This window comes from Streptomyces sp. NPDC017943 (genome assembly GCF_044328425.1).
Taxonomy (GTDB): Bacteria; Actinomycetota; Actinomycetes; order Streptomycetales; family Streptomycetaceae; genus Streptomyces; species Streptomyces djakartensis_A.
This window is the reverse complement of record NZ_JBIRHH010000008.1, coordinates 354,448-402,110: the sequence shown is the minus strand read 5'-3', so window position 1 is coordinate 402,110 and position 47,663 is coordinate 354,448. Positions and strand designations below refer to the sequence as shown.

Annotated in this window: 40 protein-coding genes, 1 tRNA gene, 2 pseudogenes and 1 riboswitch (1 of these 44 running past the window's edge); of the genes and pseudogenes, 11 read left to right on the top strand and 32 right to left on the bottom strand. The window is 71.9% G+C overall.

The annotated features are described in order from the left end of the window. Positions 1-123: 123 nt before the first annotated feature. A complete protein-coding gene (locus ACH4C6_RS26785) occupies positions 124-381 on the bottom strand; it encodes a hypothetical protein (protein WP_398111150.1) in 258 nt (85 codons plus the stop codon). Between the two features lie 65 nt (positions 382-446). Continuing rightward, positions 447-641, bottom strand: a pseudogene (locus ACH4C6_RS26780) (DUF1360 domain-containing protein); the annotation flags it as partial. 864 nt (positions 642-1,505) lie between these two features. Between ACH4C6_RS26780 and ACH4C6_RS26775 the strand changes: the two are divergent. Then, entirely contained in the window at positions 1,506-1,925 is a 420-nt protein-coding gene (locus ACH4C6_RS26775) for a hypothetical protein (protein ID WP_398111137.1), read from the top strand. Between the two features lie 8 nt (positions 1,926-1,933). Here the strand turns inward: ACH4C6_RS26775 and ACH4C6_RS26770 are convergent. The 3 genes and pseudogenes from ACH4C6_RS26770 to ACH4C6_RS26760 all read right to left on the bottom strand — a co-directional run bounded on the left by ACH4C6_RS26770 (position 1,934) and on the right by ACH4C6_RS26760 (position 4,263). Then, positions 1,934-2,260: pseudogene (locus tag ACH4C6_RS26770) on the bottom strand (hypothetical protein). Between the two features lie 247 nt (positions 2,261-2,507). After that, complete coding sequence (locus ACH4C6_RS26765) at positions 2,508-2,726, bottom strand: hypothetical protein (RefSeq protein ID WP_398111136.1); 219 nt, start codon at positions 2,724-2,726, stop codon at positions 2,508-2,510. A gap of 727 nt (positions 2,727-3,453) precedes the next feature. Then, positions 3,454-4,263 carry a hypothetical protein gene (locus tag ACH4C6_RS26760; protein ID WP_398111134.1) on the bottom strand — a complete coding sequence of 270 codons (810 nt, stop codon included), beginning with the start codon at positions 4,261-4,263 and terminating at the stop codon, positions 3,454-3,456. A 99-nt stretch (positions 4,264-4,362) separates the two neighbouring features. On the opposite strand from ACH4C6_RS26760, the gene ACH4C6_RS26755 reads away from it, so the two are divergent. Beyond that, on the top strand, positions 4,363-5,163 hold the full coding sequence (locus ACH4C6_RS26755) for an endonuclease domain-containing protein (RefSeq protein ID WP_398111133.1): 801 nt from the start codon (positions 4,363-4,365) through the stop codon (positions 5,161-5,163). A gap of 24 nt (positions 5,164-5,187) precedes the next feature. Here ACH4C6_RS26755 and ACH4C6_RS26750 read toward each other — a convergent pair whose 3' ends face one another. The 5 genes from ACH4C6_RS26750 to ACH4C6_RS26730 form a co-directional block, all read right to left on the bottom strand. After that, positions 5,188-5,793, bottom strand: coding sequence for a hypothetical protein (locus ACH4C6_RS26750; protein WP_398111132.1), 606 nt, complete (start codon positions 5,791-5,793; stop codon positions 5,188-5,190). Between the two features lie 9 nt (positions 5,794-5,802). Continuing rightward, positions 5,803-6,279, bottom strand: coding sequence for a hypothetical protein (locus ACH4C6_RS26745; protein ID WP_398111131.1), 477 nt, complete (start codon positions 6,277-6,279; stop codon positions 5,803-5,805). Beyond that, a complete protein-coding gene (locus ACH4C6_RS26740) occupies positions 6,269-6,640 on the bottom strand; it encodes a hypothetical protein (protein WP_398111130.1) in 372 nt (123 codons plus the stop codon). The genes ACH4C6_RS26745 and ACH4C6_RS26740 overlap by 11 nt, the downstream gene beginning before the upstream one ends. Positions 6,641-6,852: 212 nt before the next feature. After that, positions 6,853-6,987, bottom strand: a complete 135-nt coding sequence (locus ACH4C6_RS26735; protein ID WP_398111129.1) for a hypothetical protein — start codon at positions 6,985-6,987, stop codon at positions 6,853-6,855. Between the two features lie 96 nt (positions 6,988-7,083). After that, positions 7,084-7,167, bottom strand: a tRNA-Leu gene (locus tag ACH4C6_RS26730). A gap of 414 nt (positions 7,168-7,581) precedes the next feature. Here ACH4C6_RS26730 and ACH4C6_RS26725 point away from each other — a divergent pair. Continuing rightward, entirely contained in the window at positions 7,582-8,352 is a 771-nt protein-coding gene (locus tag ACH4C6_RS26725) for an ABC transporter ATP-binding protein (RefSeq protein ID WP_398111128.1), read from the top strand. Between the two features lie 37 nt (positions 8,353-8,389). Beyond that, on the top strand, positions 8,390-10,924 hold the full coding sequence (locus ACH4C6_RS26720) for an ABC transporter permease (protein WP_398111127.1): 2,535 nt from the start codon (positions 8,390-8,392) through the stop codon (positions 10,922-10,924). A 75-nt stretch (positions 10,925-10,999) separates the two neighbouring features. Here the strand turns inward: ACH4C6_RS26720 and ACH4C6_RS26715 are convergent, their stop codons facing one another. From ACH4C6_RS26715 to ACH4C6_RS26705, 3 genes are all read right to left on the bottom strand, one after another. Next, on the bottom strand, positions 11,000-12,307 hold the full coding sequence (locus ACH4C6_RS26715; protein WP_398111126.1) for a class I SAM-dependent methyltransferase: 1,308 nt from the start codon (positions 12,305-12,307) through the stop codon (positions 11,000-11,002). A gap of 205 nt (positions 12,308-12,512) precedes the next feature. Further along, complete coding sequence (locus tag ACH4C6_RS26710) at positions 12,513-13,901, bottom strand: NAD(P)/FAD-dependent oxidoreductase (RefSeq protein WP_398111125.1); 1,389 nt, start codon at positions 13,899-13,901, stop codon at positions 12,513-12,515. A gap of 518 nt (positions 13,902-14,419) precedes the next feature. Then, positions 14,420-15,346, bottom strand: coding sequence for a DUF2382 domain-containing protein (locus ACH4C6_RS26705; protein ID WP_398111124.1), 927 nt, complete (start codon positions 15,344-15,346; stop codon positions 14,420-14,422). 221 nt (positions 15,347-15,567) lie between these two features. Between ACH4C6_RS26705 and ACH4C6_RS26700 the strand changes: the two genes are divergently transcribed. Then, positions 15,568-15,840 (top strand): type II toxin-antitoxin system Phd/YefM family antitoxin, encoded by a 273-nt coding sequence (locus ACH4C6_RS26700; protein ID WP_398111123.1) that lies wholly within the window; start codon positions 15,568-15,570, stop codon positions 15,838-15,840. Further along, a complete protein-coding gene (locus ACH4C6_RS26695) occupies positions 15,837-16,106 on the top strand; it encodes a type II toxin-antitoxin system RelE/ParE family toxin (RefSeq protein WP_398111122.1) in 270 nt (89 codons plus the stop codon). Before ACH4C6_RS26700 ends, ACH4C6_RS26695 begins: the two co-directional genes overlap by 4 nt. Positions 16,107-16,110: 4 nt before the next feature. Here ACH4C6_RS26695 and ACH4C6_RS26690 read toward each other — a convergent pair whose 3' ends face one another. The 13 genes from ACH4C6_RS26690 to ACH4C6_RS26630 all read right to left on the bottom strand — a co-directional run bounded on the left by ACH4C6_RS26690 (position 16,111) and on the right by ACH4C6_RS26630 (position 30,423). Beyond that, the gene (locus ACH4C6_RS26690; protein ID WP_398111120.1) at positions 16,111-17,052 is read right to left on the bottom strand and encodes an exopolyphosphatase; all 942 of its coding nucleotides are present in this window, start codon (positions 17,050-17,052) and stop codon (positions 16,111-16,113) included. Next, a complete protein-coding gene (locus ACH4C6_RS26685) occupies positions 17,049-17,648 on the bottom strand; it encodes a DUF501 domain-containing protein (protein WP_398111119.1) in 600 nt (199 codons plus the stop codon). Before ACH4C6_RS26685 ends, ACH4C6_RS26690 begins: the two co-directional genes overlap by 4 nt. A gap of 55 nt (positions 17,649-17,703) precedes the next feature. Further along, entirely contained in the window at positions 17,704-18,180 is a 477-nt protein-coding gene (locus tag ACH4C6_RS26680; protein ID WP_398111117.1) for a septum formation initiator family protein, read from the bottom strand. 114 nt (positions 18,181-18,294) lie between these two features. Further along, positions 18,295-19,575, bottom strand: coding sequence for a phosphopyruvate hydratase (eno, locus tag ACH4C6_RS26675; RefSeq protein ID WP_365514982.1), 1,281 nt, complete (start codon positions 19,573-19,575; stop codon positions 18,295-18,297). 399 nt (positions 19,576-19,974) lie between these two features. Beyond that, on the bottom strand, positions 19,975-20,694 hold the full coding sequence (locus ACH4C6_RS26670) for a transglycosylase family protein (protein ID WP_398111116.1): 720 nt from the start codon (positions 20,692-20,694) through the stop codon (positions 19,975-19,977). A gap of 4 nt (positions 20,695-20,698) precedes the next feature. Continuing rightward, a riboswitch (cyclic di-AMP (ydaO/yuaA leader) is annotated at positions 20,699-20,865 on the bottom strand. Between the two features lie 228 nt (positions 20,866-21,093). Then, complete coding sequence (locus tag ACH4C6_RS26665; protein WP_398111115.1) at positions 21,094-22,068, bottom strand: transglycosylase family protein; 975 nt, start codon at positions 22,066-22,068, stop codon at positions 21,094-21,096. Positions 22,069-22,247: 179 nt separating this feature from the next. Further along, the gene (locus tag ACH4C6_RS26660) at positions 22,248-23,522 is read right to left on the bottom strand and encodes a cytochrome P450 (protein ID WP_398111114.1); all 1,275 of its coding nucleotides are present in this window, start codon (positions 23,520-23,522) and stop codon (positions 22,248-22,250) included. Positions 23,523-23,568: 46 nt separating this feature from the next. Further along, positions 23,569-24,588 (bottom strand): nucleoside triphosphate pyrophosphohydrolase, encoded by a 1,020-nt coding sequence (locus ACH4C6_RS26655; RefSeq protein ID WP_398111113.1) that lies wholly within the window; start codon positions 24,586-24,588, stop codon positions 23,569-23,571. A 734-nt stretch (positions 24,589-25,322) separates the two neighbouring features. Beyond that, positions 25,323-25,970: a SurA N-terminal domain-containing protein gene (locus ACH4C6_RS26650; RefSeq protein WP_398111112.1), complete on the bottom strand. Its 648-nt coding sequence runs from the start codon at positions 25,968-25,970 to the stop codon at positions 25,323-25,325. Between the two features lie 142 nt (positions 25,971-26,112). After that, a complete protein-coding gene (locus ACH4C6_RS26645; protein WP_398111149.1) occupies positions 26,113-27,609 on the bottom strand; it encodes a protein kinase in 1,497 nt (498 codons plus the stop codon). Between the two features lie 38 nt (positions 27,610-27,647). Continuing rightward, positions 27,648-28,253, bottom strand: coding sequence for a hypothetical protein (locus tag ACH4C6_RS26640; protein ID WP_398111111.1), 606 nt, complete (start codon positions 28,251-28,253; stop codon positions 27,648-27,650). 278 nt (positions 28,254-28,531) lie between these two features. Then, positions 28,532-29,308, bottom strand: coding sequence for an HNH endonuclease family protein (locus tag ACH4C6_RS26635; protein ID WP_398111110.1), 777 nt, complete (start codon positions 29,306-29,308; stop codon positions 28,532-28,534). Positions 29,309-29,505: 197 nt separating this feature from the next. Continuing rightward, on the bottom strand, positions 29,506-30,423 hold the full coding sequence (locus tag ACH4C6_RS26630) for a hypothetical protein (protein WP_398111109.1): 918 nt from the start codon (positions 30,421-30,423) through the stop codon (positions 29,506-29,508). A 144-nt stretch (positions 30,424-30,567) separates the two neighbouring features. On the opposite strand from ACH4C6_RS26630, the gene ACH4C6_RS26625 reads away from it, so the two are divergent. Continuing rightward, positions 30,568-31,170: a TetR/AcrR family transcriptional regulator gene (locus ACH4C6_RS26625; protein ID WP_398111108.1), complete on the top strand. Its 603-nt coding sequence runs from the start codon at positions 30,568-30,570 to the stop codon at positions 31,168-31,170. 386 nt (positions 31,171-31,556) lie between these two features. Here ACH4C6_RS26625 and mfd read toward each other — a convergent pair whose 3' ends face one another. From mfd to ACH4C6_RS26610, 3 genes are all read right to left on the bottom strand, one after another. Continuing rightward, a complete protein-coding gene (gene mfd / locus ACH4C6_RS26620) occupies positions 31,557-35,105 on the bottom strand; it encodes a transcription-repair coupling factor (RefSeq protein ID WP_398111107.1) in 3,549 nt (1,182 codons plus the stop codon). A gap of 290 nt (positions 35,106-35,395) precedes the next feature. Then, the gene (locus ACH4C6_RS26615; protein WP_398111106.1) at positions 35,396-37,975 is read right to left on the bottom strand and encodes an ABC transporter permease; all 2,580 of its coding nucleotides are present in this window, start codon (positions 37,973-37,975) and stop codon (positions 35,396-35,398) included. Further along, complete coding sequence (locus tag ACH4C6_RS26610) at positions 37,972-38,760, bottom strand: ABC transporter ATP-binding protein (RefSeq protein ID WP_398111105.1); 789 nt, start codon at positions 38,758-38,760, stop codon at positions 37,972-37,974. Before ACH4C6_RS26610 ends, ACH4C6_RS26615 begins: the two co-directional genes overlap by 4 nt. A gap of 441 nt (positions 38,761-39,201) precedes the next feature. Here ACH4C6_RS26610 and ACH4C6_RS26605 point away from each other — a divergent pair, with 441 nt between their 5' ends. From ACH4C6_RS26605 to ACH4C6_RS26590, 4 genes are all read left to right on the top strand, one after another. Beyond that, the gene (locus ACH4C6_RS26605) at positions 39,202-40,695 is read left to right on the top strand and encodes an MFS transporter (RefSeq protein WP_398111104.1); all 1,494 of its coding nucleotides are present in this window, start codon (positions 39,202-39,204) and stop codon (positions 40,693-40,695) included. Positions 40,696-40,715: 20 nt separating this feature from the next. Next, the gene (locus ACH4C6_RS26600) at positions 40,716-41,231 is read left to right on the top strand and encodes a GNAT family N-acetyltransferase (RefSeq protein ID WP_398111103.1); all 516 of its coding nucleotides are present in this window, start codon (positions 40,716-40,718) and stop codon (positions 41,229-41,231) included. A 166-nt stretch (positions 41,232-41,397) separates the two neighbouring features. After that, the gene (locus ACH4C6_RS26595) at positions 41,398-41,832 is read left to right on the top strand and encodes a DUF485 domain-containing protein (RefSeq protein ID WP_398111101.1); all 435 of its coding nucleotides are present in this window, start codon (positions 41,398-41,400) and stop codon (positions 41,830-41,832) included. Then, complete coding sequence (locus tag ACH4C6_RS26590; RefSeq protein ID WP_398111100.1) at positions 41,829-43,442, top strand: cation acetate symporter; 1,614 nt, start codon at positions 41,829-41,831, stop codon at positions 43,440-43,442. The genes ACH4C6_RS26595 and ACH4C6_RS26590 overlap by 4 nt, the downstream gene beginning before the upstream one ends. 75 nt (positions 43,443-43,517) lie before the next feature. On the opposite strand, the gene ACH4C6_RS26585 is transcribed toward ACH4C6_RS26590, so the two are convergent. The 3 genes from ACH4C6_RS26585 to ACH4C6_RS26575 form a co-directional block, all read right to left on the bottom strand. Further along, complete coding sequence (locus tag ACH4C6_RS26585) at positions 43,518-44,387, bottom strand: cellulose-binding protein (RefSeq protein WP_398111099.1); 870 nt, start codon at positions 44,385-44,387, stop codon at positions 43,518-43,520. A 258-nt stretch (positions 44,388-44,645) separates the two neighbouring features. Beyond that, positions 44,646-47,576: an SUKH-4 family immunity protein gene (locus ACH4C6_RS26580; protein WP_398111098.1), complete on the bottom strand. Its 2,931-nt coding sequence runs from the start codon at positions 47,574-47,576 to the stop codon at positions 44,646-44,648. A gap of 7 nt (positions 47,577-47,583) precedes the next feature. Further along, positions 47,584-47,663 carry the final stretch of an SMI1/KNR4 family protein gene (locus ACH4C6_RS26575; protein ID WP_398111097.1) on the bottom strand. It continues 955 nt past the right edge of the window, so only the last 80 of its 1,035 coding nucleotides appear in the window; its start codon lies off the right edge, out of view; it ends in the stop codon at positions 47,584-47,586.

Genomic DNA, 47,663 nt, shown 5'->3' with positions numbered 1-47,663 from the left:
CCGAACCGACAAGCTCGCGATCGCCTACCAGGCCGCACTCCACCTCGCGGGCATCCTCATCTGGACCCGGCGCTGACCAAAGAGACAGAACCTAGTCGTGCCCGTCCTCGGGGGCGAGCGGGTTCAGCACTTCGCTGTTGGGGCGGCCGATGGTCCAGCCCTCACTGGGACAGTGAGGTGCTTGCCGAACGCGCCGAGCAGCTTGGCCTGGCCGTCGGGCCCGCCGGCGATCTGCTGCACGATCTCGCTGGCGCGGTGACCGTCAGGGGCGGGTTCGATCGTGCCGTCGTCGGCCCGCCGGCCCGCGTACAGGGTGGCGCCCAACATGCCGTTAGCCATGTAGGTGGCGGCGAACCGCACTTCGGGGGTGGCGGGGTACATCTGCCACGCCAGGCCTTGCCGGGCGTCGATGGTGGTGCCTCGGGACCCTCGAGCAGGGTGACGCCGGACACCCAGAAACCGGCGCAGTACACGCAGCTCACGAGCTTGGAGGCGGAGGAGCGGATCTTGCTGTCGACCTTCGTGGCGTGCCAGCTGTAGATGGCGTCGCGTGGCCGGTCGGCGATCGAGTCGTGCACGACGAGTTGAGTGCCGCGGTAGGCGGCTGCGGCCAGGACGAGGAACTCCAGAGCGCTGATCATGTCCACCCCTTGCTCGGATCTTGGGGGTTGCGACGGCGCATTATAGGACATTCAACGCGAACCGTGCTTCGCAACTGGCCACTGCGGGACGGCTTTTGATCTCCTTGGTGCGTCAACGCACCGAATACCAGGTCTGCTACAGTCCGCGCCGCGCACCTTGAGCAAGCGCGCACCGGGAGAACGGCACCGGCGGTCTCGCCGCAGTCAGCGTTCCGGACGGCGGGGGTTCGCGCATGCCCCGGCCGCCGGCGCCACCTTCCCCGACCGCTCGCCCACCGGGTCCCGGCAACCCCGAGCGCGGGGGCCCGGGCGTGAGCCCACCGACCCCGCCGAGCCCCACGGTCCACCTGACGCGACCGTGACGCCGGCGGAACCTCACACGACGGTCGGCCCGACCCTCATGGCCTGCAAGGCGCCGGACTGCGAACGCTGCCGCCCGCTCGGCAGCGTTCGAGTGAGGCCTGCTCCGCGCCTGGTGGATGCGCGACATGGACGACGAGGGAATCGGCGGCGTGAAGCGCCCCTGCCCGCACGGCGGCTGGTCGCCGTTCAACTGGTGGCACCAGACCCGCAGGGCAGCGCCTTGAGACGGCAGGCCTGACGGGCAGGCAGCCAGCCAGAACGGCGCCTCAAGAAGCCTTCACATCCGGAGACCACTCAAGGTGCGAGCTTGCACAAGGCCGCCGAGAATATATGTAGGCCATGCCGTGCAAGCCGACGGGGGTTCCGGCACCGGCATCACGAGCCTTTCAACGATTAGCTGTCTGCCGCCGGTGAGTGACCCGCCATGCAGTGAGTCGCCACACCGCCGGCACCCATCGAAACATTGCCACTCCTCTCACGAGAGGCATTGAGATCATGAGGATGAATGGAATCGACCGGAGCCGACTGGCCAGGGACGAGAAGGAGTATGGCGCCCTGCTGGCGAGCGACGAGGACTGGTTTGCCCGCACCGCCGAGGACGTCAAGCGGCTGCGTGAGAGTCGTCGTAGCCCCCTGTCAGATCTCGAGTACGAGGACTACAAGCAGTTCGCAGACAGCCTTCGTTTCCGCGATGGCGGATTGGTGTCTGGAAATTACAAGCCGCTGATGTCGCTCCCCCTGACCCGAATCTTCGAGGTCTTCGAAAGCTTCGGGATCAGCCGACAGCTGCTCGCCGAGGAGCCGACGGAGAGAGAGGGATGCGATGTGCACCTCGAGTGCCGAGAACTAGCACCAGGTGTCTGCGAGTTCAATTTCTGGTCCTACTGCATCCATCCTTCGCGCGCACACCACCACGACTAGGCCGTGTTTTAGAACGAGTTCTGTCGGGCTGGCCGTGCGGGGAAGTCGCAGGCGGCCAGCCAGGTGGTGAGGTCGCTGGCGATCCGGCCGATGCTGGTGTCGGTGGTGACCTCGTGTTCGCGGCAGGTGGTGTCCCGGCGGACGATCTCGTAGCCGCCTTCGTCGAGAACGGCCACCGAGGCGAATCAGGCGGGTTCATCCCGGTCGGGCTGGACGACGATGAACGTGTTGTCCGCGTCGTTCAGTTCACTGACCAGGTCGAACAGGGTGTCCTCGGACGGGTCGTCGACGTGGTGGCCGTCCTCGCTGTCGGCGCAGTAGTACTCAACCGCCATTGGTCCGCTGTCTCCCTTGCCGACGAACTTCGGGTTGCCGCCGCCAGGATGGCATGGGGTGCGGACAGCCCCTGGGCCTGCCCCACCAGCGGGTTCAGCAGCACGACGGCGGTCGAGGCCGACCAACGAACGTTGAACGCGGCAACGCGTCAGTGGAAGACCGAGAACTCTGTGCTCCGAGTGCGGCGATTGTCAGTGCAGTCCGGCATGATCCAGCCGACGCCGACCCGGCCGGGCGAGTAGCCGGTCAGAACATCGCCAGCGTCCCCAGCGGGCCCATGGGCTCCACCTCGGCCGGCTCGTCGGGCTCGTCGAACTCCAGCTGCACCGGCGAGGACAGGTCCACGATCTCCAGCAACCCTGTGCAGGACACGAGGGCGTCCCCGAACAGCTCGGGCCGCTCGGTCGGATCATGCCGCCACAGACGGCCCTGCCGGGGCGCCCAGCGACTATCGCGGCGGCTCATCCGCTCACACTGAGGGCACTCAATTCGGGGCATCTTCACGCAAACCAGTGTGCCTATGCCCGGTAGCGTGCGTACAACGATCACGCCAGGCGGGGGAACGCGAAACAGGCTGCGGAGGAGTGCGATAGGTCTAGGTGAGTGAACCCCTCCATGCCCCGCCGGCTCGACCCAGAGGCCGGCGAGCCCGCCTCGACCTGCGCACAAGCGGAGCAGTCGAGCACCTCCAGCAACTCCCCGTCGCCTGAACGACGATCTCAAGCAGCCGACTATACAAAGCCCTTGCGACGTCGCATCGCTGACGGATGGGCCAGCCTGCACCCGGGAGTCAAGGCGGGTGCAGCTATCGCAGTTGCACTTGGCCTCCACGTCGTAGCCAGCGTTAGCGAGGCCAGGGCCCGACTTTCACTTGAAGCCCAGGTGGATCCAGTGGAGGCGAAGGAGAGGGAGCGCAGGTACACGTACCACGGGGGTGGCTACTACGTGTGCAGCCATACGGGGTGCAAGAAGAAGGCAGACTGGAAGATCCCCACGCACGATTGCTGCGGTCGATGCTGGCCTGGACGCGAGTGCCTGAAGAAGGCGCAACGCGAATACGACGGCCCTGGCGGCTTCACCCACCGTTTCAATGACACATGGCTCAACCCCGACATCTGCCACATCTGCGGCGAGCCCCCCGAAGCGCACTGATCTGCACTCACCTACCAATCGCCCTGCCGTGCGCCCGGCCTCAGCCGCCGAAGTACTGAGGGTGGGCTTTCATGGCTTGCGCTGCCTCGCACATCGCCGTCAGGTCCAGCAGGAAGTGCCGCATCAACGGGACTCCAGACCGCTCGCGATCAGCTGTGCGCACGCTCCATGGGTTGCGGCCATCGGCCAACAGTTGTTCGACGGCTTGGTGGGCTGCGGTTTCAACGCCCTTGTCGATCCAGTCGCCGGGCATCTGGCTGCGCGCCGTGTCCAACCGGTTCCACTGCCTGCGCACCGCGGTCTTCCACAACCGGACTTCCATGATCTGATCACTGAAGCGAGTGAAGGACCTGAAATTCTCGCGGCGAAGTGCGTTACGAGCTGGAACCAGTTCCCCGAAGTCGTCGAGAAACCCGCGGAGGGCATCATCGCGACTCGGGTCGCCCAACGGCATCCGGCGAATGACGTCGATCTGCACCAGCAGGTCTTGACTCCGGGTCGCCACGTCGTCGAGACCACGGCCGTTGAACAGGCCGAGCAGACTCGTCACAAAGCCATCAACCTCAGCTGCTCCCCGGGCGTGGGCCTTCTCGGACTCCCTGTGCTCGACCTGGTTTCTCGTCAAGTAGTCAAGTCCCACGAGGGCAAAGGGGACGCCGAAGCAGGCACCGGTGATGCCCGAGAAGAGGTTCAGGAGGTAGCCGTGGTCCTGCCACCAGTCGACGTAGTCGAGCCAGGTGCCAAGCCCGATGCAGGCGAACCCGACGGGAACGCTTACGGCTATGAAGACGCGAGTCGTTCGCGGCAGCCTCTCGAACCAGTTCGGCGTCTGCGTGCTCGGCTGCGGCACAGCCCGCCCTCCCCATAAGTCGCTGCGAAGGGACCGACGTTAGCGCAGCTCTGCGCTCCGAGCGGGGCGATTGTCAGTGCAGTCCGGCACGATCCGCTCATGCCGATCCTGGACGACCTGCCTCCGTACCGCCGTGCGAAGTTGCTGTGGGACTTCGCGCACTTCGGTGTGGACGGTGTCAACGACATGGTCCGAGAGCGGGCCGGTCAGCCGTGTCACCTCTCGGGGTCAGCCGCACCCGCTCCTGACCGGGTCGCCGTTCTGGGTTGCGATGGCCGCTACCACCTGATGAGCGGCGAGCGGATGCTCTGCGCCGAGGCCCGCACAGACGAGGGCTGGGAGCACGTGCAGTTCTGTTCCTGGACGGAGATCGACGACCTGCTGGTGAGCGGTTACAAGCCTGACGGTGAGTACGGGTCAGTCCAGCAGCGGTGGGTCGTTTGTTCCACCGCTGAAGGCGTGCTGCCATCGGCGGTGCCGCAGGAGCAGCGGTGTCAGCACTCCGATTACGGGGTCTTCCACTACTGGCCCCCGCCCCCCGCCAGGACTGCGGTTGTCCGGCGGCTGCGCGCCGCTCTGGTCGAAGCCCTCGGCGAGGACTGCCACCTCTGTGGCTGTCTGCCCGGTACGATGGTCGATCACGACTACGCCACCGGCCTGGTTCGGGGCCTGCTGTGCAAGCTGTGCAACCGGACCGTTGAGGAGTGCCCTCACCTCGATGGCTGTCCGAAAGCCGACTACATGAAGTGTCCGCCGGCTGCGCACCTCGCTCTGCCGTACCCGTCTTACCTGGCGTGGGTGCCGAAGGCGGCAACGAGGCAACGGAAGGTCGAGCTGCTCGGCTTCGACCCGCTCCAGGACTGGCGTCCCTCGGCAGGGCCGTCCCGCTCCACCGGCTGAGCTACCTCCGCTGGCCGTCACTGATCACGCTTCGCTGCTCACGAGCCGATCCGCCTGCCGTATGCCGACGCCGGCCCCGGCCAGGCCGCGCCCGAACTGGCCGGGCTGCGGCGAGGTCGGCAGCGGGGCGTGGACGATCGCGCCGTGGTTGACCTCGGGGGTCAGGCCGTGCACCAGCACGCAGGAGGCGTCGATACGGCCAGGCCTGTCAGGGTCGGTGGGCTGCCACGTCGCCCACTCGTTCTCCAGGTCGACGAACGCCCCGCGCAGCCGCACCCTGTCCTCGACCATCTGCTGCGCGATGGGCTCGGCCCCAAGGAGCTTGCCTTGCTTGGCGCTGACCGCGTCGATGCCGGGCATCAGCTTGCCCTTGGGGATGGCGCCCTCATCCTGCAGCGCCTGCCACGCGGTGCCGATCGCCAGGGTGCACTTGTCGCGGCCGTAGTTCCACTCGACGTAGATCCCCCCGGCGTTCGTCTCGCGCGCCAGCAGGCAGGCTGTACGGGACCACTCGGCCGACGACATGGCGCGCGTCTTGTCGTCGGTGATCCACACGCGGTTGTCGGCGCCGAGGAACCCGCCGATGATGCCCGCGGTGTCCCGGCCCCCGCCGGACGGGTCGATCGACACGGCGATCCTCTACGGCTCCACCACGGTGATGCCGTCGCGGATGGAGCGCAGCAGGTCCCGGGAGACGAGCGTCCCTTGGGACGGCTGCGGGTCGCCCTGCGACAGGGCGTGCCAGTCCCGCACCGTCGACGTGCTCTTGACGTCGTGCCACCAGGCGAGCAGCTTGCGCCGGTTCTTCGTGGCTATCTTCGGGTGCGGCAGCGGGTCCCCCTCGCGCCGGCCCAGCGGGTCCGGGCCGAACTTCGCCGGGTCAGCGATCGCCGGAAGGTGCACGACCATCCAGCGGCCACCGTCCTCGAGTCGCCCGTCCTCCTCCAGCCGGCGCCCCGCGAGGTCATCGACGTGCCAGTGGGTCTGGATCGCCACCACCGCGTTGCGGTCCGGCTGCAGACGCTTCAGCGCCGCCGACGACCACCAGCCGTGCACCCGGTCGCGCATCCTCTTCGACTCGGCTTCCGCACGGTCCTTGTGCGGGTCATCGACCACGAGCAGGTCCACCGGGAAGCCGGTTAACGAACCGCCGCGACACCGAGCGGACACCGCCGCCCTTGTTGGTGTCGTAGTCCTGCGCCGCCTCCAACCCGGGCAGCAGCGCCAACCCGTACTCGCCGCCGTAGTCGGTGCTGTACTGCCGGATCGTCTTGCCCCGGCGCAGCGCCAGGTCGTCCGAGTACGAGGCGATCGCCACATTGTCCTCGCCGTCCAGCAGCAGCCACCAGAACGGGAACCACTCCGCGACCGTCGTGGACTTGCCGACCCGCGCCGGGGTGTAGATCAGCAGCCGGTCGTACTCGCCGCGCTCCAGCCCCACCAGTGCCTCGCTGCTGACCTTCAGGAGCGGCCGCATCCGGTAGGTGCCAAGCCCCGGGCGGGCGTCGCCGGGTCCCTCAGCAGGTTCTGTGCGGCCGCGCGCTGGGCAGCCAGGAGCCGCCGGTACACCTCCGTGTCGCCGAGGTGGCCCAGCTCTCCGATGGCGAGGGGACTGGTCACTCTTCACCGTCGTGCTCGTCGCCGACCGGGGCGGGCTCGTCCTCCTGGTCCTCGTCGTCGAGCGGGTGGCTAGACGCCGGCCGCCTCGCGGCCCTCCTCGCTCGGCTCGAACTGTTCGACCTGCGGAGCGCCCGCCTGGGAGCCGCCCAGCCGCCAGATCAGGTGGTAGCTGGTGACCTCGCCGGCCTTGTTCACGTACGCCATGACGGCAAGCTAGAGAGGCCGTGCACCATCGGTGCACCATCGACACGAATGAGTGAAGGGCTGGACAGGCCTGGCCAGCCGCAATGAGTAAAGAAGTGCCCGGAGCCGGACTTGAACCGGCACGCCCGCGAAGGGGCAGCGAGGTTTAAGCTCGCCGTGTCTGCATTCCACCATCCGGGCAGGCCATGGGCTCCGCAACGAGGTTCCGAGACTATCGGGACACGTCCCCCGAACAGCGGACGGGCGGACCGATGTTGTCTTATTTTATTGACGTCTGAGGGTGCATCAGCACACGGAACGCGCCGTCCGCACTTGCCATCAGCCTTGCGTGCGACGGACAGCGGCGTATGCGGAATGACGGAATTTCACCGCCGGAACGAGGGCACTCCACCTGTTCTGGACAGCCGGAACGACAGGTTCCGGCCAGAGGGCCTCTTCGGGGTCCGGTGTCATCCCCAGGTATGACGCCGCGCCCCCGGGTCCGACCCGAGTCGCCCCCCGGAACCGGAACAGCGGGTGACTACACGGCCGCGGCGGACCCGGACGATGGAACACGTCCTTCCCCGCACAGCCGTCCGACAGGAGAGCCATCCCGTGACCACCGCATCCCTCGCCGACCGGGCCACCGCCGTGGCCGCGCGCGCCACGGATCTGTCCAAGATCTACGGGCAGGGTGAGACCCAGGTGGTCGCCCTGGACCGGGTCACCGTCGAGTTCCGGCGGGCCGAGTTCACCGCGATCATGGGGCCGTCCGGTTCCGGCAAGTCGACCCTGATGCACTGCGTCGCCGGCCTCGACACCTTCTCCTCCGGGTCGGTGCGCCTCGGCGACACCGAGCTGGGCTCCCTCAAGGACAAGCAGCTCACCAAGCTGCGCCGGGACAAGATCGGCTTCATCTTCCAGGCGTTCAACCTGCTGCCGACGCTGACGGCCCTGGAGAACATCACCCTCCCGATGGACATCGCGGGCCGCAAGCCGGACAAGCAGTGGCTGGACTCCGTGATCCGCATGGTCGGTCTGGCCGACCGGCTCGGCCACCGCCCCTCCCAGCTCTCCGGCGGTCAGCAGCAGCGCGTCGCCGTGGCCCGGGCGCTGGCCTCCCGGCCCGAGATCATCTTCGGTGACGAGCCCACCGGAAACCTCGACTCGCGCTCCGGCGCCGAGGTCCTGGGCTTCCTGCGCAACTCCGTGCGCGAGATGGGCCAGACCGTCGTGATGGTGACCCACGACCCGGTGGCCGCGTCCTACGCCGACCGCGTGGTCTTCCTCGCGGACGGCCGGATCGTCGACGAGATGCACCGGCCGACGGCCGACACGGTCCTCGACTTCATGAAGCAGTTCGACGCCAAGGGCCGCACCAGCTGATCCCCCGCCAGGACCGACAGGACTGAGATTCGCCACCATGTTCCGTACCGCCTTGCGCAACGTCCTCGCGCACAAGGCCCGGCTGCTGATGACCGTGCTCGCCGTGATGCTCGGCGTCGCGTTCGTCTCCGGCACCCTGGTCTTCGCCGACACCCTCTCCCACGCCTTCCGCAACCAGTCGGCGAAGAGCTACGACGACGTCGCCGTGTCCGTCTCCTCGTACGCCGACCCGGACGACCCCGAGCAGGACCCGGGCCTGTCCGGCAAGGTCCTCGACCGGATCTCCGCCGTGGACGGCGTCGCCGGGGTGTACGGCCGCGTCGAGGGCTTCGCCGGGGTCGCCGACCCCGACGGGAAGCTGATCGGCGTCGGCTGGTCCAACAAGGGCTCGAACTTCGCCCCCGGCAAGGACGGCAAGGACACCGCCTACACGTTCACCGACGGCTCCGGCCCGGTGAAGGACGACCAGATCGCCCTGGACGAGGAGTCCGCCGCCAAGGGCGAGTACAAGGTCGGCGACCGGGTGCGCGTCGCGACCAACGGCCCGGTGAAGGAGTACACCCTCAGCGGGGTGTTCACCACCGAGGACGGCGCCGTGAACGCCGGCGGCAGCCTCGTCCTCTTCGACACCGCCGTCGCCCAGAAGCAGTACCTCAAGCCGGGCTTCTTCGAGAGCGCCACCGTCACCGCCGCCCCCGGGGCGAACGACACGAAGATCCTGGACGCGGTCAAGCCGCTGCTGCCGGACTCGGCCGAGGCGCAGACCGGCACGGCGCTCGCCGACAAGCAGGCCGACCAGATCGAACAGGGCATGGGCAACCTCAAGCAGGTCCTGCTCGGCTTCGCGGGCATCGCGCTCTTCGTGGGGATCTTCCTGATCTCCAACACGTTCACGATGCTGGTCGCCCAGCGCACCAAGGAGATCGCCCTGATGCGGGCCGTCGGCGCGTCCCGCCGGCAGATCACCCGCTCGGTGCTCGCCGAGGCCGCGCTGGTGGGCCTGGTCGCCTCGGCCGTCGGCTTCGTCCTCGGCATCGGCCTGGCCGTCGGGCTGCGCTCCGGCATGGCCGCCTTCGACATGAAGATGCCGGACGGCCCCCTGATCCTGTCCGTCACGCCGGTGATCGCGGCTCTGTCGGTGGGTGTGCTCATCACGATGCTCGCCGCCTGGCTGCCCGGCCGCCGGGCCGCGAAGATCCCGCCGGTGGCGGCCATGAACAGCCTCCACGCGGTGGCCACCACCAAGTCGCTGGTGCTGCGCAACTCCATCGGCGCGGCCGTCACCGCCCTCGGCGCGGTCGGGATCGTGGCGGGTGCCTCGACGGGCGGCGACGACGGCCGCATGTACATCGGGGCGGGTGCCTTCCTCGCGCTGATCGGCGTGATCATCCTGATCCCGCTGCTGTCCCGGCCCGTGATCGCCCTCGTCCGTCCGCTGCTCGTCGGCCCCTTCGGGGTGGCCGGCAAACTGGCCGGCCAGAACGCCGTCCGCAACCCGCGCCGCACCGGCGCCACCGCCTCCGCGCTGGCCATCGGGCTGACGCTGGTGACCGGTCTGTCGGTGCTCGGCATCACCGTCGGCACGGCCATCGACAAGATGACCACCGACAACATCAAGGCCGACTACATGGTCTCCATGGCCAACGGCGGCGACCTGGACCGGTCGGCGCTCACGGCCCTGGCGAAGGCCGAGGGCGTCTCCGCGGTCTCGCCGCAGCAGGACGTCTACTTCCAGCTCGACGGCAAGGACTTCGTGTCCGCCTCGGCGGTCACCCCCGGTGACATCGAGAAGGTCCTGACCGTCGACGTCGTCAGCGGCAGTGCGGGCTCCCTCGCCGACGGCCGGATCGCGGTCGCCGAGAAGACGGCGAAGAGCAGGGGCTGGAAGACCGGCGACCGGCTCCCCGTCACCTTCGGCGACGAGGAGAAGGCCACGCTGACGGTGGGCGCCGTGTACAAGGACAGCGAGTTCCTCTCCCCCGTCCTCATCGACCGGAAGGTCGCGGACCGGCACGAGACCAAGCCGTCCATCAGGCAGATCTTCGTCAAGCTCGACGGCGGGCAGTCCGCGGCGAACGAGAAGGTCCTCATCGACGCGCTGGGCGACAACCCCGCCATCACCGTGATGGACAAGCAGGACATCCGCAACGAGTTCGGCGGCGCCATCAACACCCTGCTGAACGTCATGTACGGCCTGCTGGCGATGGCCCTGATCATCGCGGTGCTCGGCGTCGTCAACACCCTCGCGATGTCGGTCTTCGAACGGCAGCAGGAGATCGGCATGCTGCGCGCCATCGGCCTGGACCGGCGCCGGGTGAAGCGGATGGTGCGGCTGGAGGCCGTCGTCATCTCGGTGTTCGGCGCGGTGGTCGGCATCGGTCTGGGCGCGTTCCTCGGCTGGGCGATCGGCGAGACCTTCGCGGACCAGATCCCGGGCTACGCGCTGGTCCTGCCCTGGGACCGGATCGGGATCTTCCTGGTGCTGGCCGGTCTGGTGGGCGTCCTGGCCGCGATGTGGCCGGCCCGCAACGCCGCGCGGCTGAACATGCTGAACGCGATCAAGGCCGAGTGACCGGGCCGCTCCGCGGCACGCCGAAGGGCCGGGCTCCCCGACACGGGGAACCCGGCCCTTTCCGGTGGTACTGGTTCAGTCGGGGGCGGGCGCACCCCAGGTGCGGGCGCGCAGCGGCATCCCGGAGGCACCCGGTTCCGGGGTCCGGACGGCCAGGACCTGGTTGACGCCGATGCGGTTGCGTTCGAAGGCCAGCGCGGAGGCGGCCATGTACAGGCGCCAGACCCGGGCCCGTCCCGGGCCGGCGAGCTGCACGGCGCGCTGCCAGTCGGCCTCCAGCCGGGTCACCCACGCGCGCAGGGTGAGGGCGTAGTGCTCGCGGAGCGCCTCCACGTCGCGCACCTCGAACCCGGCGCGCTCCAGCTGGGCCACGGTGCCGCCGACCGGCTGGAGTTCGCCGTCGGGGAAGACGTAGGAGTCGATGAAGGCGTCGACGCTGTACGCCGACTCGTCGCGCCGGGGGCGACGGGCGATCTGGTGGTTCAGCAGCCGCCCGCCCGGCTTGAGCAGGCCGTACAGGTCGGTGGCGTACTCCAGGTACCGGTCGGCTCCGACGTGCTCGGCCATGCCGATGGAGGAGATCGCGTCGTAGGGGCCGTCGCGGACGTCGCGGTAGTCCTGCACGCGGATCTCGACCCGGTCGGTGAGGCCCTCGTCGGCGACGCGCTTGCGGGCGTAGGCGGCCTGCTCCTGGGAGAGCGTGACCCCGACGACGCTCACCCCGTGCTCGCGGGCGGCGTGCAGGGCCATCGAGCCCCAGCCGCAGCCGATGTCGAGCAGCCGCTGACCGGGCGTCAGGCCGAGCTTGCGGCAGACGAGTTCGAGCTTGTCGTGCTGGGCCCGTTCCAGGGTGCTGTCCGGGGCGGGCCAGTAGGCGCAGGAGTACACCATGGACGGGCCGAGGACGATCTCGTAGAAGTCGTTGCCGACGTCGTAGTGGTGGCTGATGGCGCGCCGGTCGGTGTGCTTGGTGTGCAGGTGGCGCCGGGGGCTGCGGACCTCCTCGGGGGGCGGGGAGGGCGGCAGCGGGAGACCCGCGAGCCGGACCAGGCCGCGGACGGCGGCGCGCACCTCGGGGTCGCGCAGGGCCTGGGCGAGGGTGCGGGCGTCCTCGCCGCGCTCCCAGATCAGGCCGGCGAGCAGGTCGAGGGTGGTGTAGAGATCGCCCTCGATGTCCAGCTCGCCCGCCACCCAGGCGCGGGCCAGGCCCAGTTCGCCCGGCTTCCACAGCAGGCGGCGCAGGGCCCGGCGGTTGCGTACGACGAGCGTCGGGGCGCCCGGCGGACCCGCCTGCGAACCGTCCCAGGCGCGGATGCGCACGGGGAGCGGAGCTCCCAGCACCTGTGCGAAGAGGCCCTGCAGCCGCTGCGCGGCGTCTGCCATGGTGTACACCTCCGTGACGAGGATCCCGGCATGTCCGGACACCACGTAAACACCTGCGGCGCCCCGGTGCAGTCCCCGGCACGCGTCATGTCTGGGCAAAGCCCGTTCTTCCCCCCGGCCGGCGGGAAGGGGCCGGGCACGCCGAAGGGCCTCCCGCACCACGGATGGCGGGAGGCCCTTCGGCGGACTGCTCGGGGAGCCGAGGTCAGGAGGCCTTGGCCTTCTCCTCGGTCTTCGCCTTCGGCGCGGCGGCGACCGGGGCCGGCTTGGCGGCCTCGTAGAACTCCTCGCGCGGGGTCTCGATCGCTCCGAGGGAGACGACCTCGCGCTTGAGGAACATGCCGAGGGTCCAGTCGGCGAAGACGCGGATCTTGCGGTTCCAGGTCGGCATCGCCAGGCCGTGGTAGCCACGGTGCATGTACCAGGCGAGACGGCCCTTGAGCTTGATCTTCATCTTGCCCATGACGATCATCGCGACGCCCTTGTGGAGGCCGAGTCCGGCCACCGCGCCCTTGTTGGCGTGCGAGTAGTCCTTCTGCGGGAAGCCCCGCATGCCCGACACCACGTTGTCGCCGAGGACCTTGGCCTGGCGCAGCGCGTGCTGGGCGTTCGGCGGGCACCAGGCGTTCTCGTTGCCCGCCTTGCGGCCGACGAGGTCGGGCACCTGGGCGTTGTCGCCGGCGGCCCAGATGTAGTCGGTGCCCTTGACCTGGAGGGTCGGCTCGCAGTCGACGTGGCCGCGGGGGCCGAGGGGCAGGCCGTAGCGGGCGAGGGCCGGGTTGGGCTTGACGCCGGCGGTCCACACGATGGTGCTGGAGTCGACCTCGAGGCCGTTCTTCAGCACCACGTGGCCGTCCACGCAGGAGTCCATGGAGGTGGACAGGTAGACCTCGACGCCGCGGCCCTCGAGGTGCTCCTTGCCGTACTTGCCGAGCTTGGGGCCGACCTCGGGGAGGATCTTGTCGGCGGCGTCGACCAGGATGAAGCGCATGTCCTCGCGGGACACGTTCTTGTAGTACTTGGCCGCGTCGCGGGCCATGTCCTCGACCTCGCCGATGGTCTCGGCGCCGGCGAAGCCGCCACCCACGAAGACGAAGGTGAGCGCCTTGCGGCGGATCTCCTCGTCGGTGGTGGAGTCGGCCTTGTCGAGCTGCTCGAGGACGTGGTTGCGCAGGCCGATGGCCTCCTCGATGCCCTTCATGCCGATGCCCTGCTCGGCGAGGCCGGGGATCGGGAAGGTGCGGGAGACCGCGCCGAGGGCGACGACCAGGTAGTCGAAGGGCAGCTCGTAGGCCTCGCCGACGAGCGGGGAGACCGTGGCGACCTTGCGGTCCTGGTCGATGGTGGTGACCCGGCCGGTGAGGACCTCCGCCTTGGGCAGCACGCGTCGCAGCGGGACGACGACGTGGCGCGGGGAGATGTTGCCGGCGGCGGCTTCGGGGAGGAAGGGCTGGTAGGTCATGTACGACCGGGGGTCGACGACCGTGACGGTCGCCTCGCCGTAGCGCATCTTCTTCTGGATGCGCCGAGCTGCGTACAGGCCTACGTACCCACCGCCTACTACGAGGATCCTGGGACGCTCCGTGGTGCTCATGCCATCGAGTATCCACCCGCCTCGAGGGGGTACCTCGTGCGCCCCTTCACAAGGTTGTGGAGGGGGTGTGCTATCCTCCGCCGCCCGCGTGATCCATGTCATGGTGACAACGGGGAGCGAGTGTGCAGCCCGGATCGTTGTCAATGCCGCGTGAGCTGCCTCTCTGGGGCCGAGGGGCCCCTGTGAGGACCTTCGCGCGGGCCGTCCGGAGGGGGTCTCCGGGGTCCTCCTTATCATGCTTCTGAACATGTTCAAAGGGCAGTTCGGCCCTCGGACGGGTCAACGAGGGCCCTTTGATCCCCCGCAGGGGCCGAAATCCTTGTGAAGAACTTCACGAACTTTCCCGCTCCGGCCCGGCCCGCGGCCGTTCCGGCCCGCTCACCCGTACCGGCCGACGCTCAGCGGAGGCGGTTGACCAGCGCGGTTCGGGGCCGGGCCGGCCGGCCGGCCGGCGTGCGAAGGGCGCCGGCGGCGAACCCGCCGCCGGCACCCCGGCCGACCCGGTGTGCGGAGACCGCTCAGCGGCGCCCCGGCCCCATGCCGTCGCCCTCGTCGTCGATCTCCTCGGCGCTGCCCTCGATCCGTTCCTTGCGCACCTGGCCGTGGACGGTCTCCTGCTCGGTCCGCTCCTCCGTGGTCAGACGGACTCGCTCCACCGGCACGGCCTCGGTCTCGGTCACCGGCCGCTCGTCGTGGAGCACCACCTCGTGCTCGGCCTCGCCGATGTCCGGACCGGACATCGCGGCGTCCCGGTTGGCGTCCGTGATGGGTTCCCGCTCGACGCGCACCTCTTCGTGCCGTACCGGGACCGTCTGCTGCACTTCCTCGGTCACGACGTACTTGCGCAGGCGGGCGCGGCCGGTCTCGCGGCGCTCGACACCCACGTGCATGCGCTCCTCGGAGCGGGTCATCGCGTCGTCGTCCGTGCCCCGGCGGGCATCCGCGGCCGCCCCGGAGGTGCCCGCGGTCCCGGCGGCACCCGCGGCTCCGGCAGCACCCGCGGTCCCGGCAGCACCCGCGGCACCGTCGGCGCCACCGGCGGTGCCCGCCGTACCGGCCTCACCGGACTCGTCCCGGTGGGCCCAGCCACCCTCGCCGGGCTGGTTGGCCCGCGACCAGGACTCGTCCCAGTCGATGCCGTAGTACTCGTAGAGCCGGTGCTCCTCGTCCTCCGACAGGTGGCCGCCGCCGTCGACGTCCACGCGCGGCGCGTCCTTGACCCGGCTCTTGGAGTAGGGGACCTCCGTGTGATCGTCCACCAGTGAGGCGTCACGGATGGGTACGAACGTCTCGCTGGTGCCGAACATGCCGGTCTTCACCGACACCCACTCCGGACGCCCGGTCGCATCGTCGACGAAGACGTGCTTGGCCTCACCGATCTTCTTGCCGCCTTCGTCCAGGACCGCGTGATCCAGAACGGCCCCTATCTGCTCCCTGGTGATCATGGTCGTCTCACCCTTCTCGCGAGGCTGGTTCCCGGGACGGGTGAGCATTACAAAAGGGGCGAAACTGACCAACGGCAACAAAAGGCACGTTCTTTTCGCCAGTACCTTGCGCCCCGCCAGTGCGCCGGTGTCACGCCACCGACCACGCGGTGCCGTCGATCGCTCACGAACGCGACTCTCCGAACCCGACATGTGTACACACGAGTGCGTACACATGCCTCATGACCGAGAACACCGTGACCGTACGGGAAGCCCGCGCGCACCTCGCCGACCACATCAACCGGGCCGAGGAAGGCGTTCCGACCGTCATCACGCGCAACGGCGTTCCGGTGGCCGCCGTAGTCCCGATCGCGGACTTCGAAGCCCTGGAGGAAGCGGCCGACGTCATGCTGGCGCGCGATGCCGAAGCGGTCCTGGCCGAGGGCGGCCCCACCGTGACGATGGCGGAACTGCTGGCGGACCTGTTCACCGAGCGGGACGGCGAGACGGCGTGAAGTACGCCTTCCGGTTCACCGCGGCGGCGCAGCGTCGGTTTCGAACCATCAGCCGACCGGACGCCATGCGCATCCTGACCGCACTGACCGCACTCGGTGACGACCCGTACCGCCAGGACGCCGACGTCAAGAAGCTCACCGGCCCGTCGGGCCTCTACCGGCTCCGGGTCGGAAGCCACCGGGTCGCCTACCAGATCCACGAGGGTGAACTGGTCGTCCTCGTGGTCAAGGTGGGCGACCGGCGGGGCATCTACCGCAACCTGTAGGCGGTCAGGCCAAAGACCAGCCGATGCCGTCGAGGATGTCGTGCTCGCTGACGACGACCTCCTGCGCTCCGATGCGCTCCATGATCGACAGCAGGACCAGGGCCCCCGCCCCGATCACGTCCACCCGGCCCGGGTGCATCGACGGCACGGCCGCGCGCTCGGCGTGCGTGGAGCGCAGCAGCCACTCGGTGATCTCGCGGACCCTCGCCAGGGAGACCCGGGAGTGGTGGATGGCCTCGGAGTCGTACTCGGGCAGCTCCTGGGCGATCGCCGACACGGTCGTCACCGAGCCGGCCAGGCCGACCAGGGTGCGCGCCTCGCGCAGCGGCACCGTCTCCTCGGCCAGGTCGAGGGCGGCCTCGATGTCGGCCCGCATCGCGGCGACCTGCTCCGGCGAGGGCGGATCGCTCACCACGCCGTCGCGAACCAGGTGCCGCTCCGTCATGCGGACGCAGCCGATGTCCACCGACCGGGCCGCCCGGACCCGGTCGTCGCCCACGACGAACTCGGTCGAGCCGCCGCCGATGTCGACCACCAGGTAGGGCGTGGGGAGGTGGTCGGTCCCGGCCAGTTCCTTGGTGGCGCCGGTGAAGGAGAACTCGGCCTCCTGGTCCCCGGTGATCACCTCGGGCTCCACGCCCAGGATGTCCAGGACGCCGCGCACGAACTCGTCGCGGTTCTCGGCGTCCCGGGAGGCCGAGGTCGCCACGAACCGCAACCGCTGCGCGCCGTGCTCCTCGATGATCCGCGCGTACTCCCGGCAGGCCGCGAAGGTCCGCTCCAGCGCCTCGGGGGCGAGCCGGCCGGTGCGGTCGACCCCCTGCCCGAGCCGCACGATCGTCATCCGGCGGTCGAGGTCGGCGAGCTCACCGGTGGCCGGGTCCGCGTCGGCGACCAGGAGGCGGATGGAGTTCGTGCCGCAGTCCACGGCGGCGACCCGGGTCATCGGCCGTCCTCCTCGAGCGGCTTGACGGCGAAGTACCCCGAGTCCGTGCCGTCGACCTGCCACCCGTCGCCGCTCGGCGGGCCGGCGGGCGTCACGCAGGCCCCCTTGCGCCACCACTCCGGCAGCATGGCCAGTGCCTCGTCGCCCAGCGGGTTCACGCCCGGGCCCGCGGCCAGCGAGTGCGCGACCAGCACGTGCAGGCACTTCACGCGGTCCGGCATGCCGCCCGCGCTCGGGAAGTTCTTCAGCTCCTCGATCTCGTCGCGGCGCCGGATGTAGTCCTCGTGGGCCGCCCGGTACGCCGCCGCCAGCTCCGGGTCCGCGGCCAGGCGCTCGGTCATCTCCTTCATCACGCCGTTCGCCTCCAGCGTGCCGATCGCCGAGTTGGCCTTCGGGCACGTCAGGTAGTACAGCGTCGGGAAGGGCGTGCCGTCGGGCAGGCGCGGGGCCGTCTCCACGACGTCGGGCTGTCCGCAGGGGCAGCGGTGCGCGATGGCCCGCAGTCCGCGCGGGGGCCGACCGAGCTGCTGCTTGAAGGCCTCGACGTCCGCGTCGGTGGGCTCGGTGCGCGGGGTGGTCGGCGGGGGCGTTTCCATGACTGTCTTCAGGGTGTCTTTCTCTGGGTTCTCTGCGGGGTGACTGGGGCGCGTTTCAGCGGTCGGAGTCGTCTGCCTTGTCGACCCCGTCCCAGACGTTGGCGTACCAGGGGCGGTCCGCCGCGCCCAGGTCGGTGCGCGACTGCTCGGCCGCGTCCGGGTCGACGACGACGAACCCCGTCTCCCCCGGCATGACGTAGTGCAACCGCTGCCGGATCTGCTGCTCCGCGTACGCGTCGTCCTGCCAGCGCGCCTTGGCGTCGCGCAGCCGCTCGACGCGCTCGCGCGCCTGCTGCTGCTCGCGCTGCAGGTCCTCGATCTCGGCGCGCTGGGAGACGTACTGGCGCATCGGCCAGGCCAGGGCCACGATCAGCGAGCACAGCACCAGCGCGAGCAGCGCCGCCCGGCCGGTCAGCCGGGAGCGGCGGGCCTGGCGCCTGGTCTGGGAGCGGTAGACCCGGGCCGCGGTCTGCTCACCGAGCAGCCGGATCCTGGTCGCGGTGGAGAACCGGTCCCGGTCCTTCACGGCCATGTCAGTCCGCCTCCCGCTCCACCGTCATACGCGCGTACGTCCCCGGACACGGTACGGGACCGAGTCCGGGGACGTACGTACGACGCTGCTGCCGACGAGCCGGGTCTGTCGCCGTCAGCCCTTGAAGCGCGGGAAGGCGCTGCGGCCGGCGTAGACCGCGGCGTCGTCGAGGATCTCCTCGATGCGCAGCAGCTGGTTGTACTTGGCGACGCGCTCGGAGCGGGCCGGGGCGCCGGTCTTGATCTGACCGCAGTTGGTGGCGACGGCCAGGTCGGCGATGGTGACGTCCTCGGTCTCGCCGGAGCGGTGGGACATCATGCACTTGAAGCCGTTGCGCTGGGCGAGCTCCACGGCGTCCAGGGTCTCGGTCAGCGAGCCGATCTGGTTCACCTTCACCAGCAGGGCGTTGGCGGCGCCCTCCTCGATGCCGCGGGCGAGACGCTCGGGGTTGGTGACGAACAGGTCGTCGCCGACGAGCTGGACCTTGTCACCGAGCTTGGCGGTGATGGTCTTCCAGCCCTCCCAGTCGTCCTCGAACAGCGGGTCCTCGATGGAGACGAGCGGGTACGCGTCCACGAGCTCCGCGTAGTACTCGGTCATCTCGGCCGCCGAGCGCTCCTTGCCCTCGAAGGTGTAGACGCCGTCCTTGTAGAACTCGGAGGCGGCCACGTCGAGCGCGAGGGCGATCTGCTCGCCGGGGGTGTAGCCGGCTTCCTTGATGGCCTCGAGGATGAGGTCGAGGGCCTCGCGGTTGGAGCCGAGGTTCGGGGCGAAGCCGCCCTCGTCGCCGAGGCCGGTGGCCAGGCCCTTGCCCTTCAGGACCTTCTTCAGCGTGTGGTAGACCTCGGCGCCCCAGCGCAGGGCCTCGGAGAAGGACTCCGCGCCGATCGGCGCGATCATGAACTCCTGGATGTCCACGTTGGAGTCGGCGTGCGAGCCGCCGTTCAGGATGTTCATCATCGGCACCGGCAGCAGGTGCGCGTTCGGGCCGCCCAGGTAGCGGAACAGCGGCAGGTCGCTGGCCTCGGAGGCGGCATGGGCGACGGCGAGGGAGACGCCGAGGATGGCGTTGGCGCCGAGCGAGCCCTTGTTGTCGGTGGCGTCCAGGTCGAACATCGCCTGGTCGATCAGGCGCTGCTCGGTGGCGTCGTAACCGACCAGCTCGGGGCCGATCTGCTCGATGACCGCGAGGACGGCCTTCTCCACACCCTTGCCGAGGTAGCGGTTCGAGTCGCCGTCGCGGAGCTCGATGGCCTCGAAGGCGCCCGTGGAGGCGCCGGACGGGACGGCGGCACGGCCGGTGCTGCCGTCGTCGAGGCCGACCTCGACCTCGACCGTGGGGTTGCCTCGGGAGTCCAGGATTTCCCGGGCTACGACGACGTCGATGGACGGCACGAGCATCTCCTTCTTATGTGACGCGGTGACGCGGGTCGCGTGGACCCGGCGGGGTGCGGGCCCGGTGGCTCGCGACATGAGCCTAACCGGCCCGGGGCGATCGGCCACCGGGTCGCCCACCCCATGGACAGAACCGAGAGTAAATTGTTTCCGAACGGAACAAAGGCGGTTCGCCGCAACGGGCCGAAACTCGGCCCCGGGAGCCCGGGCGGACATGACCCCGCCCCGGTGCGTACGGGGGAACGCGCACCGGGGCGGGGAGCCCGTGGGGACGGGGGTCCCGCCCGTGCGGCGGGGGGCCGCCTGTCAGGGCGAGGGCCTCCCGCGGGGGCGGGGCCGCCGGGCGGCCGGACCGCGGGTGTGCGGTGCGGACCGCCCTGCGGCGGGGGGAGCTGCTGCTTACTTCAGGTGCAGCTGCTGGCCCGGGTAGATGAGGTTGGCGTCCTCGACGATGTCCTTGTTCAGCCGGAACAGCTTCTCCCAGCCGCCCTTGACCTTCTCCTCGGCCGCGATCGAGCTGAGGGTGTCGCCCTTGACGACCTTGTACTCGCCATCGCCCTTCTTGACCTTCTTGCCGGTCGGGGTGGTGACGGTCTTCTTGGCGGCCGGGCGCTCGTCGGAACGGGAGGCCGGCTGCTGCTCGGCCTCGCGGGACTCGGTGCTCTGCTGGCTCTGCTGGCTCTGCTGGTTCTGCTGCGAGGAGCCGGCGGAGCTGCCGGAGTCGGTGGAACCGCCGCCGGTGTAACCGGCGCTCGACAGGCCCTTGCCGCAGACCGGCCAGGCACCCTTGCCCTGGCTGGCGAGGACCTTCTCGGCGATCTCGATCTGCTGCGCCTTCGAGGCCTTGTCGGCGGTGGAGGCGTACTGCGTGCCGCCGTAACCGGCCCACGTGGAGGCGGAGAACTGCAGACCGCCGTAGTAGCCGTTGCCGGTGTTGATGGACCAGTTGCCGCCGGACTCGCACTGGGCGACGGCGTCCCACTCGGAGGCGGTGGCGGCGGAGGCGTTGCCGGCCGCCATCAGCGGAGCGGCGACGGCGGCGGAGGCGACACCGGCGACGGCGATGGCGCGAGTGGCCTTGGACGGACGACGGTGCTTGCCCTTGCCGGAAAACAGCATGGATGGATCCCCTCACCGACGCCTGCGAGGTGAGCTGTCGGGTTCGGGCCGGTTGAGTTGCCCGGCCACGTCCCTCACGGGACGCGGCTCCACCCCTAGCCCTTCCGGCTCAACGAGCCGGTCGGGCACCTACCTTGGGTCCCCCGCTCCTGCCTACGGCGCTTGACGCGACGACTGTTCCCGTACGGCCGCTGGCAGGATTCGGCGTTGCGGCCGCCGGGGCTCGCGGTGGCGAGCGGTCACGACCGTAGACAGGCGATCGCCGGAATTTCAAAGACGATCAAGGCTTCTGAGACCTATCTCTCACCACGTTTATACGGGACATAGGCCGCGAAACATGGCGTGAACTCGCGTCGATTCGGGGCGACTTCCGCCGCCGTTCCCGCACTGCCCGAACGGCTACTTCCCGTCCGTTTCGTCCTCTGCGGTAAGCGTCTGACCGGGCAGAACGGGCTCCGGGTCGCTGTCGGCGGCCTTCTCGCCCCCGGCGTACAGCTCGTCCCATCCCCCGTCGATCCGGAGGGAGTCGGCGATGGACCAGGCGCTGTCCCCGACGCCGACGATGTAGGCGCCCTCCGACTTCTCGTCGGAACCCTCCTCGCCGCGCGAGGCGTGGCGCCCCGAGGACGCGTTCGCAGTGCCGTCCGCGGACTCGGTGCTCTCGTCGGCACTGGGGGAGCCGGTGTCCGCCGCGGCCGAGGAGCCGTCGCTCGGGCGGGACTTGCCGGATGCCTCACTCTCGGGCGTGGCCGACCGCGAGCCGTCCGACCCCCGATCGGCACTGCGAGAGGCGCGCGATGTGCCGGAATCATCCGATTCGCCCCGAGATGCCGACGAAGCGTCAGGTGACGCCGAGCCGGACGGGGAAGACGACGGGGACGACGCGGACGGGGAGGGCGAGGCGGAGGACCCGGAGGATCCGAGCGAGTCGAGCAGTCCGGGCGAGTCCGTCGGAGCGGAATCGCCGGACGAGCCGGACGCATCGCCCGAACCCGACGAACCCTTCTCGAGGCCGGAGAGGAGCCCACAGGTGTGCCAGGCGCCGACCCCCTGTTCGGCGAGGATTCTCTCGGCCACGGCTATCTGCTGCGAACGGCTGGCCAGATCGGCGCTCGCGGCGTAGTCGAGACCGCCGTGGCTCTCCCAGTCCTCCTGGGAGAGCGCGAGGCCGCCGTAGTAGCCGTTGCCGCTGTTCTGGCTCCAGGCCCCGCCGGTCTCGCAGTCCGCGATCCGGTCCCAGGTGGCGCCGTCGGCAGCGCTGGCACCGGAGGCCCCGAGGAGCGGGATCGCGATGGCGGAGCCGGTCACTCCGGCCGCGACGAGGAGAGCCGGAGCCTGGCGGGGGCGACGGTGACGACCGTTCCCGGAGAGCATACGGAGACCTTTCGCAAGACAGCAGTGACCCGCGCGGCGCCGTCTCCGGGCCGCGTTGATGGGTGAACGTATAGGCAGACGATCACTTGTCACAAGTTCATGCCGCGCAGATCACGTGAAGATCACAGACATGACGGCGTGTCATGTTTGGCGGGAGCGCTCGCTGGTCATGGCGGCCGTCACACCGGAGTGAACTCCACCGGGAGGGTCCGCAGCCCTCGCATGATGAGCCCGCCGCGCCAGCGCAGCTCGTCCGGGTCGGCCGCGAGCCGGAGGTCGGGCAGGCGCGTCAGCAGCGTGGCGAGGGCGGTCTGGCCCTCCAGCCGGGCGAGTGGGGCGCCGAGGCAGTAGTGGATGCCGTGGCCGTACCCGAGGTGCTGGTTGTCCCGGCGGGACAGGTCCAGCGTGTCCGGCTCGGCGAACCGCTCCGGGTCCCGGTCCGCGGCCGCCAGCACCACCAGGACCGGGTCGCCGGCCTCGATGCGCTGCCCGCCGACCGTCAGCGGCTGCGTGGCGAAGCGCCAGGTCGCGAGCTCGACGGGGCCGTCGTAGCGCAGCAGTTCCTCCACGCCGGTGGCCAGCAGGTCCTGCTCCCCGGCGGCGAGGGACGCCTGCAGGCGGGCCCGCTGCCCGGGGTGGGTGAGCAGGGCGTAGGTGCCGTTGCCGATGAGGTTGACGGTCGTCTCGAACCCGGCGAACAGCAGGATGAACGCCATGGCCGCCGCCTCGTTCTCGGTGAGGTGCTCACCGTGGTCGGAGGCGCGGATGAGCCCGGAGATGAGGTCCTCGCCGGGGGCCGGTTCGTCGGGCAGCGCCTGGCGCTTGCGGTGGATCAGCTCGGCGAGGTAGCCGCGCATCTTCTTCACCGAGCGGGCGACGCCGCCGCGGGGCCCGCCCTGGTGACGGATCATCATGCCCGCCCAGTCGCGGAAGTCGTCCTGGTCCTCGCGGGGGACGCCGAGCAGGTCGCAGATGGCGTAGATGGGCAGCGGGAAGGCGAACTCGTGGATGAGGTCCGCCGACCCCGTCCGCGCGAACCGGTCGATGAGCCCGTCGGTCAGCTCCTGCACCCGGGGGGCGAACTCGGCGACCCGGCGGGGCGTGAACGCCTTGGACACCAGCCGCCGCAGCCGGGTGTGGTCCGGCGGGTCGATGTTCAGCAGGTGCGTCATCAGCTCCGCCTTGCGCTCCCCCGGGATCCCGGTCTTGCCCTTGGCGTGGGCCGGTTCGTCGTGATGCGCCGGGTTCTTGGAGAGCCGGGGATCGGCGAGCGTCTGCTTGGCGTCCGCGTAGCGCGTGACCAGCCAGGCCTCCACCCCGCTGGGCAGCCGCGTGCGGTGCACCGGGGCGTGCTCGCGCAGCCAGGCGTAGGCGGGATAGGGGTCGCTCGCGAACTCCCAGGTGAAGAGTTCCGGGGCGGTGGCGGGCGTGCTGGGCTGGGGCTGGTCGGTCACGGTCCGACGGTATCCGGCCCGCCGGCCCCGCCCGGCCCGGGTCCGCTCAGCCCTCGGCCCGCAGGATCGCGTCCCGGTAGGCGCGGGCCGCGGCTCTGAGCGCCGCCTCCGGGTCGACGCCGTCGGCCTCGGCGCGGACCGCCAGGGCCAGCAGCTCGTAGCCGATGCCCTCGACCGGGGGCAGGGGTATGTCGAGCCCGGCCGTACGGGCCCGGGAGGCGAGCTTGGCGGCCAGGGCCAGTCCCGGCTGGCCGAGGGGGACGCCGTCGGTGACGGAGGTGCGCTGCTTCTCGATCGCCTTGGTGCGCAGCCAGTGGGCCTTGACCTCCTCGGGGGTGGTGGCCGTCGCGTCGCCGAACACGTGCGGGTGGCGGTGGACGAGCTTGGCGACGATGCCGCCGGCCACGTCGTCGATGGAGAAGGGCGCCTCGGTGTCCTCCTCGGCGATGCGGGCGTGGAAGACGACCTGGAGGAGGACGTCACCGAGCTCCTCGCGCAGTTCGTCGCGGTCGCCCTCCTCGATCGCCTCGACCAGTTCGTACGCCTCCTCGATGCCGTACTTGGCGAGGCCCTTGTGGGTCTGCCGGGACGACCAGGGGCATTCGGCGCGGATGCGGTCCATGACCTGGACGAGGTCGAGGAGGCGGGCGCCGGGCAGGTCGTAGGAGGCCGGGAGCAGCTCCAGCTCCGGCATGGCGAGGCGGCCGGAGCCGGCGAGACGGGCCAGTCCGTCGGTCAGGGCCGGCTCGCCCTCGCCCGTCGCCACGACGACGACGGTGCGGCCGCCGGCGCAGGCGTCGACGAGGTCCTGCGCGGTGGGCGACGCCACCTCGACGACGACGCCGGCCTCGCGCAGATAGGGCAGCTGCGGGTGGGCCCCGTCCGCGCACAGCACCCGGTCGGCCGCGTGCAGGGCCTGCCAGGCGGGCCAGGAGAGCAGGCCGGGGGCGACGCGGTGGCTGGTCGTGAGCAGGACGGCGCGGCCCGGGTCGGCGGCCGCACCCGGGGCGGTCTGCGGGGGGCCCGGGGTGGCTTCGGAGCGGTTGGCGTTGGCGTTGGGGTTCACGTTTCGAAGTTATCCCACGTGGCCGACGGTGCCGGAGTTGTCCACAGGGGGTGGGGGCGGGCGCTCGGAAGTTGTCCACAGGGCGCGATGAGCGGGGCGTGCGGAAGATTTCGCAGGGGCGGGCCGGGCGGGCGTGCGGAGATCTCGCAGGGGGCAGGCCGGGCGCTCGTGAGGGTCCGCGGGGGGCGCCGGGCGCGGGTGCTTGTCAGTGCCGCCGGGGGGTGACGGGGCGGGCGCTCGGTGGTGCCCGCCGGGGGTTCGGTCGGGCAGTCGGCGGTGCCCGCATCGGGTGACCGGGCGGGCGCTAGGCAGTGCCCGCACGGATTCCGACCGGGCACTCGGGGTGTCCGAAGGGGGTGCCCAGGCGGGCGCTTGCCAGGACCCACACGGGGTCCGGCCGGGCACTCGGCGGTGCCCGGAGGACGTGACCGGGCGGGCGCTTGTCTGCACTCGCACGAAGTTCGCCCGGGCTCTTGTCGCGGCCCGCCAGGGGTTCGACCGGGCAGTCGGCGGTGCCCGTACAGGGTGCAACCAGGCACTCGGCAGTGCCCGCACCACGTACGACCGGGCACTCGGCACTGCCCGCACGGGCCAAGTCGGGCACTCGGCTGTGCCCGCGCCGGGCCCGACCGGGCGCTCGGCGGTCGCTCGTGGAGGGGGGATCGGGCGCCGGTCGGCCGGCCCGGGACCCGGGGGCCCGGAGGTGGCCCGGGCCCGGTCCGTCGTCCGGCGTGCTACATGGACTGCTGCGCCTGCGTCGCCGTCACGTCGCGGACCCACGGGGTCTTGGCGTCGGCGCGGCTGCTCTTGCGGACGTCCCACGTGCCGTAGCGCGGGTTGAGGTTGACGTCGAGGTCCTTGGAGGCGTCCGAGAGGGCCTTCCAGAACTCGGGGCGGCTGGTGTCGGTGCCGAGCTTCTCGGCGAGCTTCTGGGCCTCCAGCTGCAGGCGGAGGTTCTCCTCCAGGCGCTGCGGCGGGATGCCGTACTGCTGGAGCCAGGTCGTCTCCAGCGCCTTCGCACCGCCGGCCTGCTTCTCCAGGCCCGAGCGCATCCTCTGGATCTCCTTGCGGGTGACGGTCACGTCGGCGTCCTGCGCGGCGCGGTGCAGCACCCGGTCGAGCACCATGGTCTGCAGCGTGTCCCGCGTGAGGGTGCCCGTCCGGGCGATGGCCTGCCGGTACTGCGCCTCGTCCCGCACGGCCGCCCGCTGGGCCTGCCGGACCTCGCCGACCCGCTCCTCCAGCTGGGAGACGGTGATCCGCTGGCCACCCACCACGGCGGCGGCGCCGGGATGCGCGTCGTTCCCGCAGGCGGTGAGGAGAGGCGCCGCGGCGGCGATCGCGGCGGTGAGGACGAGCGCGGTGCGACGGCGGCGGTGCAAGGAGACCTCCCGAGGAGATTGTGCGGCGGTGCACAAGGTCTTGCGGTGATCGATGGTAGGCAGTGGGCAAGCTCTGGCCAACCCATTCGACCAACGATTCACCGGGACTTCCGGCACCGCCGCGCCGCCCCCGGACCGGGCCTCAGCCCCGCACCTGCCCGAGCCACTGCAGCGTGCGGCGGATCTCCACCCCCAGCGGGTGACCGTGTCCGTGAGTGCGTTCGACGTCGTGCAGCAGCCGGGCCAGGGTGTCGTGGGCGGCGCCGCGGTCGCCGAGGGCCAGCAGCAGGTGCCCGATGCGGCGGCGCACGTCGTGGGCCAGCTCCGGGCCGCCCGCCGCGACGTACTGGTTCTCGTAGTACGGCAGCAGCGCCCGGTACTCGGCGAGGGCCGCGGCCGGTTCGCCGAGCTGTTCCAGGCACTGGGCCGCCTCGTAGCGGAAGCGCAGGCACTGGGGGTCCGCCTGGCCGGCCTCGGCGGCGCGTTCGTCGGCGAGGCGGCGCAGCTCGGGCAGGGCGCGCCGGTACTGGCCGTCGTCCAGCAGGGTGGCCGCGTACTGCCTGCGCAGGGTCCGCACGACCGGGGAGTGTTCGCCGTGCCGGCCGGCCGCGACGGGCAGGATCGCGCCGAGGATGTCGACGGCCTGGGTGATGCGGCCTTCGCCGAGCAGGCGCTTGACCTCGTCGACGGCCCGGGCGATGTCCGTGTTGCCCGGCGACTCGGGGACGGGGGTGGCCGGGGCGGGCTGGGGGGCGGGCGTGCGGGCCCGGTCCGGCCAGGGGGCGTGCGGGCGCAGGAAGGGGCGGGTGGGGTCGAGGGGCGCTCCCGTGGGTGTGCCGCGGGCGGGCAGGAGCGGCTCCAGGCGCTCGTACACCTCCTGGGCGGAGGCGGGCCGGTGCTGCGGGTCCTTGGCCAGCAGGCGCAGCACCAGGGTCTCCAGCGCCTCGGGCACCTCGGGGCGCAGCCGGCGCACCGGGACCGGCGGTTCGTACAGGTGCCGGTGGAGGACGCCGAGTGCCGTGGAGCCGGAGAACGGGACGTCCCCGCTGAGCAGTTCGTGCAGCACCACGCCCAGCGCGTACAGGTCGGTGTAGGGGCCGACCGCGCCGCCCATGGCCTGCTCGGGGGCCATGTAGGCGGGCGAGCCGATGGGCGTTCCCGTGTGGGTGAGGCGGGTGGTGTCCGTCTCCATGACGGAGGCGACGCCGAGGTCGAGGACGGTGACCGTGCCGTCCTGCTTCACCATCACGTTGCGCGGCTTCAGGTCCCGGTGGACGATCGGCACCGCGTGCACGGCGCTCAGCACGGCGCACAGCTGCGCCGTCACCGCGACCGCCCACGGCCACGGGTAGGGGGTGCGCCCGGCGAGGTGACCGGCCAGGTCGACGCCGTCGATGTACTGCATGACGAGGAACAGCTCCTCGCCCTCGCTGCCCGCGTCGTGCACGGTGACCAGGCCGGGGTGGTCGACCTGGGCGGTCACCCGGCACTCCCGCACGAAGCGGCGGCGCAACTCCTCCGCCTCCTGGCCCGCCACCTTGTCGGGCCGCAGCAGCTTCACGGCGACGCGCCGGTCCAGCCGCTGGTCGTAGGCCGTCCAGACCTGGCCCATGCCGCCCTGGCCGAGGACGGCGGACAGTTCGTAACGGCCGGCGACGACGCGTCCGGCCTCGGCACTCACCTGCTGCCCTCGGGCTCACCGGGGGTGCCGTCCGGGCGGCCCTCCTGCCGGCGCAGGTAGTCGCTCAGTTCGTCGAGTTCGGCGCGCACCTGGTCGATGCGGGCGGGCGCCGGCCGCTGCGGGACCGGTGGCACGGGGTGCTGCGGCGGCTGGGTCTGCGGCTGCGGGACGGGCGTGGCGGCCGGGTTGTAGGGCGTCGCCTGGTGCGGATAGCCGTACGGGGTCTGCCCGGAGATGACGGTCGGCCCCTGCGACGGCGGGTAGCCGGCGAACCGGCGCTGCGCGTTGTGGTGGCCGATGTCCACGACCAGGAAGTAGATCGCGGACCCCAGACCGAGCAGCATGATCACGGCGAGCGCTATGTCGGTGCGGTAGTCGCCCTCGGGGAGCGAGCCGATCACCACGAAGCAGGTGACGGCCAGGGGCAGGCTCACCCAGGCCGCGATCCAGTCGTACACCTTGCCGCGCAGGACGGCGGCCCGGAACAGCGGGACGCAGGCCAGCACGCCGCACGTGAGGACCCCGGCTGCGGCGATCAGCACGCGCAGGGAGATGACCGTTGCCGCGCTGCGGGGAGGCGGCGCCGCGCCGTGGCCGTACATGACTGCTCCTGGTCCGGTGTGGCCGAATGGGACGGGTACGTGCGAGTGACAGAGCACGGTGGGGGATCCGAGCGTATAGCCCGACACGGACCACCGGTCACGGGTTGTACCGAACCGTTGTCGTGCTGATCACATCGCGTGTCAGGAGCGCGGGCCGGGGCGGGTGGGAAGCCTCCGGGCCCGCCCGAGGCCGCTGTTGGCGGCGCCGGGCCCCGGAGTGCCCGCGTCCGTGTCGGGAGAACCACCCCATGTCGCCCGTCCCCCACGGGACTTGAGCCCTATCCGCCGCACTGCTTCAGCATCATCTCCTTGTCCGGTTCCGTCACGGGCAGGTCGTACTTCAGGGACACCTGGGCGAAGCGCACCGCGTAGGCGCAGCGGATCCGCTTGTCCGGCGGCAGCCAGGACGCCGGGCCGGAGTCCCCCTTGGAGCTGTTGGTGGGACCGTCCACCGGGATCAGGTTGAGCGGGTCGTTGGCGATCGCCTCCCGCTTGTCCTTCGACCAGCGCGAGGCGCCCATCTGCCAGTCGTACGACAGCGGCATGACGTGGTCGATCTGTACTTCGGTGGCCCGGGACTTCTTCCACTCGATGACCTTGCCGGTGTACGGGTCGTGCAGGGTCAGCGAGACGACGATGCAGTCCGAGCCGGACCGGAAGCGGAGCTTGTCGCCGTCCCGCTTGAGGAGGTCGTTGCGGGAGTCGCAGCCGTTGTGCGAGAAGGGGACCTCGCGCGGTGCCGAGTCCATCCAGGCGTAGCCGAACTTGTCCCGCTCGTAACCGGTGCGCGGGCCGCGACCCTTGGTCCGCACCTTGTCGATCAGGGTGCGCGCCTCCTCCTTGTCCGCGGAGGACGTGACGGGCGCGAGGCCCGGTTCGGTGCCGTCCGGGTTGTCCAGCGGGTTCACCGCCCGGCCGTTCCCGGCGGCCGCTGCCCCCGAGCCCGAAGCTCCGCTTCCCTCCTCCGGTGCGGGGAGCCCTTCACAGCCGGCCAGCGCCGCGCCGGTGACCATCATCGCGACAGCCAGTGCCGCCCCACCCCTCAGACGCCTCACCGTGCGCCCCTCCCTGCTTTGCCTGTTCCGCCGTCGCACGGGCGGCCCGTGCCTGGTCAACGGTAGCGAGGGGAAGGTGCGGACCACAGGGGGCCTCAGGGTCGCAGGGCCTCAGGCGGCACACCGCGCCTGTCGGGTGTGTCGCCGGTCGTGTGTGTCGCCGCTGTTCCGGCAAGCTCCGGCGGGCGGCGCCCCGGTCAGACCTTGCCTATGCCCAGGGTGGTCTCCGCGGGCAGCAGGCCGGACGACAGCACCGCGACCCAGAAGTCGCCCAGCAGGTCGGCGAGGCGATCGGTCCGCTGCGCGCCCAGTGACTGCCAGGGCCCGGCGGCGAGTTGGTCGGTCTGCTCCTCCACCCGGCGGCGCAGCTCCCGGCCGGCGTCGGTGGCCGTGCCGTGCGCGTCGACCAGTCCTCTCGCCGTCAGGCGGTCCCGCGCGTCCGCCCATTGTGCGGGGCTCCAGCCGCGGCTCTCGAAGCGCTCCACCGACGCTGCGCCTATGGCGGCGAACGAGACGAGCGACTCCACCGGGTCCAGTCCGGCCAGCAGCAGGGCCGCGAGGTGGCCGTCGCCGCGGTGCTCGCGCAGGATCGTCGCCGCGTGCCACAGCTGAAGGTGCGGGGGCTCGGGCCAGTCGAGTGCGGCGTTGGCCGCGGCGAGCGGGCGGCCGGCGGTCTGCACGGACTGTGCCGCCTGCCGGGCGAGGGCCGCCGCCTCCGCGAGCTCGGGGCCGTCCAGGCGGTCGCCGAGAATTGCGCGGTAGGCACGGTCGACCGCTCGCACTCTGGCGTCGAGCACCGCGGCCGGGCTCGCCGTCCGCCACGCCGGTTCCATGTACTCGGCGACCATGCGCGGACTGAAGCTGTAGAAGGCGGAGGCCACCTGCTCGGGGCCGGCCTGGCCCAGCGGAGCCGCCCGGTAGGGGAAGTAGCTCGGCCAGCGCTCCTGCGTGGCGAACCCGAGGGCGGCGGCCCCCTTGAAGGCTTCCGGCGCGTAGTACAGCACCGCGTGCAGCGGCTCCAGCAGGTGCCACATCCGACGCACGCGGGCCGGCTCCACGCCGTCCTCCCGCACGTCCGCACCGGTTCCACCGATCGCCTCGATATGTTCCGACATGGCCTGCCTCCCGTCACGTCCTGCCCGAGGCGCGGGACCGCACGCCGCCGTCGGCGCCGCACGACCCGCACAACTTGACACTGACAAGATTGCCCGAGGCCCCGCGAACTTGTCAATGACTAGATTCGGCGTAGGCTCCTGCCCATGAGCACCAGCAAGACAGCAGCGGACGGCAGGGGCGCGGCCGGTCGCCCGTATCACCACGGCGATCTGCGCCGGGCCATCCTCGGCGCCGCCCTCGACGTCATCGCAGCCGACGGCCCGGACGCGCTGAGCCTGCGCGACCTCGCCCGTCGCGCCGGCGTCTCGCACGCCGCCCCCGCCCACCACTTCAAGGACCGCGCCGGGCTGCTGACCGCGATCGCCGCCGAGGGGTTCGGGCTGCTCGCCGACGCGCTCCGGGAGGCGGCGGACCTGAAGGAGGCGGGCGTGCGGTACGTACGGTTCGCGCGTGAGCATCCGGCGCACTTCCAGGTGATGTTCGCGCCCGGGCTGCTGCGGGCCGGGGATCTGGAGCTGACCACCGCGCGTGCCCTGGCCGGTGACGCCCTGCGCGTGGCCGTCACGGCCGTGCCGCCGCACAGCCGCGGTGGCGACGCCCGGCTCGCCGGGGTCGCCGCCTGGTCCCTGGCCCACGGTTTCGCGACGCTGCTGCTCGGCCACAACCTGGACGGCCCCGTGGGCGACCGGGATCCGGAGGAGGTGTTCCGGGAACTGGCGGTGATGCTGTTCCGCGACGCGGACTGAGGATCGGACGGCGATCCCGGCGGCGGCTGTCACATCGTTGCGGTCTCGCCAGGATGCCCACGGGCCAGGTCGTCCACGGGCCACAGGTGCGCATGGGCCACAGGTGCCCACGGCAAGAAGGCCCACAGGCCGTAGCTGCCACAGGCCGGGGACGCCCAAGGGCGAGAGGGTCCACGGGCCAGGAAACCCACGGCGAGAAGGCCCCGGGCCACGGAACCCACGAGCCAGGAAACCCACGGCGAGCCAGGGAACCCGCGAGAAGGCCCCGGGCCACGGTACGGCACGGCACCCACCGGCCAGGCCCCCGCCCCACCGCCCCGCGCGGCGGCGGCCCGCAACTCCACGGGCCACCACCGGCGTCAGGAACCCCCAGGGCACCCGCCCCCTCAGGACCCCAGGACCGACGTCAGGAACTCACCCACCCACGCCAGGAGTTCGCGCCCCAGCAACGGCTTGCCCCCCACCTTGGCCGTCTTCGGCCGCGGTACCAGGACCTGGTGGGCCGCCGGCTTGATGACGGATCCGGGGTAGAGCCGCTTGAGCCGCAGCTCCTGCGACTCGCGCAGCTCCACCGGCGCGAAACGCACGTTGGTGCCCTGGAGCACGATCTCGCCCACGCCGCACGCGCGCGCGAACATGCGCAGTCCGGCCACGAGCAGCAGGTTCTCCACCGGCTCGGGCAGCTTGCCGTAGCGGTCGACGAGTTCCTCGCGGACCGCCTTGATGTCCTCCTCCGAGTTGGCGGAGGCGATGGCGCGGTACGCCTGGAGGCGCAGGCGCTCGCCGGGGGCGTAGTCGTGCGGGACGTGCGCGTCGACGGGCAGTTCGATCTTGACCTCGAGCGGCGGCTCCTCCTCGATCTCGCCGCTCTCCAGCTGGCGCCGGTAGTCCGCGACGGCCTCGCCGACCATCCGCACGTACAGGTCGAAGCCGACGCCCGCGATGTGGCCGGACTGTTCGCCGCCGAGGAGGTTGCCCGCGCCGCGGATCTCCAGGTCCTTCATGGCGACGTACATGCCGGCGCCCATCTCCGTGTGCTGGGCGATGGTCGCCAGCCGCTCGTGGGCCGTCTCGGTCAGCGGCTTCTCCGGCGGGTAGAGGAAGTAGGCGTAGCCGCGCTCGCGGCCCCGGCCCACCCGGCCGCGCAGCTGGTGGAGCTGGCTGAGGCCGAAGTTGTCGCCGCGCTCCACGATCAGGGTGTTGGCGTTGGAGATGTCGATGCCGGACTCGACGATCGTGGTGGAGACGAGGACGTCGAACTTCTTCTCCCAGAAGTCGACGACCACCTGCTCCAGCGCCTGCTCCGACATCTGGCCGTGGGCCGTCGCGATGCGCGCCTCGGGGACGATCTCGCGCAGCCGGGCGGCGGCCCGGTCGATGGACTCGACCCGGTTGTGGATGTAGAAGACCTGGCCCTCGCGCAGCAGCTCGCGGCGGACGGCCGCGCCGATCTGCCGTTCCTCGTAGGGGCCGACGAAGGTGAGCACCGGGTGGCGCTCCTCCGGCGGGGTGGTGATCGTCGACATCTCGCGGATGCCGGTGACCGCCATCTCCAGCGTCCTCGGGATCGGGGTCGCGGACATCGTCAGCACGTCGACGTTCGCGCGGAGCTTCTTCAGCTGCTCCTTGTGCTCGACGCCGAAGCGCTGCTCCTCGTCGACGATGACCAGGCCCAGGTCCTTGAACTTGGTCTCGGACGAGAACAGCCGGTGGGTGCCGATGACGATGTCCACCGAGCCCTCGCGCAGGCCCTCCAGGACGGCCTTGGCCTCGGTGTCGGTCTGGAAGCGGGACAGTGCCCTCACGTTCACCGGGAACTGCGCGTACCGCTCGCTGAACGTGCCGAAGTGCTGCTGCACCAGCAGCGTCGTGGGCACCAGCACGGCGACCTGCTTGCCGTCCTGGACGGCCTTGAAGGCGGCCCGGACCGCGATCTCGGTCTTGCCGTAGCCGACGTCGCCGCAGATCAGGCGGTCCATGGGGATGGACTTCTCCATGTCCTCCTTGACCTCGGCGATGGTGGTGAGCTGGTCGGGCGTCTCCGCGTAGGGGAAGGCGTCCTCCAGCTCGCGCTGCCAGGGGGTGTCCGGCCCGAAGGCGTGCCCGGGGGCGGCCATGCGCGCGCTGTAGAGCTTGATGAGGTCGGCGGCGATCTCCTTGACCGCCTTCTTCGCGCGGGCCTTCGTCTTCGTCCAGTCGGCGCCGCCCAGGCGGTGCAGGGTGGGCGCCTCGCCGCCGACGTACTTGGTGATCTGCTCCAGCTGGTCGGTGGGGATGTACAGCCGGTCGCCGGGCTGGCCGCGCTTGGCGGGGGCGTACTCCACGACCAGGTACTCGCGGGTGGCGCCCTGCACGGTGCGCTGCACCATCTCGATGTAGCGGCCGACGCCGTGCTGCTCGTGGACGATGTAGTCGCCCGGCTCCAGGGTGAGCGGGTCGATGGTCTTGCGGCGGCGGGCCGGCATCCGGGCGCCCTCGCGGCCGGAGGCCTTCTGCCCGGTCAGGTCGGTCTCGGTGAGGACGGCGAGTCCGAGGGCCGGGTCGACGAAGCCGTGGTCGATCGACCCGCACGCCACGTGCACGACCGACGGGGAGATCTCGCCGAGGTCCCCTTCCAGACGGGCGGCGATGCCCTCGCCGCCGAGCACCTCGACCGTGCGGGCGGCCGGGCCGTGGCCCTCGGTGACGAACACCGCGCGCCAGCCGTCGGCGAGCCAGCCCTTGGTGTCGGCGAGGGCCTTGGCGGTGTCGCCGCGGTAGGTCTCCGGGGCGTGCATGCCGAGCTTGAGGGTGTCCCCGTCGCCCGCCCCGTCGGCGAACGTCTCGTCGGCGGCGAACGGCGACACCGACCACCACATCATGTCCAGCTCGCGCGCCCGCTCCCGGACGTCCGCGATGGACCACAGGGACGCCGCGCCGACGTCGATGGGCGCCTCGCCGCCGCCCGCGGTGGCCGCCCAGGACGCCTGGAGGAACTCCTGCGAGGTGGCGACGAGGTCCGAGGCGCGCGTACGGACCCGCTCCGGGTCGCAGACGACGGCCATGGCGCCCTCGGGCAGCACGTCGAGCAGCAGCTCCATGTCGTCGACGAGGACCGGAGCGAGGGACTCCATGCCCTCCACCGCGATGCCCTCGGCGATCTTGCCGAGCAGTTCGCCCAGCTCGGGGTGCTGTTCGGCCAGGGCCCGGGCCCGCGCGCGGACGTCCTCGGTGAGCAGCAGCTCACGGCAGGGCGGGGCCCACAGACCGTGCTCGGCGACCTCCAGGGACCGCTGGTCGGCGACCTTGAAGTAGCGGATCTCCTCGATGTCGTCGCCCCAGAACTCGACGCGCAGGGGGTGTTCCTCGGTGGGCGGGAACACGTCGAGGATGCCGCCGCGCACGGCGAACTCGCCGCGCTTCTCCACCAGCTCCACGCGCGCGTAGGCGGCGGCCGCGAGGGCTTCCACCACCTCGCCCAGATCGGCGCTCCGCCCGGTCTGCAGGGCCACCGGCTCCAGGTCGCCCAGGCCCTTGACCTGCGGCTGGAGCACGGAGCGGACGGGCGCCACGACGACGGAGACCGGGCCGGTCTCGGGGTCGTCCGGGCGCGGGTGGGCCAGGCGGCGCAGCACGGCCAGGCGGCGGCCGACGGTGTCGCTGCGGGGGCTGAGCCGTTCGTGCGGGAGGGTCTCCCAGGACGGGTACTCCACGACGCCCTCGGGGGGCAGCAGGGAGCGCAGGGCGGCTGCCAGGTCCTCCGCCTCGCGGCCGGTCGCCGTGACCGCGAGGACCGGGCGGCCCGTCTCGCGGGCCAGGGCGGCGACCGTGAAGGGGCGGGCGGCAGGGGGGCCGACCAGGTCGACGTGCATGCGGTTGCCGTCGGTGGCAGCCCTGATCGCTTCCGCGAGGGCGGCGTCCTTGACGACGGCGTCGAGCAGACCGTGCAGGCTCATTCGGGGCTTTTTCCGTCCAGGGGGGTGGGCAACACGACGGGCCCGACACGCACTGCGGGCCGGGGGTCTCCAGCGTACGTCGCTGCGCGGCTCGGCGCCGGGGCCTGTGGACGACGCCCCGGGTGCGGGATGCCCGGCGTGGCCGTCCGGGGCCCGCGGGCCGGGGAAAGCACCCGGCGCCGGGCGGTCCACTTCTGGACCGCCCGGCGCCGGGCCCCCGCAACCCCCGTGTGCGGTGGTTCGCAACCCCCGTGTGCGGTGGTTCCTCGGGATGACGGTGTGCCGGATGGCTACTCCGTCGCGATGGCGTTCAGCACGTTCATCCGTCCCGCCCGGAACGCCGGGACCAGTGCCGCGAACAGGCCCACGAACGCCGAGCCGACGAAGACACCGAGGATCGTCGGCCAGGGGATGTCGAGGACCATCAGGCCCTCCAGTTCCAGCAGCTGCTGGGCCGTGGCGCCCCAGCCCATGCCCAGTCCGAGGCCCAGCAGGGCGCCGAAGAGGGCGATGACGACCGACTCCATGCGGATCATGCGGCGCAGCTGGCGGCGGGAGAGGCCGATCGCCCGCATGAGGCCGATCTCCCGGGTGCGCTCCACCACCGACAGGGCCAGGGTGTTCACCACGCCCAGGACGGCGACGATGATCGCCAGGGCCAGCAGGCCGTAGATCATGTTGAGCAGCTGGCCGATCTGGTCCTTCAGGGCTTCCTTGTAGTCGGTCTGGTCGCGCACGGTGTACTGCGGGTAGTCGTGCAGCGCGGCCTTCAGGGACGTGTAGGCGGCGTCCTGCCTGCCGTCCTTCGCCGAGGCGAACAGCAGGGTGTCCAGCGGCATCTTGTCGGCCGGGACGTACGTGGCCATCGTCGAAATGGACGTGTACATCGCGCCGGCGTCGATCACGACGTCGCTGCTGGTGATCGCCCGGACGGTCAGATCGGCGGTCTTGCCGTCCTTGAAGGCCACCCGCACCTTGGAGCCGAGGGTGATGCGGTGGTCCTTCGCGAACTTCTCGTGGACCGACATCGAGTCGGGCTTGTAGGCGTCGGTGAGCTTGCCGGCGACCGTCTCGGTGCGCAGGTCGGTCGCGTAGGACGGGTCGGCCGCCGTGATCGCGGTGTCCTTCAGGGTCTTGCCGTCGGGGGTGGTGAAGTCGGCCTCGGTCCACTTGTACTCGGTGACGCGTTCCAGGTCCGCGGAGGACTTGACGGCCCGCACCGCCTGCGGGCTGATCAGCTGGCCGCTGTCGGACTGGATGATGAAGTCCGTGCCGACGGTCTTGTCGAGCTGGTCGGTGGCGGAGGCCACCATCGAGGAGCCGACCACGGACAGGCACGCCACCAGGGCGAGGCCGATCATCAGGGCGGCGCCGGTCGCGCCGGTGCGGCGCGGGTTGCGCAGGGCGTTGCGCTCGGCCATGCGGCCGACGGGGCCGAACATCCGCAGCAGGACCGCGCCGAGGACGCGGACCACCGCGCCGGCGAGCAGCGGGCCGATGACGACGAAGCCGATGAGCGACAGCACCACGCCGAGGCCGAGCCACAGCGAGCCGTCGGTGGCCTTGTCGGCGGCCGAGGCCAGGTAGAGGCCGAAGGCGCCCGCACCGGTGAGGACGGTGCCGACGATGCCGCGGATCCAGCCGGCCTTGGCGTCGGCGGGGGCTCCCGCGTCGCGCAGGGCGGCCATCGGGGAGATCTTGCCGGCGCGGCGGGCGGGCAGGTAGGCGGCGAGCACGGTGACGATCACGCCGAGGAGGAGTCCGACCACGGGGGTCGTCCAGGCCACGGTGAGGTCGTCCGTGGACAGTTCCATGCCCATCTGGCCCATGAGCTTCATCAGGCCGACGGCGAGGCCGACGCCCGCGCCGACGCCGAGCAGCGATCCGACGAGGCCGAGCAGCAGCGCCTCGGCGAGCACGGAGCGGTTGACCTGCTTGCGCGAGGAGCCGATGGCCCGCATCAGGCCGATCTCGCGGGTGCGCTGGGCGACCAGCATGGAGAAGGTGTTGATGATCAGGAAGATGCCGACGAGGAAGGCGATCCCGGCGAAGCCGAGCATCGCGTACTTCATGACGTTCATGAAGCCCTCGACGTCCTTCTGGTTGGCGTCGGCGGTCTCCTTGGCGGTCTTGACCTGGTAGCCGCCGCCGAGTTCGGCCGTGACGTTCTTCTTCAGCTGCGCGTCGCTGACGCCGGCGGCCGCGGTGACGTTGACGTTGGTGTAGACGCCGCTCTCGCCGACCAGGGCCTGCTGGGCGGTCTTGGTGTCGAGGTAGAAGATCGCGGCGCCGGGGTTGGTGACGGTGAAGTCGGCGATGCCGGAGATCTTCGCGGTGTGGTTGCCGACGGCGGTGAGCACGCCGATCTCGTCGCCGAGCTTCAGGCCGTGCTTGTCGGCGGTGTCGGCGTCGACCATGATCTGGTCGCCGCCCTCGGGCGCCGCACCGGAGGTGATCTTCATGGTGCGGGCGTCGGTGGCGTTCCAGCTGCCGACGATGGTCGGGCCGCCGCTGGTGGGCGACAGGCTGTCCTTGTCGGCGTCGACGACGGTCACCGAGGTGGAGAACACGGTGCCCTCGGCGGACTTCACGCCCTCGGCCCTGCGGACCTCGCCGAGCACGGAGGCCGGCATGACCGGGGGCTTGCCGTTGTCGGCGGTGGTCTCGCCGCTGTCGGAGGCGCCCTTGGCGCTGACCGTGACGTCGGAGGAGGTGGCCGCGAAGAGCTTGTCGAACGTGGTGGACATGGTGTCCGTGAAGACGAGCGTGCCGCAGACGAAGGCGACGGACAGCAGCACGGCGATCGCCGAGAGGGCCATGCGCCCCTTGTGCGCGAGGAAGTTGCGCATCGAGGTCTTCATGACGGTCATGACGTGCGCCCCCGGGCGTCGAAGTCCTTCATGCGGTCCAGGACGGCCTCGGCCGTGGGCTTGAGCATCTCGTCGACGATGCGGCCGTCGGCGAGGTACAGCACCCGGTCCGCGTAGCTGGCGGCGACCGGGTCGTGGGTGACCATGACGATGGTCTGGCCCAGTTCGTCGACCGAGCGGCGCAGGAAGCCCAGGACCTCGGCGCCGGCGCGCGAGTCGAGGTTGCCGGTCGGCTCGTCACCGAAGATGATCTCGGGCCGGGCGGCGAGGGCCCGCGCCACGGCGACGCGCTGCTGCTGGCCGCCGGAGAGCTGGGTGGGCCGGTGCTTGAGCCGGTCGGACAGGCCGACGGTCTCCACCACCCGCGTCAGCCACTGCTTGTCGGGCTTGCGGCCCGCGATGTCCATGGGCAGCGTGATGTTCTCGAGGGCGTTGAGCGTCGGCAGCAGGTTGAACGCCTGGAAGATGAACCCGATCCGGTCCCGGCGCAGCTGCGTCAGCTTCTTGTCCTTCAGGCCGGTGATCTCGGTCTCGTCGAGGTAGATCTGCCCGCCGGTGACGGTGTCGAGCCCGGCGAGGCAGTGCATGAGCGTGGACTTGCCGGAGCCCGAGGGGCCCATGATCGCGGTGAACTGGCCGCGTGCGATGTCCACGTCGACGTGGTCGAGGGCGACGACCCGGGTCTCACCGGAGCCGTACGCCTTCACGACCTGCCGCGCCCGCGCGGCTACGGCCGTACGCCCTCCAGTACCCCCGTGCCTGGGAATGGTCACAGCCGAAGTCACGGTATGTCTCCTATATCGGTCAGCAGTTGGTGAAGGCGGTCGCCGGACCGGTGGCCGCTGGTGCGGTACCGGACCGGGCGGTCCGTCGAACGTGTGCCAAGTCTCGCGCCGGGGAGGGGTCCTGCGCCCTGGTGTCCAGCGCAGTCTTTTGCTGAGGAAAACCCCACCCCCGCCGGTGTGCCCACCGCCCCCCGGCGGCGTAAAGCCAGGTTAAGGACGAGCCCCTCCCCCTCTCGTCCTCCGCCGGTACGAACCCTCCCCAGGTCGTAGTACGGAGGTACCCCTAGGGGCAGCCCACCGTGGGGTGGAGGCCGTCTCAGGGTCGGGTCCCCCCGTCGGCTCATCCAGCCTCCACCCTCCCGCGACGTCAGGGTCAAGTGGGAAGCTGTCCGGCGGCAGATAGGTGCAAGGGGCAGGCAGAACCGAGGGGGAGGACCCGGGGTGGGGAGCACGAGTTCCGCGGCGCGTGAGACGGCGGCGCCCGTGGCGGACCGGCGGCGCTCGGCCGTGGTGGCGGCCCTGATGTTGTCGATGGCGCTGGCGGCGCTCGACGCGACCGTGGTGTCCACCGCCGTCCCGCAGATCGTCGGGGACCTCGGCGGGTTCTCCGTCTTCTCCTGGCTGTTCTCCGGCTACCTGCTGGCGGTGACCGTCACCCTGCCCGTCTACGGCAGGCTCTCCGACACCTTCGGCCGCAAGCCCGTGCTCGTGGCGGGCTCCGTGCTGTTCCTGCTGGGGTCCCTGCTGTGCGCGCTGGCCTGGAACATGGGCGCGCTCATCGCCTTCCGCGTCGTGCAGGGCCTGGGCGGCGGCGCGCTCCAGGGGACCGTGCAGACCCTGGCGGCCGACCTGTACCCGCTGGGGGACCGTCCGAAGATCCAGTCGAAGCTGTCGACGGTGTGGGCGGTGTCCGCGGTCGCCGGCCCGGGCCTCGGCGGGGTGCTCGCCGCGTACGCGGACTGGCGGTGGATCTTCCTGGTCAACCTGCCGGTCGGCGCGGTCGCGCTGTGGCTGATCGTGCGTCACCTGCACGAGCCGGAGCGGGAGGCCGGTGCCCGCGCGCGGGTGGACTGGGCGGGCGCGCTGGCGGTGTTCGCCTGCGGCGGCGTGCTGCTGACGGCCCTGGTGCAGGGCGGGGTGGCCTGGCCGTGGCTGTCGGCGCCCTCGCTCGGCCTGTTCGGCGCGGGGCTCGCCCTGGCCGCCGTCGTGGTGCTGGTGGAGCGCCGGGCCGCGGATCCGATCATCCCGGGGTGGGTGTGGCGGCGCCGGACGATCGCCGCGGTCAACCTGGCCCTGGGCGCGCTGGGCCTGCTGATGGTCGCACCGACGGTGTTCCTGCCCACCTACGCCCAGTCGGTGCTGGGCCTGGCGCCCGTCGCGGCCGGGTTCGTGCTGTCCGTGTGGACGCTGAGCTGGCCGGTGTCGGCCGCGCTGAGCCAGCACGTGTACCGGCGGATCGGTTTCCGCAACACCGCGATGCTGGGCATCGGCACCGCCGCCCTGATCCTGTTCGCGTTCCCGTTCCTGCCCTACCCCGGGCACGCGTGGCAGCCCGCCGTGCTGATGCTGCTGCTCGGGGCGGCCCTGGGCCTGTTCCAGCTGCCGCTCATCGTCGGGGTGCAGTCGACGGTGGGCTGGGCCGAGCGCGGCACGACGACCGCCTCGGTGCTGTTCTGCCGTCAGACGGGCCAGACGATCGGCGCGGCGGTCTTCGGGGCGGTGGCCAACGGGGTGCTGGCCGCCCGCCTCGGCGGCTCGGGCGACCTCGACTCGGTGACCCGGGCGCTGGACTCGGGCACGGCACCCGAGGCGACCCGGCGGGCCATCGCCGACGCGGTGCACGCCGTCTACCTGGGCGCGGCGGGGGCCGCGGCGCTGGCGTTCCTGGTGCTGCTGCTCCTGGCGCCCCGGAAATTCCCGGTGCTGGGGGACTGACCCTCCCTACGCTCACCGCCATGGTGACCCTGGAACCGCTGCGGGCGGATCACGCGGACGCGCTGCTGGCCTTCGAGCGGGGGAACCGGGCGTACTTCGCCCGCACGGTCCCGGACCGCGGCGACGCCTACTTCACCCCCGAGGGCTTCGCCGCACGGCACCGGGCGCTCCTCGCCGAGCAGCACGCCGGCGTCTGCCGCTTCCACGTCGTCCTCGCGGAGCGGGGGGACGTCGTCGGGCGCGTGAACCTGGTGGACCTGGCGGACGGCGGCGCCGAACTCGGCTACCGCGTGGGCGAGCGGGCGGCGGGCCGCGGGGTGGCGACAGCGGCGGTCGCCCAGGTGTGCCGGCTGGCCGCCACCGCATACGGGCTCCGCACCCTCACGGCGCTGACGAGGTGGGACAACGCCGGTTCCCGGACCGTCCTGGAGCGCAACGGGTTCCAGCCGGCGGGCAACGCGCCGGTCGACGGCGGGCCCGGACTCCGCTACGAGCGGCGGGACTTGGGCGCGGTGGCGCCGCCGACGCCCCGCTGAGCGGGTCAACGCGGGTAACACCCGAGGTCACGAAGGCAAGCGCGTACCGACCAATCAGTTTGTCCAAACCCTCGCGCTGCCCCGGTACTCCGCAGTAACGTGCGGGGCCGCCCGCCCCCCACCTCCCTGCCGTCCAGCGGACCCGACCCTCGCAAGGAGCCCCGGGATGTCCTACGATCCCCCTCCCTACCCGCCGTACCCACCGCCCGACTCCTCCCCCTCCTACGACACCTACCCCTGGGTGCCGCAGCAGGAGCCCGAGCCGGCCGGGCGGCGCACCCGGCGCCACGCCCCGCTCGGGCAGCACAGCGACCTGAGGCTCCTGCGCAGCGCCTACCGCTGGCAGCGGCGCGTGGCCACACTGACCGCCCTGGGCTACTTCGTGCTGTTCCTGCTCCTGTCGGCGTTCGCCCCGTCGTTCATGACGGGCACCGTCACCGACGGCCTGCCCACCGGCCTGCTCCTGGCACTCGTGCAGGTGCCCGTGACCTGGCTGGCCATCGCCCTGTACGAGCGGACCGCCCGGCGTCGCGTCGACCCGATCGCGGACCGGATCCGCAAGCAGACCGCGCTCGACGCCAAGCGGCAGGGGGCGCTGTGACCACCGACTTCAGCGGCAACGCCCAGGCCATGTCCCTGGTCGGCTTCTCCGCCGTCGCCACGATCACCCTGCTGCTGTGCGTGATGACCGGCCCGGACCGGGACGACCTCGACGAGTTCTACACCGGCTACAGCTCCCTGTCCCCCATGCGCAACGGCCTGGCGATCGCCGGCGACTACATCTCCGCCGCGACCGTCCTCGGCACCGGCGGCGTCATCGCCCTGTTCGGCTACGACGGGACCGTACTGGCCCTCAGCACGGCCCTGTCGCTGATGCTGCTGATGTTCCTGCTGGCCGAACCGCTGCGCAACGCGGGCCGGTTCACCATGGGCGACGCGCTGACCCGGCGGATGCCCGGACGCGCTGTGCGGATCGCGGCCTGCGCGGTGACCCTGGCGGCCCTGCTGCCGCTGATGCTGGTCCAACTCGCCGGCACCGGGCAGCTGATGGCGTTCATCCTCGGCTTCTCCGGCGAAACACTGCAGACCGGCTGCATCATCGGCGTCGGCGCCCTGATGATCAGCTACGCGGCGATCGGCGGCATGAAGGGCACCGCCCTCATCCAGATCCTGAAGATCGTGATGCTGCTCGGCTCCGGCATGGTCGTCGCCGTGCTGATCCTCAACCGGTTCGACTGGGACCCCGGGGCGCTGTTCGGCGCCGCCGCCGCGGGCAGCGGCGTGGGCTCGGCGTTCCTCACCTCCGGACTGCAGTTCGCCGGCGGCCCCCACCCCGACCTCGACATGATCACCGCGCAGCTCACCGTGGTGCTGGGCGGCGGTGTCCTGCCGCACGTCACCATGCGCATGTACACCGCCTCCAGCGCACGGCAGGTACGCCGTTCGATGTCCTGGGCGGTGTCCGGGGTGGCGCTGTTCGTGCTCGTCATCACGGTGATCGGCTTCGGCGCGACCGCCCTGGTCGGACGGGCGGTGATCGCGAAGGTCGACCCGCAGGGCAACACGGCGTTCCTGCTCGGCGCGCAGGCCGCGTTCGGCGCGGAGGTGTCCTCCGCGGAGACCTTCCTCTTCACGACCGTCACCACCGCCGTCTTCCTGACGCTGCTCGCCTCCGTCGCCGGCATGATCCTGGCCTGCGCCAACTCCCTGGCGCACGACGTGTTCGCGGCCCGCGTGCAGGAGATGTCGCCGCGCCGCGAGATGACCCTGGCCCGGCTGTCCGCCCTGGCCGTGGGCATCCCCGCGATCGCCCTGGCCACCCAGGTCCAGCACCGCAGCCTCCAGCCGCTGGTGACCCTGTCGTTCTGCCTGGGCGCCTCGGCCATCGCGCCCGCGCTGGTCTACAGCCTGTTCTGGCGGCGCTTCACGCGAACGGGCCTGCTGAGCACCCTCATCGGCGGCTCACTGGCGGTGCTGCTGCTGATGCCGGGCACCAACCTGGTCTCCGGCTCACCCGTGTCGGCCTTCCCCGAGGCCGACTTCAACTGGTTCCCGTTCACCACCACGGGGCTGCTCTCCATCCCGCTGGGCTTCGCCTGCGGCTGGCTCGGCACGCTGGCCTCCGGCCACCGCAACTCGGAGGAGCAGCGCCACCGGTACGAAGCGGTCGAGGGCCTGATCCTGGCGGGCGCGGGACGCAAGGACGACTGACCGGTGCGGCACGGCAGCCCCCACGGACTGCCGTGCCGCATCCCCGAGGGCTCCCCGCCGGCCGGAGACCCGCCGTCACTGGGCCGTCTGGCCCGCCCACGCCGTCAGACGGGCGTGGACGCGGTCGATGTGCGCGCGGACGGCGTCCCCCTGTTCCGCGTGCTCGCGCAGCACCCGCTCCGTCTCCTCCTCCACGGCCCCGGCCCGCTCCCCGGCCCGTTCCACCGCCTCGGCGGCACACGCGCGCGCCTCCTCCTCCAGCAGCCGGGCCTCGTCCTCCGCCTCGGCGAAGGCCCGCTTCGCCGCCGACAGCGCGCTCTCGGCACGCGCCACCGCGTCCGGGCCGTCCACGCCCGGCCCCGCTCCGCGGCCGTCCTCCGCCCGCTCCACCTCGGCCCACCGCTCGGCGCGTTCCTTGTCCTGCTCGGCCAGCATCCCGGCGGTGCGCTGCCGCATCTCCCGCAGCGCGGCCAGCGCCTCACCGCGCTGCTCCTCCGCCTCCCGCCGCGCCGCGCCCATGATCTCGTCGGCCTCCGCACGGGCCGCGAGCAGCCGGTGCCGGGCCCGCTCGTCGGCCTCGGCGCGCACCGCGTCGGCGTACGCCTGTGCCTCACCCCGCACGCCGGCCGCCGACTCCCGCGCCCGCTCCAGCCGTTGACGCGCCTCGCGCCGCGCCCCCTCATGCACGGCGGCGGCCTCCTCCTGCCCGAGGGCGAAGAGCCGCCGCGCCCGCTCGCCGAGCGACTCGTAGGACTGCGGGACCAGCCGCGCCGCGGCGTGCCGCAGCCGGGCCAGTTCCCCGTCCAGCCGCCGGGCGAGCACCGTCAGCCGGGCGGCCCGCTCCCACGACGCGTCACGGTCGGCGCAGAGGGCCTCGACGTAGGCGTCGGCCTGCTCGGGACGGTAGCCGCGCCCCCGCACGGCGCTGAAACCGTGCGGTGACACCGGTGCGCTCCTCATCCTGGGACCCCTCTCCACCACACGGACACGACGCCCGACGCGGAATATGCCTATTTCGCGCACATCTTGATGGATGGGCAAGAAAGGTGCATAACGCGACACTCCGCGTCGAGGTCACGGGACCGCCGACGGCAGGACATCCGGGCACGGTCCGCCCCCGGCGCGCACGCGAAAGAGCCGGGTCCGGTCGCACCCCGCGACCGGACCCGGCTCCCCTTCTCGCGCCTCAGCGCCGGCGGCGCCTCACAGCAGCCCGTCCCACATCTGCTCCAGCAGCACCGACCACCAGCTCTCCGGCGATCCCAGCGCCGCCGGGTCGAGCGCAGCCAACTGGGCCTGGAAATCGACGGTCCAGCGGCCCGCCTGCTCCTGGTTCAGCCCGAACCGGAGCCGCCACATCCGCCCCAGCAGCGCCAGGCACCGCACGAACTCCGGCAGCCCGGTGTTCACGAACTGCGGCGGTACGGGCGCACCGCCCGGCCCCGCCTCCACCGGCACCGCGACGATGTTCGCCGTGCCGTACTGGACGCAGATCGCCTTGCCGAAGTCGCTGCCCATCACCAGGTAGGACCCGGCGTCCGGGGCCGGCTGCACCCCGCGCTCGGCCGCCAGTTCCGCCAGCGTGGGAACCGGCCGCCCCGGCTGGGCCTGCGCCCAGAAGAACGGGCCCATGTCGAGCGGCAGACCGGCCACGACCAGGGTGTGCGCCACGACTGGCGGCACGCCCTGCCGGGACACCGCGGCCTGCTCGAACCGGAACACCCCCGGCCCGAAGGCCGCTCCCAGCTCCTGGGCGACGGCCTCCGGCGGAACCGGCGGCGCGGCCTGCACGGGCGGCAGCGGAGCACGCACCGGCGCCGGACGCGCGGGGCCGTCCGCCACCTGGTGCAACTCGCCCTGATGCGCCAGCAGTTGCTGCATGCCCTGCTGCCGGCTCGCGTGGTCCGTGCCGTAGGGCGCGATGGACGTGATCCGCGCCTGCGGCCACTGCTCGCGGATCATGCGCGCGCAGTAGGCGCCCGGCAGCTCGCACGACTCCAGCTCCGTGTGCAGCTCCAGCACCTGGTCCGGGGGCACGTTCATGGCCCGCAGCTCGTGGAAGATCTGCCACTCCGGGTGCGGCGTGCCCGGCGCCGAGCGCCGGATCAGCTGCTGCTCGGAACCGTCCTGAGCGCGGTAGCGCAGCACGGCCTGGTAGCCCGGACCGACCGTCGGCTGCCCGGCCGGCTGCTGCGGATACCCGTAGCCCTGCGGCGCCCCGGGCACCGGCTGACCGGGCGGGGGCATCGCTCCGGGCGGCATCGCCCCGTGCGGCATCGCCCCGTGCGGCATCGGCGGAACACCCGGAGCACCGGGCGCTCCCGGGGCCGCGGGCGGCATGCCGGGGGCCTGCGGCGGCGGAGGCACACCGGGGCCACCCACCGGCGGCGCGGCCAGCACGGTCTCCGCGTGGTGCACGGGACCCGCGGCCCCGGGCGCGCCCGGAGCGGCAGGCGGGTGCGGAACTCCGGGCTGGTGCGGGGCGCCCGGCGGCTGGGGAGCACCCGGCCCGCCGGGCCCGCCCTGCGCTCCCGGCGCTCCCATCGCTCCGGGAGGCTGCGGGGCGCCCGGACCCGTCCGGCCCGGGTCCGCCAGCATCGTCGCCGCGTGGTGGACACCGCCGGGAGGCGTGCCCCCGGGGGCGCCCGGCGGCTGCTGCGGGGGCTGCGGCGTTCCGGGGGCCTGGGCGCTTCCGGCACCCGAGGACCCACCGGGGGCGCCGGAAGCCGGACCGGCCGGCGCCTCCGGCCCCTGCGGGCCGAGCGCCGACACCATCTGCGTCGGCACGTACGCGCCCCCGGGCGTTCCCGGAGCCCCGGGGGCCGACGGCGCGGCGGCGCCGCCCGGCCGCGCGCCCGGGGTGCCCGGAGCGCCGGGCGGAGGCGGTGTCGAGGGGCCGTTGCCCCGGCCACGGCCGGGCGGCGGGGCCGCCTTGCTGGTCGCCGCGTCGGCGATGTCCCCGGCGTTCGGCGCGAGCGGCCGCCCGGGCACGGGCCCGGCCGGCCCCTGCGCGTTCCCGTACGGCGCCCCACCCGACGTGGGCGCAGGAGGCGTGCCCTGCGGCACCCCACCAGGCGGCGTCCCCTGCGGCACACCGGCAGGGGGCGTGCCCGGAGCCGCGGGACCACCCGGGGCGGCCTGCGCGTCCGAGCCGCCGAGCGCCGGCGTGACCGCCGTGGGCGGCAGCTGGCTGCCGCCCGACATCAGGGTCGTGCGGGCCTCGGGCGCCGCCGACGGGGGCGGAGGCACGTCGTCGTCCGCCCCGCTCAGCGGCGGCGCGACCACCGTCGCGGGCAGCGGCACCGAACGGTCGTCGCCCGCGTCGGCGTTGGTGTCCGTACCGGCCCAGGGCGTCGCCCCGGCCGGCGCGTCGGGCGCTCCCGCGGTCCCGGACGGCCCCGGGTCGGTCTGCACGTCACTGCCCCCGGCGGCCGGCCACGCCGTACCGCTCCCGGGCGCGACGGGCGCCCCGTGCCCGGCGGCAGGCGTGGCGCCGGCGGGCGGAGCGTCGGCCGGCTCCGTTCGGGCGGCAGGCCCGGCGGCGGGAGCCGGGGCTGGCGAGGACGCCGGCCCCGATGCCGCGGCAGCAGCCTCGTCCGGCACGGAAGCACCCCCAGGCACGGAAGCACTCCCAGGCACGGAAGCACCCAGGGGCGCGGAGGCACCCCCGGGCACGGCGGCGGCGTCCGCCACGGCGGAAGCACCCCCGGCCCCGGCCCCGGCCCCGGCCGACGACGATCCGCCGCCCCGCCGGTCCGGAATGCCCATCCGGTCCGCCGCCTCCTGCAACCACTCCGGCGGAGTCAGCAGGAACGACGTCTGGTTCAGATCCACCCGCGCCGGCGCCGCCGGAGCCGGCTGCGGATCCTCGTCCGCACGGCCGTACTCCTCCTCGTACCGGCGGATCACCTCACCCACCGGCAGCCCGGGCCACAGCGTCGCCTCACCGCTGTCCCGCGCGATCACCAGCCGCTGCCCGCCCCCGTCGGAGCGCGGCCCGTCCGCCCGGTCCTCCGCCCACACCACGAACCCGAGGTCGAACTCCCGCACCCGCACCTCACGGTGCTGGTACGACGGCACGTCCCCGTTGATCCACTCCTCGGCGCGCTCCTGCGCCTGTGCGAAGGTCACCATCGCCGAGTCACTCCCCCACGCCCGAGGACGCCACCGCGTCCACCGGCACCACACGCGCGAACCCGCCGTCCACCATCAGGTCCGCCA

What these genes read in the sequence shown, in the direction of transcription:
- ACH4C6_RS26785 (WP_398111150.1), bottom strand. Translation starts at nt 381, where the DNA reads ATGTACCCCGCCACCCCCGAAGTGCGGTTCGCCGCCACCTACATGGCT.
- ACH4C6_RS26775 (WP_398111137.1), top strand. Translation starts at nt 1,506, where the DNA reads ATGAATGGAATCGACCGGAGCCGACTGGCCAGGGACGAGAAGGAGTAT.
- ACH4C6_RS26765 (WP_398111136.1), bottom strand. Translation starts at nt 2,726, where the DNA reads ATGAGCCGCCGCGATAGTCGCTGGGCGCCCCGGCAGGGCCGTCTGTGG.
- ACH4C6_RS26755 (WP_398111133.1), top strand. Translation starts at nt 4,363, where the DNA reads ATGCCGATCCTGGACGACCTGCCTCCGTACCGCCGTGCGAAGTTGCTG.
- ACH4C6_RS26740 (WP_398111130.1), bottom strand. Translation starts at nt 6,640, where the DNA reads ATGCGGCCGCTCCTGAAGGTCAGCAGCGAGGCACTGGTGGGGCTGGAG.
- ACH4C6_RS26735 (WP_398111129.1), bottom strand. Translation starts at nt 6,987, where the DNA reads ATGGCGTACGTGAACAAGGCCGGCGAGGTCACCAGCTACCACCTGATC.
- ACH4C6_RS26720 (WP_398111127.1), top strand. Translation starts at nt 8,390, where the DNA reads ATGTTCCGTACCGCCTTGCGCAACGTCCTCGCGCACAAGGCCCGGCTG.
- ACH4C6_RS26715 (WP_398111126.1), bottom strand. Translation starts at nt 12,307, where the DNA reads ATGGCAGACGCCGCGCAGCGGCTGCAGGGCCTCTTCGCACAGGTGCTG.
- ACH4C6_RS26710 (WP_398111125.1), bottom strand. Translation starts at nt 13,901, where the DNA reads ATGAGCACCACGGAGCGTCCCAGGATCCTCGTAGTAGGCGGTGGGTAC.
- ACH4C6_RS26705 (WP_398111124.1), bottom strand. Translation starts at nt 15,346, where the DNA reads ATGATCACCAGGGAGCAGATAGGGGCCGTTCTGGATCACGCGGTCCTG.
- ACH4C6_RS26700 (WP_398111123.1), top strand. Translation starts at nt 15,568, where the DNA reads ATGACCGAGAACACCGTGACCGTACGGGAAGCCCGCGCGCACCTCGCC.
- ACH4C6_RS26690 (WP_398111120.1), bottom strand. Translation starts at nt 17,052, where the DNA reads ATGACCCGGGTCGCCGCCGTGGACTGCGGCACGAACTCCATCCGCCTC.
- ACH4C6_RS26685 (WP_398111119.1), bottom strand. Translation starts at nt 17,648, where the DNA reads ATGGAAACGCCCCCGCCGACCACCCCGCGCACCGAGCCCACCGACGCG.
- ACH4C6_RS26680 (WP_398111117.1), bottom strand. Translation starts at nt 18,180, where the DNA reads ATGGCCGTGAAGGACCGGGACCGGTTCTCCACCGCGACCAGGATCCGG.
- ACH4C6_RS26670 (WP_398111116.1), bottom strand. Translation starts at nt 20,694, where the DNA reads ATGCTGTTTTCCGGCAAGGGCAAGCACCGTCGTCCGTCCAAGGCCACT.
- ACH4C6_RS26665 (WP_398111115.1), bottom strand. Translation starts at nt 22,068, where the DNA reads ATGCTCTCCGGGAACGGTCGTCACCGTCGCCCCCGCCAGGCTCCGGCT.
- ACH4C6_RS26640 (WP_398111111.1), bottom strand. Translation starts at nt 28,253, where the DNA reads ATGTACGGCCACGGCGCGGCGCCGCCTCCCCGCAGCGCGGCAACGGTC.
- ACH4C6_RS26630 (WP_398111109.1), bottom strand. Translation starts at nt 30,423, where the DNA reads ATGTCGGAACATATCGAGGCGATCGGTGGAACCGGTGCGGACGTGCGG.
- ACH4C6_RS26625 (WP_398111108.1), top strand. Translation starts at nt 30,568, where the DNA reads ATGAGCACCAGCAAGACAGCAGCGGACGGCAGGGGCGCGGCCGGTCGC.
- mfd (WP_398111107.1), bottom strand. Translation starts at nt 35,105, where the DNA reads ATGAGCCTGCACGGTCTGCTCGACGCCGTCGTCAAGGACGCCGCCCTC.
- ACH4C6_RS26615 (WP_398111106.1), bottom strand. Translation starts at nt 37,975, where the DNA reads ATGACCGTCATGAAGACCTCGATGCGCAACTTCCTCGCGCACAAGGGG.
- ACH4C6_RS26600 (WP_398111103.1), top strand. Translation starts at nt 40,716, where the DNA reads ATGGTGACCCTGGAACCGCTGCGGGCGGATCACGCGGACGCGCTGCTG.
- ACH4C6_RS26595 (WP_398111101.1), top strand. Translation starts at nt 41,398, where the DNA reads ATGTCCTACGATCCCCCTCCCTACCCGCCGTACCCACCGCCCGACTCC.
- ACH4C6_RS26580 (WP_398111098.1), bottom strand. Translation starts at nt 47,576, where the DNA reads ATGGTGACCTTCGCACAGGCGCAGGAGCGCGCCGAGGAGTGGATCAAC.